The organism is Micromonospora sp. NPDC005174, from assembly GCF_040608495.1.
Lineage (GTDB): Bacteria > Actinomycetota > Actinomycetes > Mycobacteriales > Micromonosporaceae > Micromonospora.
In genome coordinates this window covers 82603-138725 of record NZ_JBEXIJ010000017.1, presented here as the reverse complement: position 1 = coordinate 138725, position 56123 = coordinate 82603, and the positions used below count along the sequence as shown (strand labels likewise).

Sequence of the window (56123 nt, the reverse complement as noted above, 5' to 3'; positions counted from 1 at the left end):
CGGACCATCTCCTTCGCGATGCCGGTGTGCCGCCGCCGTGGCCGGGCCGGGAGGTCGACCTCGACGGCACTGTCACGTACGTGCGGGACACCCCGGGGACGACCGTGGACGCCGAGCCGGCGCTGTTCGTGCACGGGCTCGGTGGTTCGTCGCAGAACTGGACCGACCTGGCCGGACTGCTCGCCGACCGGTTGGACGGCCAGGCCATCGACCTGCCCGGGTTCGGTCGCAGCGAGCCGGGCCGGCGGTACACGATTCCGGCCTTCACGGACCTGGTCATCAGGTGGATCGAGCACTCCGGTCGGGGACCGGTCCACCTGCTCGGCAACTCGCTGGGCGGCGCGGTCTCGGTCCAGGTGGCGGCGCTGCGGCCGGACCTGGTCCGCACCCTCACCCTGATCTCCCCGGCGCTGCCGTTCCTGGACTTCCGGCGGTCGTTGCAGGGCAGGATGCTGCCGGTCCTGGCCATTCCGGGGGGTGAGCGGTTGGTCGCCCGGCGGCTCACCCAGCTTGCTCCGGAGGTGATGGCCGAGCAGGTGCTCGAGGCGTGCGTCGCCGATCTGAGCCGCATCTGTGCGCAGCGGCGGGAGGAGGCGTTGGAGGAGATCCGGGTGCGGTACGAGGCGGAGCACTACGCGGCCGCGTACGTCCGGACGTTCCGGGGCCTGGTCTCCAGCTTCCTGCGGGCGTACCTGCCGGGGGCGGGTTCGCTGTGGCGACTCGCCAGCGCGGTCCGCGCGCCGACGCTGGTGGTCGGAGGTCGGCAGGACCGGCTGGTCGACGTGCGGGTCGCGCCGCAGACCGCCCGGGTCATCCCGGACAGCCGCCTGCTCATGCTCGACGGTGTCGGCCACGTGGCGCAGCTGGAGGTTCCCCGGCTGGTCGCCCGTGCGGTGCTCGGCCTGCTCACCGAAAAGGGGGAGACCGTTCGGCCGTCCGATCTGGCAGGCTGACCGGGATGTTCAGGTCTGCTCTCCGCCACCGACGCTTCGCACTGATCGCCCAACTGGTGGCGGTGGGGCTGGCGGTCGGCGCGGCGGTGACCGTGATCGCCGAGGGTCAGGGCGAGCCGCCCGACCGGTTGGCCACCGAGGAGGCCGGTCCGCCGCCGCTGTTGGCGGGCCTGCCGTCGTCGGCGGCAGCGTCGCCGGGCGCCACGGTGGCGGCGTCGCCGAGCCCGGTGCTGCGGATGCCCGGTGCGGTCCCGAGCGCGGGAACGGGCCGGTTCAGCCACGACGACCGCTCCGGCCCGGTCCTGGGCCGTGCGGGCGAGTTGCGTCGCTACCGGGTGGCTGTCGAGTCGGGCAGCAACGAGGACGCTGCCGCGTTCGCCCAGTTCGTCCAGGTGGCGCTCACCGGGCCGGGTAGCTGGGTCGACAGCGGCCGACTGCGGTTGCAGCAGGTGCCGGGGGACGCTCCCCGCGACTTCACCGTCTATCTGGCGACCGCCCGTACGGCGGGCCGGATGTGCGCCGAGGGTGGCGTGGACATCCGGGTCGACGGGCGGCCGTACACCTCCTGCCGCGCGCCGGGTCAGGTGATCATCAACCTGGACCGGTGGCGGTTGTCGGTGCCGCACTACGTCTCGGCGCGCGTGCCGCTGTCGGTCTACCGGACGTACGTGGTCAACCACGAGGTCGGTCACCAGTTGGGGCACCACCACGAGCGCTGCCCGGGGGCGGGGCGGCCGGCGCCGGTGATGATGCAGCAGACGCTCTTCCTCAACGGGTGCCGGGTCAACCCGTGGCCGTACGTCGACGGCCGGCGTTACGCGGGGCCGGCGCTCTGAGACAGCCGGAAAGACGTATTGCGGCGATAAAAGGCAAAGGCGGAGAATTGCCCGAATAATCTGGCAGGCTGGACGTCATGACGCCGTCGTCCCCTTACGGCCCGCCCGAGTCGTCCGACCCGCCCGAGGGGTCGGCGTACGAGGGCACGCGTCCCACGCTCGTGCGGATGCGCCGTCGCCGTCGCCGGAGTGTCCTGCTCGGCGTGCTCGTCGTCGCCGCGGCCGTCGGCGTGACCGTGGCACGCAGTGCCGAACCGCCGGCCGACGCGCCCCCCACCCCCACCCAGGGCGGCATGGGCGTGGGCGGTGGGGAGGCACACCCGGCGCCCAGCGGCTACCCGTCGGTCGGCGCGGGGCGGTTCACCGCCGCCGACTCCGGTACCGCCGTGCACGGCGAGGATGGGCCGTTGCGGCGATACCGCGTCGTGGTCGAGCGCGACAGCGGGCAGGACGCCGACGCGTTCGCCCAGCGGGTGGACGAGGTGCTGGCCGACCCGCGGAGCTGGATCGCCTCGGGCGAACTGCGCGTGCAACGGGTGGCCGACGTCCGGGCCGCCGACTTCACCATCTACCTCGCCACCCCGGTCACGTCGGAGCGGATGTGCGCCGAGGGTGGGCTGACCACCGAGCGCTACACCTCCTGCCGGCTGCCCGGCCGGGTCATCATCAACCTGGCCCGCTGGCAGGAGGCGGTGCCCGACTACGGCGCGCCGCTGGAGACGTACCGCACCTACGTCATCAACCACGAGGTCGGCCACGAGTTCGGCCACGAGCACGAGGCGTGCCCCGGCACGGGGGAACTCGCCCCGGTGATGCAGCAGCAGACGTACGGGTTGCGCGGCTGTGTGGCCAACGCCTGGCCCTATCTCGATGGCCGTCGTTACGCGGGCGACCTCGTTCCCTGAGATATTCCCGCTCCCGTATCGCGGACCACGTGTCCTCCCTCATGGCCGAGCGGGGCCCCGGCGAGCAACAATGGGGCGGTTCACACCGCCGATCCCGGGGAGTCCACCGTGTCGTTGCCCCCGCTCGTCGAGCCCGCCGCCGAGCTGACAGTTGACGAGATCCGCCGCTACTCACGCCACCTGATCATCCCGGACGTCGGGGTGGCCGGCCAGAAGCGGCTGAAGAACGCCCGGGTGCTCTGTGTCGGCGCCGGTGGCCTCGGCTCGCCGGCCCTGCTGTACCTGGCCGCTGCCGGGGTCGGCACGCTCGGCATCATCGACTTCGACACCGTCGACGAGTCCAACCTCCAGCGCCAGGTCATCCACGGCGTGTCCGATGTCGGCCGCTCGAAGGCCGAGTCCGCCGCCGCGTCGATCCGCGAGATCAACCCGCTGGTCAACGTGGAGATCCACAACACCGCGTTGGACCGGGAGAACGTCCGCGAGATCTTCGCCCAGTACGACCTGATCGTCGACGGCACCGACAACTTCGCCACCCGCTACATGGTCAACGACGCGGCGGTGCTCCTCGGCAAGCCGTACGTCTGGGGTTCGATCTACCGCTTCGACGGTCAGGCGTCGGTGTTCTGGGCCGAGCACGGCCCCTGCTACCGGTGCCTCTACCCGGAGCCGCCGCCGCCCGGCATGGTTCCCTCCTGCGCCGAGGGCGGCGTGCTCGGCGTGCTCTGCGCGTCGATCGGGTCGATCCAGGTGAACGAGGCGATCAAGCTGCTCACCGGCATCGGCGAGCCCCTGGTCGGCCGGCTGATGGTCTACGACGCCCTGGAGATGGAGTACCGCAAGATCAAGGTCCGGAAGGACCCGAACTGCGTGCTCTGCGGCGAGAACCCGAGCGTCACCGACCTGCTCGAGGACTACGAGGACTTCTGCGGCGCGGTCTCGGTCGAGGCCCAGGAGGCGACGCTCGACTCGACAATCACCGCCCTGGAGCTCAAGGAGTGGCAGGACGCCGGCAAGGACATCTTCCTCGTCGACGTGCGGGAGCCGGCCGAGTACGAGATCGTGCGGATCCCCGGCGCCACCCTGATCCCCAAGGGCGACATCATCTCCGGCGACGCTCTCGCGAAGCTGCCGCAGGACCGGCAGATCGTGCTGCACTGCAAGTCCGGTGTCCGCTCCGCCGAGGCGCTTGCCGCGCTCAAGGCGGCCGGATTCAAGGACGCCGTCCACGTGCAGGGCGGCGTGCTCTCCTGGATCAAGCAGATCGACCCGTCGCTGCCGGCGTACTGATCGGCGGAGCCGGGGCGACCCCGTCGTCCCGGCTCCGACCGTCCCGTGCCGTCAATCGACGCAGATGGCTCCGACCAGGCCGGCCCGCAGAGCGACGCAGCCATTTCCGGCTGGCCGATTCCCCGAAGCGGGATCGCGTCTGCGCAGGTAGCGTCTCCGCCGTGGTCGACTTGGAAGCGGCGATCGGGTTCGTCGTGGCACACGGGGATGCGGTGGAACGCGCCCGTCTCTCCTGGCTGCGCAACGGCACCCCGGCACCGCCCGAGCTGTTGGACGCGGCCGAGGTCGGCCAGTCGCCCGACGGTGGCTGGCCGGCGACCTGGGGCGGTGAGGTCGCCTCGGTCGACGCCACCTGCTTCCGGCTCGTCGAGCTGGACGACCTCGGCGCGCTGGGTCGTCCCGCCGCCCGCCGGGCACTGGACTGGTTGGCGTCCCGGCAGCAGGCCGACGGCGGCTGGGACGAGGACCTCTCGCTGGCCGGCTCGGCGCCCGAGTGGGCCCGGCCCGGCGACCCCGAGGCCAAACTCTTCCTCACCGCCAACGCCGGCTTCTGGCTCACCGTCGCCGGTCTGGACGCCCGCGCCTCGGGTCCGCTCGATCACCGGGTCGGTGGGGCGTACGCCGGTGTGGTGCAGGCCGCGGCCCAGTCGATCGTCGCGCGGCTGCGCCCGGACGGGAGCTGGCCGTCGTTCCTCGCCGCCGGCTGGCTGAGCGCGGCCGTACTGCACCGTCAGGACATGTTCCAGGAGTCGGCACGGATCCAGGTGGTGCTCGCCGAACGGATGGCGACGATGTCGGCGGGGGACGTGGCGTGGCTGGCGGCCACGCTGCGCCGGGTCGGCATCGACTCGCACGACTGGGTCATGACGCGTGCCCTGCGGCGGCTCGCCGAGACACAGCGCAGCGACGGTGGGTGGGAGAGCGACGACGGCCACCAGTTCGACGTGCACTCCACGCTGTCCGCGATCAGGGCCTGCCGACCGGGCCCATAGGGCGGGTGTCAAAGCCCCTGGCCGGCCTGCGGCGGGCCCAGACGACGGCCGGCGGCGTTGGAGATGGGCCCGGATACAACACCGGTATCCGAACCCATCTCCGCCTTGCCGGACCGCCGCCTGGACTCCGCCTCGGCTCGACCGAGGACTTTGACACCCGCCCTAGCGCACGTGACCGTCGCCGGTGACGACGTACTTGGTGCTGGTCAACTCGGGCAGGCCCATCGGGCCGCGGGCGTGCAGCTTCTGCGTCGAGATGCCGATCTCCGCGCCGAAGCCGAACTCGCCCCCGTCGGTGAACCGGGTCGACGCGTTTACCATCACCGCCGCCGCGTCCACCCGGGCGACGAACTCGCGGGCCGCCGTCGTCGAGTCGGTGATGATCGCCTCGGTGTGTCCGGTGCCGAAGCGACGGATGTGCGCGACCGCCGCGTCCAGCGAGTCGACCACCGCCACCGAGATGTCGGCGGACAGGTACTCCGTCGCGTAGTCCTCCTCGCTGGCCGGAATAACGGCGGCGGAGTGGGCGGCCACCTCGGGGGAGCCGTGCACGGTCACCCCGGCCTCGGCGAAGGCGGCCAGCATCGGCGGCAGGAACGCGTCGGCGACGTCGGCGTGCACCAGCAGCGACTCGGCGGTGTTGCAGGTGGACAGCCGTTGGGTCTTGGCGTTCAGCGTCACCGCGACGGCCTTGGCCAGGTCGGCGGCGGCGTCGACGTAGACGTGGCAGTTGCCCACCCCGGTCTCGATCACCGGCACGGTCGACTCCTCGACCACGGTGCGGATCAGCGACGCGCCACCGCGCGGGATGAGCACGTCGACGAGCCCTCGGGCGCGCATCAGCTCCTTGACCGAGTCGCGGGAGCTGGCGTCGAGCAGTTGCACCGCGTCGGCCGGCAGACCGCTCTCGGCGATCGCGTCGCGCAGGACCGTTACCAGCGCGGCGTTGGAGTGCGCGGCCGACGACGACCCGCGCAGCAGCGCCGCGTTACCGGACTTGAGGCAGATCCCGGCGGCGTCCACCGTCACATTGGGCCGTGCCTCGTAGATGATGCCGACCACCCCGAACGGCACCCGGATCTGGCGCAGTTCCAGTCCGTTGGGCAGCGTGGACCCGCGGACCACCTCGCCGACCGGGTCGGGCAGCGCGGCCATCTCGCGCAGCGCGCCGGCGATGCCGGCCACTCGGCCCTCGTCGAGGGCGAGCCGGTCCAGCACGGCCGCGCTCAGCCCGGCTTCGCGCCCGGCCGCCAGATCCGCCTCGTTCGCGGCAAGGACCTCCGGGGTACGCGCCACCAGCGCGTCGGCCATCGCGACCAGCGCGGCGTCCTTGGCGGTACGCGTGGCCACGGCCAGTTCGGCGGCGGCGTCCCGCGCCCGCTTCGCCTGCTCCACGACACTCATGCCGGCACAACTCCTCATACTCGGGAAGGGCTCACAGCAGCACGAGATCGTCGCGGTGGACGACCTCCCGCTCGTACGCCGGGCCGAGCGCCGCGGCGAGTTCGGAGGTGGAACGGCCGAGTAGTCCCGGCAACTCCACCGCGTCGTAGTTGACCAGGCCACGGGCTACCGGTGCACCGGCGGTGTCGACCAGGTCCACCGGGTCGCCGGCGGTGAAGGTGCCGTCCACGGCGGTGATGCCGGCCGGCAGCAGCGACTTGCGCCGCCCGACGACGGCGGCCACCGCGCCCGGGTCCAGGTGTAGGCGCCCCCGGGGCGAGGTGGCGTGGGCCAGCCAGAACAGCCGAGCGGTCGGCCGTTGCCGCTGCGGGTGGAACAGCGTGCCGACCGGTTCGCCGGTCAACGCCGGCGCGGCCAGGTCGGCGGAGGTGAGCACCACGGGGATGCCGAAGCCGGTGGCGATCCGGGCCGCCTCGACCTTCGTCACCATGCCGCCGGTGCCGACGCCGGACCGGCCGGTGCCGCCGATGGTGATGCCGGTCAGGTCCTGCTCGCTGCGGACCTCGGCGATCCGCACCGACGTGGAACGGGTCGGGTCGCCGGTCCAGAGCGCGTCCACGTCGGAGAGGAGCACCAGCAGGTCGGCGTGCACCAGGGCGGCCACCAGGGCGGCCAGCCGGTCGTTGTCGCCGAACCGGATCTCCTCGGTGGCGACCGTGTCGTTCTCGTTGACGATCGGCACCGCCCGCAGATCGAGCAGTTTGCGCAGGGTGCGGTACGCGTTGCGGTAGTGCGCCCGCCGGGTCACGTCGTCCACGGTGAGCAGCACCTGCCCGACGGTGCGGCCGTGCCGGGCGAAGCTGGCCGCGTACCTGCCGATCAGGAGGCCCTGGCCGACGCTGGCGGCGGCCTGCTGGGTGGCCAGGTCGCGCGGACGTCGGGTCAGGCCGAGCGGCGCGAGGCCGGCGGCGATCGCGCCGGAGGAGACCAGGACGACCTCGCGGCCCTCGGCGCCGAGCCGGCCCAGGGTGTCGACGAGCGCGTCGACCCGCTCGTCGGCCAGACCGCCGGTGGCGGTGGTCAACGAGGAAGACCCGATCTTGACGACGATCCGCCGAGCGGCCGTGACTGCGTCGCGCACCCGCCCATTCTGCGTGCTTACGCCCGCGTGGCCCGGTGGCGTTCCCATATGGTGGCCGATTGTGACTCCTGACGAGTACGTCGAGGCGGTGCTGGACCTGGTGGAGCGGATTCCGGAGGGTCGGGTGATGTCGTACGGGGCGATCGCCGACGCGCTGGCCGAACGCTCGGGTCGTTCCTCCGCGCGACTGGTGGGCAGCATCATGGCCCGGCACGGTGGCTCGGTGCCCTGGCATCGGGTGGTGACCGCGGGTGGCCGGTTGCCACCGGGGCACGAGCGCGAGGCGCGGGCCCGGCTGCGGGCCGAGGGTGCACCGTTGCGCGGCGAGGGAGTCGACATCGCGGCGGCGGGTTGGTCGCCCGAGGAGGGGATGTGACCTCCGATGGAACGTGAGTAACATTCGGCCCCATGAACCAGCCGCCGGGTGCTGCCGGCCCGCCCGCAACCGGTCGGCTGCCCCGCCCGGTGCACGTCGGATACGCGCTCGGCTCGCTCGCCACCGGTGCGTTCGGCACCGTGCCCGGTCTGCTGCTGTTGCCGTACCTGACCGACACGCTCGGTGTCGCCGCCGGGGTGGCAGCCCTGCTGGTGCTGTTGCCGAAGGCGTGGGACGTGCTGGTGAACCCGGTCGCCGGCCGGATCTCCGACCGCACGCGGTCGCGTTGGGGCGCACGCCGCCCGTACCTGCTCGTCGCTGGTCTCGCGCTCGCCGTGCTCTTCGCGGCCATCTTCGCGGCGCCGTTCGACAACGGGCCGGCCGCCGCGACGTACGTGGCGCTCGCCTTCCTGGCCACGGCCACCGCGTTCGCCTTCTTCCAGGTGCCGTACATGGCGATGCCCGCCGAGATGACCGACGACTACACCGAACGTACGCGGCTGATGACCTGGCGGATCGCCGCGCTGGCGCTGGCCATCCTGATCTCCGGAGCGGTCGCCCCGCTGGTGGTCAAGGCCGGCGGCGACGGCGTGCCCGGCCACCGCTGGATGGGTCTGTTCGTGGCGACGCTCATCGCCGTCGGCGCGCTGGGCGCGTTCCTCGGCACCCGGTCCGCACCCGCTGGTGTGACCGGTGCCAGCGAGCCGACGCTGCGCGCCCAGCTCGCGGTGGCCGCCGCCAACCGGCCGTTCCGGGCACTGCTGATCTGCTTCGTGGTGCAGTCCGCGGGGGTGGCGACCATCCTCGCCGGGGTCAACTACTTCGCCGGGCAGATCCTGCGCGACGACCGGAACGGGCCGACGCTGCTCTTCGCCTGCTTCGTCGGGCCGGCGTTGCTGGTGATGCCGCTGTGGGCCCGTGCGGGCGCGCGGCTGGGCAAGCGGACCGCACTCGTGGTCGCCGGGCTGATCCTCGCCGCCGGGGCGCTCACCCTGGTCGCCGCCCCGGCACTGCCCCCGGTCGTCGTCTACCTGGTGGTCGCGGTGCTGGGCGTCGGGTACGCCGGACAGCAGGTGTTCGCGCTGGCGATGCTGCCCGACTGCATCGCGGACGAGACGGCGCGTACCGGCCGTCGGCAGGCGGGTGTCTTCACCGGCCTGTGGACCGCCGGGGAGACCTTCGGCCTGGCTCTCGGCCCCGGCATCTACGGCCTGGTGCTGCAACTCTCCGGCTACGTCTCCTCCGACACGGGCACGGCAGCCGCCCAGTCCGACACGGCGAGGCTCGGCGTGCTGCTCGGCTTCACCCTGATCCCGGCCCTCCTGATAGCTCCCCCCATCCTCCTGCTCCGCCAGTACACCCTCGCCGCCCCCACCCTCGGGGTCGATCATGGAGTTGTGGTGGGGGACCAAAGCCGTTGACCGTTACGAGAAGGGCACCATGACCCCATGATCGACGAGAACACGCTCGGGGCGGGCGCGTTGTCCCGCGACGGGGTCAGCGCGGAACAGGCGCTGGACGAGGTCCGGCGGCTGCGTGCGGACGACCGGCCCACCCACGGCGGGCGGCTGTTCGCCTATGTCTACGACCCGGCGGTACCGGGGCTCGACGCCCTCACCGCCGCCGCGCACTCCGAGAGCGCCCACGTCAACGGGCTCGACCCGACCGCGTTCCCCTCCCTGCTGGCCATGGAGAACGCGCTCGTCGGCGCGGCCGGCCGAGTGCTCGGGGGTGGCCCGGGCACGACCGCGCCGGACGTCGTCGGCAGCGTCACCAGCGGCGGTACCGAGTCGCTGATCCTCGCCGTCAAGGCGGCCCGGGACGCCCACCCGGAGATCGGCGCGCCCCGGATCGTGGTGCCGTCGACGGCGCACGCCGCGTTCGCCAAGGCGGCGCACTACCTGCGGGTGGCGCTGGACGTGGTGCCGGTCTCGCCGGACACGCTGCGTCCCGAGCCCGCCGCGATGGCCGCCGCGATCGGGCCGGACACGGTACTCGTCGCCTGCTCGGCGCCCTCGTACGCGCACGGCGTGGTGGACCCGGTCGCCGAGATCGCCGCCGTGGCCGCCGAGGCCGGGGTGCGCTGCCACGTCGACGCCTGCTTCGGCGGCTGGACCCTGCCGTACCTGCGTCGCCTCGGCGCGCCGGTGCCGGCGTTCGACTTCGAGGTCCCCGGTGTCACCTCGATCTCGGTCGACCTGCACAAGTACGCGTACGCGCCGAAGGGCGTGTCGGTGCTGCTGCACCGCGACGCGGCGGGACGCGCCCCGCAGTACTTCGCGTACGCCGACTGGCCCGGCTACACGATGATCAATCCGGTGATCGCGTCCACCCGATCGGGCGGCCCGATCGCCGCCGCGTACGCCACCCTGCGACACCTCGGCGACGCCGGCTACCTGCGGTTGGCCGCCACCACCCGGGACGCGGTCACCGGTCTGGCCGAGGCGGTCCGCGCCGTCGACGGGCTACGGCTGATGGTCGAGCCGGAGTCCACAGTGGTGTGCTTCACCGCCACCAAGGGTGGCCCCGACCTGTTCGTCCTGGTCGACGAGCTGACCGCGCGTGGCTGGCACACCCAGCCCCAGCTGTCGTACGCCGATCTGCCGGCCAGCGTGCACCTCACGGTGACCGCCTCGGTCGCGCCCCGGGTGGCCGAGTTCGGCCCGGATCTGGTCGCCGCCGTGGCGGCGGCCCGGGCGACCGGCCCGGTGCGGTTGCCCGCCGAGTTGGCGTCCCTGGTCGGCACCCTCACCCCCGAGGCCCTGACGCCGGAGGTGGTGGCCGGCCTGGCCGCCGGTCTGGGCCTGGGCGGCGACACCGCCGGTCCGCTGCCGGATCGGATGGCTGTCGTGAACACGCTGCTCGACGCCTCCCCGCCGGCGATGCGCGAGAGGTTGCTTGTCGAGTTCGTCGGTCTTCTGCAACGCCCGAGCTGGGGATCGGCCGGGTGAACGGCGGTGCCCCACCCGGGATCGGGGTGGGGCACCGGGCGCGCGGCTCACCGGTAGGTGATGACCACCGTGTTGTCCGGGTCGTAGACCTCCTCCACGAAGTCGAAGCTCGCGTTCATCGGGCGGGCGTCCACGTCGGCCTTCCCGGTGCCGACCGTGGCGCCTGCCGCGACCCGGAAGCCCAGGGTGAGCCGGACCTCTTTACCGGCCCCGAGCTTGTTCAGGTCGCAGGACACCGGCTGCCCGGTCTTCTCCGGGTCGTTGCGGCAGGCCGCCCAGCCGTCACCATCCGGGCGGACCGCCGCCGGCAGGCCGATCCGCAGATCCACGTAGGCGGCGGGTCCGTGACCTCCGTTGCGGATGCGCACGGTGATCGTGCCGGTCCGGGAGCCGTCCGGGGCGTCGGCCAGCACCAGGTTCGAGGCGGTGACGACGAGGTTGACGTCGTGCGGGTTCGGTCCGAAGCTCGTCGGCCCGGAGACCTGCGCGAAGGACCCGCCCTTGAAGCGGTAGCCCCGCCACTGTCGCTGTGACCATTCACCGGGCCAGCCACCACCGGGCGCGATGTCGCCGACCTGCACCCGCACGGTGCCGTCGTCCACCACGTCGAGGGCGAACAGCCACTGCGGCTTGTCGATGCTCGTCGCGACCACCCGGCCCAGCGTGACGATCCTGCCCTGCTGGTCGCGGTCGAAGGCGACCACCTGCATGGGTCCGCCGCTGCCGAGCACGCACTGCACCAGCCCCACCGCCTCCACCGCGCCGTCTCCGTCGACGTCCCCCTGGTCGAACGCCAGCAGCCAGTTGACGCCCTCGCGGTCGTCGCCGCTGAGCCGGATGCCCGACGTGGGGCATCCGGGCCCGGCTCGCCACGCGGGCAGGGTCACCGACGCGTCGAGCAGTTGGGCTCGGCTGATCTTTCCGCTCGGCGGGGTGGCCGTCGGGCTGCCGCTCGTGACGGACGGGCTGGGGGCCGGGCTCGCCGAGCCGCTCGGGGCGGACGACGCGGAGATGGTGGGTGTGGGGTCGACCGGGCCGGGCTCGCGATCCGGGCCGCCGCTCATCGCCGCGTATCCCAGGGTGGCCCCGCCGAACAGCGCGAGCACCGTCGCGGTGGTGGTCGCCAGCCGGCGACGGCCGCGTCCCCGCGCCGTCCGCCGCACGGCGGCGGGTCCGGGCACCTCGACCTCCGCCAGCACGGTACGGCGGTAGTGGGCGAACTCCTCGGCGAGGCCGAGGGTCTCCTGCTCAGACATCTCGCACCTCCTCGGTGGTGTCACGCAGGTGCGTCGCGAGGGCCGCCCGGCCCCGGTGCAGCCAGGACTTGACGGTCCCCTCGGCAACCCGTTCCTGGGCGGCGATCTCGGCGACCGTCAGGTCGGCCAGGTAGTGCAGCACGACGGCCCGTCGCTGCTTCGGCGGCAACTTCGCCAACGCGGTGTCGAGGGCCACCCGGTCCGGGCTCGGCTCGGCGACGTGTGTCTCGCGCTGCCGCAGCAGCCAGGCCTGCGCGGTCCGCAGCCGCCGCCAGCGGTTGTGGCCGAGGTTCCAGGCGACCCGGCGCACCCAGGCCAGCGGATCGTCGTACCGGGCGAGCCGGGCCCAGTTGGCGTACGCCCGGCAGAACGCCTCCTGAACCAGGTCCTGCGCCTGCCCACGGTCGCCGGTGTACGCCGTGAGCTGCACGACCAGCGAGCGGAAGTGGGCGTGGTAGAAGTCGTCGAAGACGAGTTCGGCAGGCGCGGGGACGGGGCTTCCCGGGTCGGGGGGCGGACCGCCCACCCGTACTTCTCTTGTCACAAGCACTCGTCCTCCCCGTGGTGGCCGCAGGCGGCGTGTTCGCCAGCACCGGTCACACACTCGGCTGCGCCCGCCGGTTGCGGTGGGGACCGGTGCGGTTGCCTGTCCGGTCCGTGACAACCGGCTGTGATTCACTGTGGGATGAGGAGAGGGGACGTCCGTGCAGCTACCGGCAGTGCTCGGTGAGCCGATCCGCTTCGTGCTGAACTGGGGGCGCCGCTACTCGCTCTGGGTGTTCAACTTCGGCCTGGCCTGCTGCGCGATCGAGTTCATCGCCACCAGCATGGGCCGGCACGACTTCATCCGGCTCGGCGTGATCCCGTTCGCCCACGGCCCTCGACAGGCCGACCTCATGGTGGTCTCCGGCACGGTGACCGACAAGATGGCCCCGGCCATCAAGCGGCTCTACGACCAGATGCCCGAGCCGAAGTACGTCATCTCGTTCGGCGCGTGTTCCAACTGCGGTGGCCCCTACTGGGACTCGTACTCGGTGACCAAGGGTGTCGACCAGCTCATCCCGGTCGACGTCTACGTGCCCGGCTGTCCGCCCCGCCCGGAGGCGCTGCTGCACGGCATCCTGCGCCTACAGGAGAAGATCGCGGCCGAGCAGTCCGGGATCGGCGGTGTGCCGCAGCGGGACCTGCTCGCCGCGCCCGCCGAGGCCAGCGCCCCGCGCTCGGTCGACTCCCTCACGGCCCCACCCGTACGCCCACCCGACGCGCGCTGACGAAGGGTGGGGCCGCCGCCCGGACGAGTCCGAGTGGCGGCCCCGGCAGGTACCGGTCAGTTGGTGGCCGCGACAGCGTGCCTCCGGCGGCGTCCGCCGGTGCGGCGGCGGCCGGTCCGGCCCCACCGATCGTGGTGGTCAGGCCGAGCAGTGCGGCGGTGAGCAGGGTCCCCGTTTTGCGGAACATCTGTGTCTGGTCCTCCGTGGTCGACGCCCGGCGGGGACCTGCCGCCGCCCACGGCAGCAGCGATCGGCCGAATTGACCGTGGTGTCCGGGCCCCCGCGCGTGACGCAGACAGCATGATCGATGGGTTGCCGTTCTGCCACCCCGTTGTGGACCCGTCGAGCTAGCCTGCGGACTATGAGCAGCTCAGGGGACCAGCGGTCCGCTCACATCATCGACGTGCTCAGCGCGGAGTTCGGCGCGTCCATGGCGATCGACCCGGCGGCCTTCCGCCGCAAGTTCCGCAAGATGGCCGCGTCGCCGTTCGCCTTCTACCGGGGCAGCGCCGCGCTGTTCTACGCCGACCAGCGGGGTGACTTCGCCGACGACCGCTTCCTCGACGAGCGCACCGGCCGGGTGTGGATCCACGGTGACCTGCACGCCGAGAACTTCGGCACGTACATGAACGCCTCCGGGCAACTGGTGTTCAACGTGAACGACTTCGACGAGGCGTACGTCGGGCCGTTCACCTGGGATCTGCGGCGGTTCGTGGCCAGCGTGGCGCTGCTCGGCTACAGCAAGGCCCTCTCCGACACGGTGATCGGCGAGCTGGTCACCGGCTTCGCCCGCGCCTACCTGACCGAGCTGCGGGCGATCGCCGCCGGCGGGGACGACGCCATCGGGTCGATCACCCTGGACAACGCCGACGGGGTGCTGCGTCGGGTACTCCAGCAGGCCCGCCTCAACACGAGGGTCGACCTGCTCGCCGCGCAGACCACCGTCGACAACTACGAGCGGCGGTTCTCCGTCACCGACGGCATCTTCGAGGTCGACGCCGCGACCCGGGACGAGGTGCTCGCCGCCTTCGAGGAGTACCTGGGTACCCTCCCCGCCGCCACGGCCCGGCTACGGCCGGGAGCTGCCCGGATCAAGGACGTGGTGCTGCGTAAGGGGGTGGGCATCGGCTCGGCTGGGCTGCCGTCGTACAACCTGCTGCTGGAGGGGCACACCCAGGCGTTGGAGAACGACGTCGTGATCTACATGAAGCAGGCGCAGGTGCCGGCGGTGGCCCGCTACAGCACCGACGACTCGGTGGCCGGCTACTTCCAGCACCAGGGCCACCGGACCGCCGAGTCGCAGCGGGCGTTGCAGGCGCACGCCGATCCGTGGCTGGGCTTCACCGAGCTGGACGGGGCGGGCCAACTGGTCGCCGAGGTCTCCCCGTACGCCGCCGACCTGGACTGGTCCGACGTCAACGAGCCGGACGAGCTGACCGGGGTGCTGGCCGATCTGGGCCGGGCGGTGGCCCGGATGCACTCGGTCGCCGACGACGAGTCCAGCCACGACCTCGTGGACTACTCCACCGAGGAGGCGATCGTCGCGGCCGTGGACGCCGACGAGCCGGGGTTCGTCACCCACCTGGTGGACTTCGCGCACGTGTACGGGGTGCGCGCCCGGCAGGATCATCAGCTCTTCGTGGACCTGTTCCGCAACGGCCGGCTGCCGGGGATCTAGCTAGGAGGCGAACTCCAGCACCACCTTGATGTCGTCCGGCCCGGCCGTGTACGCGTCGGCGTACCTGTTCACCGGCACGCGCCGGGTGATCAGGGAGGAGAGCCAGACCTGGTCGGCGCGGGAGAGTGCCTGGGCCGCCGTGTCCCAGTGCCGGCGGTTGGCATTGACCGAGCCGAACACCACGTTGTTCTCCAGCACCAGCGCACGGTTCAGGGCCCCCGCGTCGAAGTCGATGCTCCGACCGCCGCTGGACACCCCGGCGAGGCAGACGATCCCGTTCGGCGCCGCCTTGCACATGACGTCGAGGACGACGCTGGGCGCGCCGGTGCACTCGATCACCACGTCCGGCTCGAAGGGCAGGTCGTTGACCGGCACCGTGTGGTAGGTGGCGCCCAGCCCGGCGACCAGCTCCGGCTTCGGTCCGTCGGTGGCCCGGTCCAGCACGTGGACGGTGAGCCCGCGCTGGCTGCCGAGCAGCGCGGCCAGCAGCCCGATCGGCCCGGCCCCGGTCACCAGGACGGTCTGCGGCTGCCACTCCGCGCGGTGCCCGATCCGTTCGATGTGGTCCCACGCCTTGGCCACCACGCTCGTCGGTTCCAGGAGCACGCCGACCTGGGCCAGCACCGGGTCGAGCCGGATCGCGAACTCAGGCTCGATCCGCCAGCGGTCGCGGGCGAAGCCGGGGAGCGCCTTGATGCCGTGCTCGGTGTACTGCCCGTTGCGGCACATGTCCCACTCGCCGACCGCGCAGTTGGGGCAGGGCACCGGGTCGGGATGCCGGACGATGCCGGCCACCAGGTCGCCGGCCTGCAGCGTGCCGGTCGGATCCTCCAGCACCCGGCCCAACGACTCGTGCCCGATCACCAGGCGGTCCGCGCCCGGCGGCGCCTCGCCGTAGTCGCCGGAGATGATCTCGTGATCGGTGCCGCAGATGCCCACGGCCAGTGCCTGGACCAGGACCGCGCCCTCCTCGGGCGCCGGCTCGGGCTGGTCCTCGGCGAGGCTCAGCGAGTTGGCGATCCCAGGTTTCACCGTCACAGCGCGCACGCCCTCATCTTTCCTTGTCGACGGGACCACCGCCGGTAAAGCGGGCAGATCACCGGGGCTCGGTCGAGGACCGCGGGCCGGGTCGGTGACCCTAGGATCAGCGGCATGACGTCAGAAGAGGTCGGCGCTCGGCTGGTCGCGTTGCTCGCGCCGGTCGAGGCGACCGCGTCGGTCTCCGGCGGGCAGCGGTTCGCCCGGGCCACCGTCGACGTACCCCCGGCGAGCTGGTCGGCCGCCGTCCGCGTCGCCCGCGACGACACGGAGCTGGCCTGCGACTTCTTCGACTGGCTCTCAGCCGTCGACGAGTTGACCGAGGGTTTCGACGTGGTCGCGCACCTCTGGTCGACCCGGCTGCGGCACGGCGTGCTGCTGCGCACCCGGGTACCCCGCGACGCGCCCTCGGTCGCCTCGGTGGTGGACATCTACCCGGGTGCGGCCTGGCACGAGCGGGAGACCCACGAAATGTTCGGCATCGGCTTCGACGGGCACGGGGAACTGCGGCCGTTGCTGTTGCCACCGGAGTTCGAGGGCAATCCGCTGCGCAAGGAGTTCGTGCTGGCCTCCCGGGTGGCGAAGCCCTGGCCGGGCGCGAAGGAACCGGGCGAGTCGGAGGCCGGCGGTGGCCGTCGACCGATCCGCCCGCCGGGCGTGCCCGCTCCGGGCGAGTGGGGAACGACGCCGACCCCGGCCGGCGCGGGTGGTGTGGGAGAGGGGCCGCGTGGCGGTACCCCGGCCCGACCGGCCGGTGAGCGACCCGCGCGGCCTGCGCCGGGGGCCCGTCCGGCGCGTACTCCCCGGGTTGCCGGCGGCGAGCCGGTCGCGGACCCGGCGGCGCGCGACGACAGCGACGACGACGGGGGTACGCGCTGATGCCGCTCTGGGTGGAGCTGGTGATCCGGATCGGCGGCGTGGTGGTCGCGTTCCTCACCCTGCCGCTGCTGGTCGGCCAGGCCGAGCACAAGGTGATGGCGCACATGCAGGGCCGGCTCGGTCCGATGTACGCGGGCGGTTTCCACGGCTGGGCGCAGCTCGTGGCGGACGGCGTGAAGTTCGTGCAGAAGGAGGACATCACCCCGCGCGAGGCGGACCGGGCGGTGTTCCGACTGGCCCCCGCGGTGGCGCTGCTGCCCTACCTGCTGGTGCTGCTGGTGATCCCGCTCGGCCCGAACGACCTGGTCGGGCAACCGTTGGACATCGGCCTGTTCTTCGTGCTGGCCGTCGTCGGCATCGGCGTGGTGGCGGTGCTGATGTCGGCGTGGGCGTCGGCCAACAAGTACAGCCTGCTCGGCGGGCTGCGCGGGGCCGCCCAACTACTCGGCTACGAGCTGCCACTGGTGCTGGCCGCCGCGTCGGTGGCGATGGCGGCCGGCACACTGAGCCTGTCCGGCATCGTCGCCGCGTGGCAGCCCTGGTGGCTGCTCTGGCAGGCGCCCGCGATGATCATCTTCTTCGTCGCGGGGCTGGCCGAGATCCGCCGGCCGCCGTTCGACATGCCGGTGGCCGACTCGGAGCTGGTGTTCGGCTACATGACCGAGTACACGGGCCTGCGGTTCGCGTTCTTCCTGCTCGCCGAGTACGTCGGCATCGTGGTGATCGCCGCGCTGACCACGGTGCTGTTCCTCGGCGGCTGGCAGGGCCCGTTCGCCGACGACCAGCTCGGCTGGCTCTGGACACTGCTCAAGATCTTCGCGGTGGCATTCGTGATCATCTGGCTCCGGGTGTCCTACCCCCGCCTGCGCGAGGACCAGCTCCAGCGCCTCTGCTGGCTGGTCCTGGTCCCCGCCTCCCTGGCCCAACTGGTCCTTACCGCAGCCATCCGCGTAGCCCTCTAACCCCACCCCAAGCGCAACCCCCGCCCTCGCCCGTACTGACTCCGGCGGGCTACAAACACTCGCCGATCTTGCACTTTCTGTTGCGACATAAGAGGGCATAGCGCTCACATCGACCACCGAAAGTGCAAGATCGGCGGGCGCGGCGCGGCGCGGCGCGGCGCGACGCGGCGGGGCGCGGCGGGGCGCGGCGGGGCGGGGCGTTAGCGGAGCGGGGTGTGTTGTGGGTTCACCGGCTCGGCGGGGGGTGGGGGTGGGGTGCCGTTGCCGAAGGGGCGGCCGCCCAGGGCCTCCCGGTCGTGTGGCGTGAGCCAGTTGGACAGGTCGGGGCCGAGCGGCACGATACCCGTCGGGTTGATGTCGCGGTGCACCTCGTAGTAGTGCCGCTTGATGTGGTCGAAGTCGATGGTGTCGCCGAAACCGGGAGTCTGGAACAGGTCCCGGGCGTACGCCCACAGCACCGGCATCTCGCTCAGCTTCTGCCGGTTGCACTTGAAGTGTCCGTGGTAGACGGGATCGAAGCGGACCAACGTCGTGAACAGCCGCACGTCGGCCTCGGTGATGGTGTCGCCGACCAGGTACCGCTGGTCGGTCAGCCGCTCGGTCAACCAGTCCAGCCGGTCGAACAGCCGGTGGTACGCCTTGTCGTACGCCTCCTGGCTGCCCGCGAACCCGCACCGGTACACGCCGTTGTTGACGTCCCGGAACACCGCCGCGTTGACCTCGTCGATCTGCTCGCGCAGGTGCTCGGGGTAGAGCTGCGGTGCGCCCTCGCGGTGGTACGGGGTCCACTCGGTGGACAGGTCCAGGCTCATCTGCGCGAAGTCGTTGGTCACCACCTGCCCGGTCGGCACGTCCACGAGCGCCGGCACGGTGATGCCGCGCTCGTAACCGGGGAAGCGCTTGAAGTAGGCCTCCTGGATGCGCTCGACGCCGAGCACCGGGTCGCGCCCGTCCGGGTCGAGGTCGAAGGTCCAGCTCCGGGCGTCGTGGGTAGGGCCGGCCACCGCCATCGAGATGGCATCCTCCAGGCCGAGCAGCCGCCGGACGATGATCAGGCGGTTGGCCCACGGGCAGGCCCGGCTGACCGCCAGTCGGTACCGGCCGGGCTCCACCGGGTACCCGTCCCGCCCGTCCGCGGTGATCCGTGTGGCGATGTACCGCTGATCCCGGGTGAACTCGCCGCCCGGCTCGACGTACTTCCCGCCTGTCTCCGCCACGTCGTCCGCCCTCCGCTCCGGTTGCCCTCACCGCCATCCTTGCCGAAATCCGGGACTCCGGCTCGGTACGGGCCAACCTCGGCCGCTCCCCGTGCAGGTCCGGAGGCGGGTCTTTCTTGGCTACCCTGCCGTCATGACGGATGTGGAGACGGCGGCCCGGCGCTTCATCGCCGACGTGTGGAACGCCCGCCGGGAGGAGTCGGCGTACGAGTTGATCGCCGGTGCGTGCCCCGGGCTGGGCGGGACGGGGCCGGATGCGATGCTGGCCTGGCACCGCGAGCGTCGGGCGGCCTTCCCGGACCTCCGCTACAAGATCGTCGACGTGGTCGCCGCGGCTGAGCGGGTGGCAGTGCACTGGCGGGCGGCCGGCACCCACGCCGGGCAGTTCGGGCCGGTGCCGCCGACCGGCCAGGTGGTCAGCTACTCCGGGGCGACGTTCCTGCGCTTCGACACCGACGGTCGGATCGTCGAGGTGTGGAGCTGCAACGAGCTGCTCCAGCTCCTTCAGCAGCTCGGCGTCGAGATGGTGCCGCCCGCAGGCGGTCTCACCGGGTCCGCGGCGTGATCCGGCTGATCGGCAGGTTGATCGGGAACGGCTCGCCGGTGTCGACGAACTTGGTCCACCGTCCGGTCTCGGTGTAGACCTCGTTCACCGCGTCGATCCGGTAGGTCACGACCTCCAGGTCGCCGTCCAGGGTCTCGATCCGCCAGTAGTAGGGGATGCCGGCCTGGGCGTACAGCGCTGGCTTGAGTACCCGGTCGATCGAACGGGTGCTCGGCGAGACGATCTCGATGGCGACGACCACCTCGTGCGGCTCGTACCTCGACGGCTCGCGAGCTGCCGCGGCGGCCGTGGTGATCAGCACGTCGGGGATGAAGGAGCGGGTGCGGTTGATCCGTACCTCGACCGCCTGGGTCACGTCGTAGCCGTCGGGGCAGTCCTCGTCGAGCGCGGCACCAAGACGCATAGCGATGCTCTGGTGGGTACGGGTGGGGGAGGGGGACATCAGCAGCACTCCATCGAGCAGTTCCCGGCGACGGCCATCCTCGGGCTGCGCGTCCAGATCGTCAGTCGTCCACTCGCTCTCGGGCGGGTGGTCGCTCTGCAGCGCGGCGGTCATGGCGGGTCCTTCCAGGTGCGGTCGTTCTCCCCGCGACCACGGTACCGCCTCGGACCTGTGGGTGGTGGTCGCGCGCGCCGGGGCCACAGGGCAGGATGGTCCACATGACCGATTCCAGCGAGCGCGGCGATCCGGCCGCCGGCGCCAGCGAGCGCGGCCTGCCCGGCGCCGGTCTGGTGAAGGGGCTGGCGGTCACCCTCAAGACGATGACCAGCCGCTCGACCACGCAGCAGTACCCGGACGTCGCCCCCGAGCTGCCGCCGCGCTCGCGCGGAGTGATCGCGCTGTCCGAGGAGAACTGCACGGTCTGCATGCTCTGCGCCCGCGAGTGCCCGGACTGGTGCATCTACATCGACTCGCACAAGGAGGAGGTGGCGGTGCCCGGTGCCGCCCGCCCCCGCCAGCGCAACGTGCTCGACCGGTTCGACATCGACTTCTCGCTCTGCATGTACTGCGGCATCTGCATCGAGGTCTGCCCCTTCGACGCGCTCTACTGGTCGCCGGAGTTCGAGTACGCCGAGTACGACATCAAGGACCTGCTGCACGACAAGGACCACCTCGGCCAGTGGATGGCGACGGTTCCGCCGCCGCCCGCGCACGATCCCAACGGCGAGCCGGCCAAGGAGGAGACCGCCGCCGCGCGCAAGGCCGCGCGGTCGGTTCCACCGGCGGTACGCCCCGCCGACGAGGGCCCGGCGTCGTGACCGTCCGAGCTGCGGGGGCGGCCCGGTGACCGGCGCGGATCTGCTGCTGCTCGCGCTGGGCGCGGTGGCGGTCGGGGCCGGTGTGCTGGTGGTGACCACGAAGCACCTGGTCCGGGCCGGGCTCTACCTGGTGGTCTGCCTGGGCGCGCTGGCCGGCGACTACCTGGTGCTCGGTGCCGAGCTGGTCGCGTGGGTGCAGGTGCTGATCTACGTGGGCGCGGTGGTGGTGCTGCTGCTGTTCGCGGTGATGCTGACGCGGGCTCCGATCGGGGCGTCCGACGACCTGGACCGGCCCGGCTGGCCCGCCGCGCTGATCGGCGGCGGTGCCGGGCTGGGGTTGAGCGTGCTGCTGGTCGACGCGTACCGGTGGAGCACCGTCGCGCTGCCCGACGCGGGTACGGCGGAGCGGCTGGGGGAGCAGATCTTCACCTCCTGGGTGCTGCCGTTCGAGGTGCTCTCCGTCCTGCTGCTGTCCGCCCTGGTCGGCGCGGTGGTGCTGTCCCGACCGGACATCGGTCGGCGCGCCGACGACGTGCACGTGCAGACGCCGGCGGAGAACGTGGTTCCCGGGGGGCGTCGGTGAGGCCGGTCATCCCGTACGTCACCGCCGCGCTGCTGTTCGGCCTCGGCGTGTACGGCGTGCTGCGGCGACGTAACGCCGTGCTGGTGCTGATGTCGGTCGAGCTGATGCTCAACGCGGTGAACCTCGTCCTGGTAACCGCGGACACCACGGTCCGCGCGGTGCTGCCGCACTCCGGGCAGGTGTTCGCGCTGTTCGTCATCGTGCTGGCCGCCGCGGAGATCGGGGTGGGGTTGGCGATCGTCCTCCAGCTCTACCGCCTGCGGTCGACCGTGGCGGTGGACGACGTGCTGTTGACCGAGCCGGCCGGGGCCGTCACGCAGGACGCGGAGGCGAGCCGGTGACCGGGCTGCTCGGGGCGGCGCTGCCGGCCGTACCGCTGCTCGCCGGTCTGCTCGGTCTGCTGCTGCCGCCGGCCCCACGCCATGCCGGCGGTTATCGGGCCCGCGCGACCGCCGTGGCGATCGGCGTGGCCGGTGCGGCCGGGGCGCTGGCGCTGGCCGTGGCCCTGCTGTTGACTGTCGACGGTCCGACCGAGACGTCGACGACCTGGGTGGACATCGGCGGGTTGGCGGTGACCCTCGGCGTACGACTGGACGGCGCCGCCGCGCTGGTCGCCGTCGCGGTCACCGCGGTGGCCCTGGCCGTGCAGGTCTACTCGATCGGCTACCTGCGCCGTGGTCCGCACGACGATGTCGACGTCGACCACCGCTATCCGCCGTACGCCGCCCAGATCAGTCTCTTCACCGGCGCGATGCTGCTGGTGGTGGTCGCCGGTGACCTGATCATGCTGCTGGTCGGGTGGGAGGTGATGGGCCTCTGTTCGTACCTGCTCATCGCCCACGACCGCCGGCTCGCGGGCGCGCCGGCCGCGGCCATGAAAGCGTTCCTGGTGACGCGGGTCGGTGACGTCGGCTTCCTGCTCGGCATCGCGCTGCTCGGCGTGTCGACGGGCAGCTTCCGCATCGCCGACGTGCTCGCACACGACCACTCCGGCGCGACGCTGACCGCCGCCGGCCTGCTGCTGCTCGCCGGGGTGGCCGGCAAGAGCGCCCAGTTCCCGTTGCACACGTGGCTGCCGGACGCCATGGCCGGCCCGACGCCGATCTCCGCGCTGATCCACGCCGCGACGATGGTCGCCGCCGGCGTGTACGCGGTGACCCGGCTGTACCCGCTGTTCACCGCCGCGCCGGTGACGTTGACGGTGCTCGGCGTCCTCGCCGCGATCACGCTGCTGCTCGGGGCGCTCGCCGCCACCGCCCAGGACGACATCAAGCGGGTGCTGGCCTGGTCGACCGTCTCCCAACTGGGCTACATGACCGGCGCGCTGGCCGTCGGCTCGCCGTCGGCGGCGCTGTTCCACCTGCTCACCCACGCCGCGTTCAAGGCGCTGCTGTTCCTCGCCGCCGGTGCGGTGATCCACTCGGTGGGGACCACGCTGATGTCGGAGATGGGTGGTCTGCGCCGGAGCATGCCTGTGACGTTCTGGTGCACGGTGATCGGCCTCGGCGCTCTGGCCGGGGTGCCGCCGCTGGCCGGCTTCTGGAGCAAGGACGGCGTGCTGACGGTCGCCGAGTCGGCCGCGCTGGAGGGCACCGGCCCCGCGCCGTCGTGGGTGGGCTGGCTGGTGTGGCTGGCCGGGCTGCTCGGTGTGGCGATCACCGCCTGGTACGCGGGTCGGCTACTGCTGCGGGCCTTCTTCGGCGAGCCCCGACTGCCGCTGGTGCACCCGCACGATCCGCCGGCGGTACTGCGCTGGCCGGTGTTGCTGCTCGCCGTGCCGGCCGCGCTGCTGGGCCTGGCCGGGTTCGTCGGGGCGTTCGCCGACCGGCTGCGGTTCGCCACCGTACCCGTCGCGGGCGCGGAGGACGGCCTGGTCCACGTCGGGCCGGCGCTGCTGCTGCCGCTGGCGCTGCTGGTGGTCGGCGCGGGCTTGGTGTGGGCGCGCTGGCAGCGGGACAGGGCCGCCGATCCGGCGGCCACGCTGGGCCCGCTGCGGCCGGTCTTCGCCCGCGCGTTCCGGCTCGACGACGTCCAGCACACCCTTGTCGTACGCCCCGTCCGGGCGCTGGCTCGCCTGGCGCGCACCGGTGACGAGGTGGTGGTGGACGGGGCCGTCGAGGGCAGCGGCCGGGTCGCCACGGGCCTGGGCGCCGGACTGGCCGCGCTGCACCGGGCGGCGCTGCCCCGGGCCGCCGCCGGTGTGCTGGCCGGCGCGTTGCTGATCGGCCTGGCCGCCGCCGTGCTGGGAGTAACCCGATGACGCTTGGGCAGGTTCTGCTCGTCGCCGTGCTGGTGGTGCCGGCGCTCGGCGCGGTCGCGGTGGCGGCGACACCCCGGGACCGGGCGGCGCGGGTCGTCGGCACGGTCGCGGCGGCGCTGACCCTGCTGGCGACCGTGGCACTGGTGTCCGGTGGGCGGGGGTGGTTCGCCTGGTCGGCCGGTACGCCTGCGGTGCGCCCCTGGCACCAGGTGAACCTGCCCTGGGTGCCCGGTCTGGATCTGCGGTTCCACCTCGGCGTCGACGGCATCTCCTGGCCGCTGGTGGTGCTCACCGCGCTGCTCACGCTGCTCTGCTGCGCGTACTCGCTGTGGCGGGTGCCCGACGGCGGCAGCGGCCGGGCGCTGGTGGCGCTGCTGCTGCTCGTCGAGGTGGGCATCCTCGGCACGTTCCTCGCCCTGGACCTGGTGCTGTTCTTCCTGTTCTTCGAGGTCGTCCTGCTGCCGATGTACGCGATCATCGCCGGCTGGGGCGGTGCCGACCGGCGTCGGGCCGGCCGCAAGTTCGTGCTCTACACGCTCGTCGGTTCGGTGCTGCTGCTGGTCGGCGTGTACGTCGTGGTCGCCGCCGCGGGCACCGCCGACGTGGTGGCGCTGACCGGTGGGGCAGGGCTGTCCCGGGGCACCCAGTTGGCCGCGTTCACGCTGTTCGCGCTCGCGTTCGCGGTGAAGAGTCCACTCTGGCCGTTGCACTCGTGGCTGCCCGACGCGCACACGCAGGCCCCGACGGTGGGCAGCGTGGTGCTGGCGGGTGTGCTGCTCAAGATGGGCACGTACGGGCTGATCCGGGTGGCGGTGGGGGTGGCGCCGGAGGGTGCCCGCTGGGCCGCGCCGGTGCTCGGTGTGCTGGCGGTCGCGGCGATCCTGGTCGGCTCGCTGGTCTGCCTGGCCCAGACCGAGGTGAAGCGGCTCATCGCGTACTCCAGCGTGGGGCACATGGGCTTCGTCCTGCTGGGCGTCGCCACGTTGACCGCCACCGGCATCCAGGCTGCCCTGATCGGCAACGTCGCGCACGGTGTGATCACCGGCCTGCTGTTCTTCCTGGCCGGTGCGGTGAAGGACCGCACCGGTACGGGCGCTCTCGCCGATCTGTCCGGCCTGCGGGAGACCGCGCCCCGGCTGGCCGGCCTGCTGGCGTTCGCGGCCATCGCGTCGCTGGGCCTGCCCGGGCTGGCCGGCTTCTGGGGGGAGGCGTTCGCGGTGGTCGCGGCGATCCAGGTGGGCGGCCCGCTGTGGCTGACCCTCGGGGTGCTGGCGGCGATCGGCGGCGCGCTCACGGCCGCGTACTTCCTGCGGTTGCTGCGTCGGGTCACCCACAGCCGGCCGAGCCCCGCGGTGAGCGGCGTCGGCGCGGGCCTGGCCGGCGCGGAGTTGACCGCGTGGTCGCCGCTGGTGCTGCTCGCGCTGGCCATCGGCCTGGTTCCGGCGCTGGTCCTCGGCGTCGCCGAGGCACCCGTCGACGCCCTCATCGAGGTGATCCACAGGTGAGCACGAAGAAAGCGCCGCGTCCGGAACCGAGGGTGGTCCGATGAGCGTCGTGCAGAGCGTGGACAGCGTGGCGTTGCTGCCGGCGTACCTGGCCGCCGGCACCGCCGTACTCGTGCTGGTCGTCGACCTCGTGCTGGCGCGGCCCCGCGCCACTGTCGCGGTGGCCGCGCTCGGGGCGCTCGGTACCGCCGTCTGCTCGGCGCTGGTCGGTGCGGGCGGGGAGCGGCGGACGTTCTGCGTCGGCGGCGACTGCTCGTGGGTCTTCGGCGGCCGGGCGGCCCTGGTCGGCGCGGTGGTGGCGCTGCTCACCCTGGGCGTGCTCGGGTTGTCGGTGCCGGCGCTGCGGGCCGGCCGGTCACCGGCGGGGGAGTACGCCTTCCTGTTCGCCTGTTCGATGACCGGCGGCGTGGTGCTCGGCGCGGCCGGCGACCTGATCACCCTGATCGTGGCGTTGGAGACGCTGACCCTCCCGCTGTACGTGCTGGTGGGCCTGCGTCGGGGCAGCCTGGCCAGCGCCGAGGCGGCGGTGACGTTCTTCGTGGTCAGCGTGGTGGCCACCACGCTGACGCTGCTCGGCGCGGCGCTGCTGTACGCGGTGACCGGCGGCCTGCACCTCGACCGGGTCGGCGCGCTGCTGGCCGAGCGTCCGGAGCTGCGCGAACTGCCACTGACCACCGCCGCCGTGGCGCTGCTGCTGCTCGGACTGGCCTTCAAGGTGGCGGCGGTGCCGTTCCACGCCTGGGCGCCGGCCACCTACGACGGCGCTCCGCTGCCGGTCGCCGCGTACCTGTCGACGGCGTCCAAGCTGGGCGGCCTGGTGGCGTTGCTGGCCGTGGTGCAGCGGGCGTTGCCGGCGGACCAGACCGGGCCGGTGCTCGCCCTACTGGCGGTGCTCACGATGACCGTCGGCAACCTGGTGGCACTGCGTCAGCGGCGTACCGTCCGGCTGCTCGCCTGGTCCTCGGTCGCGCAGGCCGGTTACATCCTCGCCCCGCTGGGTGCGCTGGCGCTGGCCGCCGGCCGTACGGGCGAGGCGCGGTCGGCCGCGTACGCCGCAGCGGTGGCGTACGCCGTGTTCTTCGTGGTGCTGGAGTTGGCGGCGTTCGCCGGGGTGACCGCGCTGCGCCCGGTGGGGGCGGACGGCGGGACGCTTGACGACCTGCGCGGCGCGGCCCGCCGACACCCGTGGCGGGGTGCCGCCCTCGGCCTCGCGCTGGTGGGCCTGGCGGGTCTGCCTCCGGGCCTGGCCGGGTTGTTCGCGAAGGTGACGGTGGTCCGGTCGCTGCTGGACGGCGGCGCGGCCTGGTTGGCGCTGGTGGTGGCGCTGAACGCGGTGATCGGGCTCGCCTACTACCTGCGGGTGACCGCCGGCCTGTGGGCGCCGACGCCCACGCCGACGTCGACACCCTCGGCGGGCGCGGACGGTGTGGTGGCCGTACCCCTGGTGGGTGTGGTGGCGGTGGTGCTGGCGGTGGCCACCGTGGCCGCCGTGGTGCTCGGGGTCGCCCCGCAGCTCGTGCTGGATCTCGCCGCCCGCTGACGCGGGTCTCAGTCAACTCTCAGCGTTCCGACGGATGGTTGACGGGTATCGAGTTGTTGTACCGGTCAGCGGATCGAGGCGATCCGCGCACCGAAGGAGAGATCGTGCACCACAACCGTCTGAAGACCGCCGCGCTGCTCGGCCTGCTCACCGCGCTGATCCTCGCGGTGGGCTACGGGTTCGGTGGCAGTGGCGGCCTGGTCATCGCCGTCCTCATCTCGCTGGTCATGAACGGCGTTTCCTACTTCTACTCGGACAAGATCGCGCTGCGCTCGATGCGGGCGCAACCGGTCACCGAGGCACAGTTCCCCGAGCTGTACCGCATGGTGCGCGAGCTGGCCACCGAGGCTCGACAGCCGATGCCGCGCCTGTACGTCAGCCCGACCGCGCAGCCCAACGCGTTCGCCACCGGGCGTAACCCGCAGCACGCCGCGGTCTGCGTGACCCAGGGCATCACCGAGGTCCTGGACTACCGGGAGCTTCGTGGTGTGATCGGGCACGAGCTGTCCCACGTCTACAACCGGGACATCCTGATCTCCAGCGTCGCGGCCGGTCTCGCCGGCATCATCACGTTCCTGGCGAACATCGCCTGGTTCATCCCCCTGGGCGGTGGGGACGACGAGGACTCGCCGAACCCGGCCGTGCTGCTGCTGACCCTGATCCTCGGCCCGATCGCGGCCACCGTGATCCAGTTGGCGATCAGCCGGAGCCGCGAGTTCCAGGCGGACCAGTCGGGTGCCGAGCTGAGCCGGGACCCGCTGGCGCTGGCCAGCGCCCTGCGCAAGATCGACGCCGTGGCCCGGCGACGCCCGCTGCCGGCTCAGGGCACGCTCACCAGCAGCGCCCACCTGATGATCGCCAACCCGTTCGCCGGTGGCGCGGTGGCCGCCCTCTTCTCCACCCACCCCAAGATGGAGGACCGGGTCGCCCGCCTGGAGCGGATGGCCGCCAACTCGGGGCCGGTGCAGTTCCAGCGCTGACCCGCCGAATCCCGTACTCCACCCGCGTCCGCGACGGACGCGGGTGGAGTCGTCTCCGGGTCAATCCGGTACGGACAGCCGATCCGGTCGGGTCAGCAGCACGACGACGAGCAGGACGACACCGGCCGTGAGGTACGACGCGGCGGGCGAGAGCACGGCGGCCACACCACCCAACAGGAAGATGCCGATTCCCGAGGTCACGATGTTGGCCGCGACGATCGTCGCCTCGACCTGCCCCATCCGCTCGGGAGGGGCCAACCGGGCGAACGTGGCCTGCGCACCGATCAGCCATCCACCACCCGCGCCGATCAACGCGTTGCCCACCGTCAGCGCCCACAGCGGCGCGTCGACGGCGACCAGCACACCGTTCAGCAGCAACGCTCCGGACAGCGCGGCGGCCACGACCACCTGGCCGGCCAGCCGACCCAGCCAGCGGGAGCGGCCCACCCACAGGACGAAGACCGCCCCTCCCAGCGCCGACGCCGCCAGCAGGGCGGGACGCCAGGCCCCACGGGCGAGGTCCGGTGCGAGGGTCTCGGGCAGCGCGCCGGACAGCACCGTGGCCAGCGTGAGCAGGGCGACGCCCCGCAGCACGGGGTGACCGGCGATGATGCGGACACCCGCAGTCGCCGGCGGACGAGGTCCGCGTACGCGGTGGGGTCGCTTCGGCAGCCCGGCCAGGACGACCGCGGCGACCAGGAACGAGGCGAGGTCGATCAGCAGCGCCACCCGGGAGCCGAGCGCCACGGTCAGGCTGGCTCCCGCGAGCAGGCCGACCACCTGACCCGCCTGGTTGGCGAAGGCGCTGAGGCCGAACAGCGGCAGCCGCAGCGGAGCGTCCACCGCCTCGGCGACGACGGCGACGTTGACACTCGCGTAGGCGGCGCGTACCGCCCCGAGCAGACCGGCCGCCACGATCGCCGGCACCGGCTCGGGGACCGCCGCGGGCACGGCGATCAGCGCGGCGCCGACCACCGACAGCCAGACCAGGAGGGTACGGCGGGCCGGCACGTCCAACCAGCCGCTGAAGACGGTGGCGATCAGCAGGGCCGGCAGGGTACGCGCGGCGTAGACCGCGGCCGGGCCGAGGACGGAGTTCGTCTGGTCGTACGCGAGCAGCAGCAGAGCGGCCAGGCCCACGAAGTCACCCAGCTCCGAGATGCCGCGGGCGATGACAAGTCGGGAGGCGACCGGATGTCGGAACAGTGCCCGGTAACCAGGCGAAGGGGTGAGCTGTTCTTCGGTGTCACGCATCAGGTCGGCTGGTCGGCTTCCACGACCCCGATTGGCTGGTAGGAGGCGTTGTCCCGGACCCGGCGGGCCTGCTCCCGGCGGTAGCTGCTGCGGATCTCCGGGTCCTGGCGGCGGCGGCGCAGCGCCACGAAGTCCGACCAGACGTCCTGCGGCCACGCCGGCAGCCCCTCCCCGGTGGCCAGTTCGGCGTCGCGGAAAGCTTCCAACGTCGACCGGTGCACCGGCTGTAGGCACATGAGGGGAATGTTCCGGTAGAAGCGCACCACCTGCCCGACCTCGGTGAGTCGCAGGATGGTGGGCAGGAGCGAGGTGTACCAGTCGGTCTCCACCACGCCCTCGTAGAGCTGTAGGCCACGCTGGGCAGGCCAGTTCGGCACGCCTCGAGCGATGAGGCACCAGCCCGGGGACGTACGCGCCACCACGCCGGTGACCAGCTCGACCGTGTTGGCCGCGCGCGGGTCGGCATCCAGGAACGGGATGCTCGCGCCGTACCGGTCGAAGATGTCCAGGTCGCCGTGGAACTGCTCCGGCGCCGCCTGCAACTGGCTGGCCGCTTCCGGCAGCTTGCCGTCGTAACCGCCGGCGAGCGAACGCCATCCTGTCGGCTCGTTCTCCTCCAGCAGGGTCCACTCGGTGTCCTGACCGTCCCAGCGGAGCGCGAAGTCGGCCGGCGGGTAGACGTACCAGCCGAATCCCGAGCCGGCGGCGACCGGCGGGCACTGTTGGACGGCCCGGGCCGGCAGGGAGCCGCGCAGGCTGGGCGAGGCCGCTTCACTGGGTTTGGCATCGCCGTACAGCGAATAGATCTCGACTCGCAGAGGTGCGGTGGTAGTCCCGGACATCGGACCTCCTGCCTCATCGTGCGGTGCCGGCGTATGGACCCAATTCGATCAGCAACCTACCCCCTTTGTGACTGCTCGGTCAGTCCCACCCACTGCGCTCCTGTGAGCGGATCGACCATCCATGGCCTGACCTCGGGAGTTAGGGTCGACAGGGCTTCTACCCGTTACCTGTCCCGGCGGAGGTGTATCCCGTGGCCGCACTGCGCCAGTACCTGGGTGTCTGGCGGATTCCCGGTGCGCCGATCCTGCTGGTCAACGGCATCATCGGGCGGCTCGGGATCGGCATGACGCCGCTGGCGCTGCTGCTGGTGGTCGAGCAGGTGACCGGCCGCTACGCGCTGGCCGCCATCGCCGGCGGCATCTACGCCGTCGCCGGCGCCGCACTCAGCCCGGTGGCCGGACGCGTCGCCGACCGGGTCGGCCCGAGCCCCGTGCTGCTGGTGACCGCCGTAGCCCACCCGCTCGCGCTCATCGGGCTGCTACTGGCCAGCCGCTCGGGTGATGACGCCCTCGCCGCCATCTACCTGACGGCCGGCGTCGCCGGTGCGACGTACCCGCCGCTGACCGCCGCCATCCGCGGCGCCTGGAACGAGCTGACCAGCCCCGCCTCCGGCCGGTACGCCCTACGCAACACCGCCCTGGCCGCCGAGACCTCACTGTTCGAGATCGTGTTCGTGCTCGGCCCGCTGCTCGTGGCTGGCTTCGTGCTGGTCGCCGACGCGGCCGCCGCGCTGATCGGGGCAGCGGTCGTCACCCTGGTCGGCACCGCCGCCGTCGCCCTCGGCCGGGTGATGCGCGACTGGCGTCCGCACCCGCGCGAACACCACGCCCGCGGACTCGGCCCACTGCGGGTCGGCGGCTTCCCGGCCCTGCTGGTCTGCGTGGCCGGGCTGGGCATCGCGTTCGGCGCCGCCGGCGTCATCGTCCCCGCGTACGCGAGCAACGCCACCACCGACGACCCGGAGAGCCTCGCCGGGCTGCTCCTGGCCGTCTGGGGGATCGGCAGCGCGATCGGCGGCTTCTGGTTCGGTGTCCGCCGGCCGTCGCCGAACATGACCCGCCAGTTCGCCCTGCTGCTCGCCGCGCTGGCCGGCACCTTCGTGGTGTTCGCAGTGATGCCCACGCCGCTGGCGCTCGGTGTCGCCCTGGTCGTCGGTGGGGCCACCATCGCGCCGGCGTTGACCCTGGAGAACACCCTGGTCGGGCGGATCGCCCCGACGGGCATGCTGAACGAGGCGTACACCTGGGTCGTCACGGTCGCCGTGGCGGCGAGCGCCGCCGGCGGCGCGGTGGCCGGCCTGATCGTGGACCACGCCGGCGGGGTGCCGTGGGCCTTCGTCTTCGCCGGGGCGGCGGTGGCCGTCGGGGCCGCGGTCGCCGCGCTGCCCGCCGGGCCCATCGCCCGCGCGGAAAACCAGGCGGTACGCGCCGAAGAGCCCATCCCCGTCTGACCCCTGCCCTGGACGGCTCGAGCCGGCCCGGCCTCGCGCCTTGATCGACTCGGGTTCCTGCAAGTCGTGGTGTCCCCTTGACGAGGATGCCCCGATATCCAGTAACCCGAGTCGATCTCGGTGGACGTGCACCCGATGGCTTCTGTGAGCGCCCGGCCTCCACCAGAATGGGCGCCGACGAGGGGAAACCATGGCCAAGCTGCTCTACTCCGCCACCGCATCGCTCGACGGCTACATCGCAGGCCCTCGCGGGGACATGTCGTGGCTGACCGAACACCTCACGATGGACAACCCGACCGCGGACCGCATCCTGGCCAACGTCGGCGCGATCCTGGCCGGCAACCGCACCTTCGGCGGCGACGACCCGAACCGTGGCACTGACAGGGAAGGCGCGTTCGGCGGCCGGTACCAGGGCCCGGTGGTCGTCCTGACCCACCAACCGCCCACCGACCCGGCCGAAGGCGTCACCTTCGCAGACGATCTGCATAGCGCCGTCGCGCAGGCCAAGGAAGCCGCCGGCGACAAGTACGTGAACGTGCTCGGCGCGGACGTCGCCAAGCAGTGCCTCCGTGCCGGCCTGCTCGACGAGATCCTGATCTTCTTCGCGCCGGTGCTGCTCGGCGACGGCGTACGCATCCTCGACGACCCGGGCGGCGCGCGGGTGCGGTTGACGCCGATCCCCGGGGAGACCGCCAACTGGTACACCGTCGACCGCTGACGGGTCGACGGTCTGCGGCTGGTCAGACTGGCGGCTTCCGCGCCTACCGGTAGTTCGTGAACTGGAGGGCGACTCCGAAGTCCTCGCCCTTGAGCAGGGAGATGACCGCTTGGAGGTCGTCCCGCTTCTTGCCGGTGACGCGCAGCTGGTCACCCTGGATCTGCGCCTGCACGCCCTTCGGGCCCTCGTCGCGGATCTTCTTGCTGATCGCCTTGGCCTTGTCCGTCTCGATGCCCTGGATCACCTTGCAGTCGATCTTGAACACCTTGCCGGACGGGCGCGCCTCACCCGCGTCCAGCGACTTCAACGAGATGTTGCGCTTGACCAGCTTCTCCTTGAAGACGTCCAGCGCTGCGCGCACCCGCTCCTCGGTCTCCGCCTGAAGGCCGATCGCCTCCTCGCCCGACCAGGAGATCTCCGCGCCCGTGCCGCGGAAGTCGAACCGCGTCGCGAGCTCCTTCTCCGCCTGCCGGAGGGCGTTGTCGACCTCCTGGCGGTCGACCTTGCTCACGATGTCGAATGACGGGTTCGCTGGCATGCTTCTGCTCCTGCTGTCCGGCGGTCTGGGACGTGCAGTCGGCCGCCGACCAGCGGCACGACCCCCTGACCGTACCCGGTTGCACCGGTCCCGGGGTGAGCCGCTATCCTTGCTTCCGCCGCCGCGTTGCGACGCGGTGGGGTGCCCTGGCGGGTTGCCCGAGCGGCCAATGGGAGCGGACTGTAAATCCGTCGCGAAAGCTTCAGAGGTTCGAATCCTCTACCCGCCACCAGGTGCAGACACGGCCCCTGACCAGCAGAGATGCTGATCAGGGGCCGTTGTCGTTGGTCCGGCCGAGTCCAGCTGAGTCCAGCCGTTGACGACTGGTTGTGGGCAGATGGTGGCAGGTCATCGTGCCTATTGAGGGCTTTCCTGTGGCTGCGAACGCTGGGGCCGGCGGCTAGGCCTGGTCTGACGGGACCAGCCGTCTAGCGACGGTTGTACCGATGACGGCGGCTCCCACGAGCGGGCGCGGACTCGAGTCGGTCTACGACCGATGGTGGAAGCTCGCCCGCGAGAAGGCGCTGACCGAGTCGCAGGTCGCCTCGCCGCTCGTCCGTCGCCCCTGCGACCTGCGGCACGCGGCGGCCTCGCTCTGGCTGAATGCCGGCGTCCCGCCGACCGAGGTGGCCCGGCGCCTGGGCCACGGCGTCGCCGTCCTGCTCCGCGTCTGCGCCAACTGCATCGACGGCGGCGACGACACCATGAACGACAAAATCGGTGGTGCGCTCGGGTGATAGGAGTTGGATTCGTGAGGCGACGGGATGACGACAGTGTGCGACTGAGCTTGGAAACGCTTGAGCATGGCCAGGTGGCCACGGGCGTGGTGGTCGAGATCAAGAACTTCGGGGTCTTCGTAGACATCGGCGGTGTCATCGGCATGGTGAACTGCGCGGAGCTGACCTGGAAGCACTTCACTCACCCGACCGATGTGGTCGGCCTGGGGGACCGGCTCAACGTGATGGTGCTGGACGTCGATCTCGACCGCGAGCGGGTGTCGCTGTCGCTCAAGGCGTTGCAGCCCGACCCGATGGCGGAGTTCGCGCGGGTGCATCTCGGAGCCGTCCTGCGCGGTGAGGTGACTCGTATCGTGCCGTTCGGTGTCTTCGTCGCGGTGGGGGATGACATCCAAGGGTTGGTCCACGAGTCCGCCCTCGACCGCACTCCTGAACCCGGCGACACGCTGGTGGTGGAGGTCGTCGACATCAACCTTGTCCATCGGCGGGTCCGTCTCCTGCCGACCGGGCACGAGCCGTTGTGATACCTCAGGCACCGAGGCTGGAGCGTCGATGGCGGCGTGGGTTCCGCGGATTGGTCCACTCCAGATCGCCGATGTGGGGGTATCCCTCCGCCGGGAAAGCCCCACATCGGCGACCTGTAGTGGATCATTGCGACGGGGCCTGCGGCGGTCGCGTCGAGCCACGCCACCGGCACAAAGTCGCGATTCGTCGATACCGTATCCGTCGTGAGGCAGCGACGGGTCCGATGGCACGACCGACCGGCCGCCCGAAGCTGTCGTCGAGGTCTGGCGTTGCCTGCTGTCGCGCTCATCCTGGTTGGCTGCGCCGACCAAGGAACCAGGCCAAGGACTGTCCGGCGGACATGTCACTGCCTCCGGCCCAATAGGCGAACCCGGCCAGGACGCTGCCTCGGTCCCCGGACACAGCGGCTGGCCCGGCCCATCCCGCGCGTTCGCCGCCCGTCCGGGAGCGTTACGACCGCCGACGGCAGAAGGAGGGCGAATCGGGTCGCGTCCACCTCCTTGTGTCTTTGCGGGAAGGCGGTATGGTGGTCGATGTCTGGGCCGCGTCGGTGCGCTTCCAGACCATCGCATTCGTCACGGAGAGCGATCGGGCAGGATTGGACAGCGGATTCCTCCGATCGCCTGGGTGAATTGTGCCGTAGGTCGCATCAAGCGCTGGGTGAAGCGCTGATGTCGCAGGGAGGGGCCCTGATCTGGCCCGGCTCGTGGAGGCGCAGTGGGCCGAAGGGCGCGACCTCGCCAACGCTCGGATGGGTGCGGCCATCACCGCTTTCCTGCGTACCTTGCGTGTGGCACGATCGTGGAACCTCCACCATCCCTGTGACACTTCCCCGACAGGAGCCAACATGTCTGGTCGAAGGCTGGGCCGGTCACTCGGCTCGCTCCTCGTGCTCGCCGCTGTCCTCGGTGGACTGATCGGTGTTGACGCCCTCGCTAGCGGGGGCTACGCCCAGATGACCGACGTCGTGTGGGGCGCGGGTCTGGGCGATGTCGTGTGGGGCGTCGCCGCCTCCCGGTGAATCACGGGGCGTCGCCCGTGAGGGCAGCCCTGACGGGCGACGTCTTTCAGAGGGAGCGGTATGGCCGAGCGTGACCAACGGCGTAAGTCCACGGACCACGCTTGGCTCATCACCGGCCCCATGGCGTTGATCGCCATCCTCTCCTGCACCGCGATCAGTGTCGTCTCACACCGTCCCTACGGGGACTGGGGCCTGGCTTTCCTGATCTTCCTCGCGATGACGGGCATCAGCATTCCGGTGCTGAACTTCGTCGTCCGGCGCCAGTCCGTGGGCGTGACGCTCACGGAGATCCCACTCGTGGTGGCGCTGTTCTTCCTGCCGCCGTTGACGGTCGTCCTGATCTACACGCTGGCCTCGTTGATCTGGAGCGCCAGGCAGCGTTTCGCTCCGGCGAAGTTCTGGTTCAACGTCGCGCGTGCCGCGGCGGCCACGTCGCTGGCCGGGCTGCTCCTGTTGCGGCTGCCGCCGCTGCACGACGTGGGCCCGGGGACATGGATCAGTCTCTTCCTCGCGGTCAACACGATCACCCTGGTCAGTCTCGTCTCGGTCGTCGGCGTACACGTGCTCCTCCAGGGCTGGCAGGCCGGCCGCGAGGCGCTGCGGACGACGCCGTCGGTGTTCCTCACCACCTCGATCAACGCATCCGTCGGTCTCCTCGTGCTGATCGCGTTGCGCAAGACCTGGTGGTCGGCGCTGCTGTTGGCGGCCCTGTTCGCGGCGCTCGCCCTGGTCTACCGGTCGTACGCCCAGTTCTTCCGGCAACACCGCACCCTGACCGGGATGTACGACCTCGCCCGGTTGATCACCACGAGCGGCGCCGACGCGGCACTCGCCGACGTCCTGCTCGACCGGGTCCGTGCTCTCATGCAGGCAGAGTCGGCGACGCTGTGGCTGCCCGCGCAGGGCCGGCATCCGGAGGTGCTGTTGACGGCCCGGGTCGACACGCCGGGGCTGCTCGACGTCGCTCCGACGCCGTCGATTCTTCGTGAGCGAACGCGGGAGTTGGCGAAGACCCTGTCGATGGGTCGTCTGCTGGGTGACGAGGGGGCGCTTCGGCGCGAGATCAGCGCCAGCGAGATCAAAGACGTGATCGTGGTGCCGTTGCGCTCCGGGCAGGCCGTGATCGGCACCCTGGAGGTGGCGAACCGGCTCAGCGACATCGGGCACTTCGCCCCCGGCGACATCCCCATCTTCGAGACGGTGGCGGCGCACGCGGCGGTGGCGCTGGAGAATTCCCGGCTGGTCGACCGCCTCCGGCACGACGCCTACCACGACACCCTGACGCGGCTGCCCAACCGGCGGCGGGTCACCGGGGCGCTGGACGAGTCGGTGAAGATCGGCGCACCCGACGAGGTGGTGGCGTTGCTGCTCTTCGACGTCGACGGGTTGCAGCAGGTCAACGAGTCACTCGGCCACGCCGCCGGTGACAAGGTGCTCATCGAGGTCGCCAACCGTCTGCGGGCCAGCGCGCCGTCTTCGGCCCTGGTGGGTCGTGTCGGTGGCGACGAGTTCCTGGTGACCCTGCGCTTGGAGAACGCCGACGCGGCGCTGGAGTTGGCCGAGCAGCTCCGCGACCAGATCCGCGACGAGATGGTCTTCGACGCGCTCACCCTCGACGTCAACACGGCCGTCGGGGTGGCCGTACACCCGGATCATGGCAGCGATGCCGCGACCCTGCTGCTACGGGTCGATCTGGCGGCGACCGCCGCCAAATCGGTGCCCGGCAGTGTGCAGTTGTTCAACCCGGGTCTGGAATCCCGGTCGTTGCGCCGGCTGGGTCTCGCCGGTGACCTGCGTCAGGCGTTGGACCAGGACGACCTGGAGGTCTACTTCCAGCCCAAGGTGACCCTGCGGGACCGGCGTCTGGTCGGTGTCGAGTGTCTGGCCCGCTGGGAGCATCCGACGCACGGCACCGTCGCTCCCGAGGACTTCGTGGCGGTGGCCGCGCACACCGGCCAGTTGAGTCGGCTCACCGAGGTGGTGCTCCGCGAGGGTCTGCGGCGCAGCCGGGACTGGGCCGAGGCCAACCAGCCGCTGCCCATCGCGGTCAACCTCGCCGCCCGTACGCTCACCGATCAGCACTTCCCGGACCGGGTGCAGGAGCTGCTGACCGAGTACGGGGTGCCTGCTCAGCGGCTCACTTTGGAGATCACCGAGTCGGGCGTGCTGGACGGCACGGACCGGCCCATTCCGACGCTGCGTCGGCTCCGCGATCTCGGCGTCCGGCTGTCGGTGGACGACTTCGGCACCGGCGACTCCTCGCTGGCCCACCTGCGCCGGTTGCCGGTGCACGAGGTGAAGGTCGACCGGTCCTTCGTGCAGGGCATGGCGACCGATCCGGGGGACCTGGCGATCGTGAACGCGGTGGTGACGCTCTCCCAGCAGTTCGGCCTGGCCGTGGTCGCCGAGGGTGTGGAGAGCGAACTGACGTTGGAGCTTCTTCAGGACATCGGATGCGAGATCGGTCAGGGCTTCCTGTTCAGCCGACCGCTGCCGTACGAACGGCTGGCCGCCTGGTTCGGGGCCCAGGTGGACCCGGAGACGATTTCCGGGTCCGGCGGGGAGCTTCCGCGCCTGCGCGTGGTGCCCTGAGCTGGGCATACACGGTCGCCAGGGATCCGATTTCACCTGCCGACCGGTGCCGTGTATTCTACTTCTGCGCGCCCCACGGGGAGATCGCGCAGGCCCCCTTAGCTCAGTCGGCAGAGCGTCTCCATGGTAAGGAGAAGGTCTACGGTTCGATTCCGTAAGGGGGCTCGAGGGTTCAGCTGGACCCACCGCGGCGGTGTAGCTCAGATGGTAGAGCAAGCGGCTCATAATCGCTGTGTCGCCGGTTCAAGTCCGGCCACCGCTACTCTCGTCTTCCGGGCTCGTTCTCGGTGGTCGTTGAGATGGGCGCCACTGGCGCCCACTTTGCATGTCCGCGCAGTCAGCGTCTAGGCTGACGCGTCGTAGTTGTTTCCGTTAGCGAGGAAGGCACTCCGCCGTGGCGAAGGCTACCGATGTCCGGCCGAAGATCACTTTGGCGTGTGTGGAGTGCAAGGAGCGCAACTACATCACGCGCAAGAACCGCCGGAACGACCCCGACCGCATCGAGCTGAAGAAGTTCTGCCCGCGCGACGGCCGGCACACGGTTCACCGCGAGACCCGCTGACCGCTGGCCGGCACACGCCGGCCACCGTCGAAGCTTTCCCAGCCGCCGATCTGACCCGGTACGGCGCGGCATCGCCGCAGCCCACCGACCAGATCGGCGGTTGTGCTTTCCGTGTAGGTTCGCGGCATGTCCCTGGACCCTTCATTCGTCGGCCGGACGTATCCGCCGACCGCCCCCTACCAGGTGGGCCGAGAAAAGATCCGTGAGTTCGCCACGGCCATCGGGGCCACCGACGCCGCTCACCACGACCCGGCCGCGGCGCAGGCCCTGGGCCACCCGGACGTGGTCGCCCCGCCGACCTTCCCGGTGATCGTCACCATGGCCGCGACCCGCCAGATCATCGAGGACCCGGACCTGGGAGTCGACTACAGCCGCCTCGTCCACGGGGACCAGCGCTTCGCGTACACCCGGCCGGTGGTCGCGGGCGACGAACTGGTGTGCACCAACACCATCGAGGAGGTCACCAACCGGGGCGGACACGGCCTCCTGACCACCCGTACGGACGTGAGCACCGTCGCCGGGGAGCCGGTGGTCGCCGTCTGGGCCCGGTACGTCATTCGTGGGGAGGCCTGAGATGGAACTGCCAACCAAGACGTTCCGGGTGACCCGAGCGGACCTGATCCGCTACGCCGGCGCCTCGGGTGACTTCAACCCGATCCACTGGAGCGACCGGGTCGCCACGAAGGTGGGTCTGCCCGGGGTCATCGTGCACGGCATGTTCACGATGGCGCTGGTCGGCCGGGCGGTCACCGAGTGGGCCGGCGCGCCCGACGCGGTGGTCGAGTACGGCGTTCGATTCACCCGGCCGGTGGTGGTTCCCGACGACGACCAGGGGACCGAGATCGAGGTGACCGCGCGGGTCCGCGAGGTGACCGAGGACGGCCTCACCCGGCTCGAGGTGACCGCGACCTGTCTGGGCGACAAGGTGCTGTCACAGGCGCGGGCGACCATCCGTACGGCACGCTGAGGCGCCCCCGCTGCCGCGCTGAATCGGCTTCGCCACGCGTGGTGGGGAGACCGGTTGGGAAAGTCGGGCGCCTACCCGTACACTGGTCCGCCGTGGGGCAAGTGACCCCTGCTTGGTCGTCTGTGACCGGGTGGGGCGAGTGTTGCCGCACAGGGGTGTAGCTCAATTGGCAGAGCAGCGGTCTCCAAAACCGCAGGCTGCAGGTTCAAGTCCTGTCACCCCTGCGCCTCAGGCCTGACCGTTCCCGTGGGTCGCGCCGCCGACAAGGCGGCGTCCGGCCCGTGGTGGTGGCATCGGCGGGGTGGCTCCGAGGCAATCGGGGCTCCCGGTCGAACCACCGGCCGCGGCCCGTCGCGGGACGGTTGGGTCCGGCCGGCGTGACCAGCGCCGCGTACGCCGCCTGGCGTGCGACCCGAGATTCCGCGACGGAGGGCGAAGTGGCCGACAACAAGCGGCGCGGCGAGGACGCCGGCGACGATCGTCTCGACGACGAGGTCGTCGACGACGTAGCCGACGACGACGCCACCGGCGCGGACGAGCCGGTCTCCCGGGGAGGCACCGCGACGCGGGCCCGCGCCCGGGCGGAGTCGGCGGACAGCCGGCCGACCACGAGGTCGGAAACCGGTCGGGTGGGCGTGTTCGGCCGCATCGCCCGGTTTTTCCGCGAGGTCGTTGCCGAACTGCGTAAGGTCATCTGGCCGACCCGCAAGGAGTTGCTGACGTACACCGCCGTGGTGGTCACGTTCGTCGCGGTGATGCTGACGATCGTGGGCGTGCTGGACTACGGCTTCGCCAAGGCCGTGTTGTTCGTCTTCGGCAACTCGGACTGACCGGCTGTCTCCAGCCGATAGTGACGGAAGTGAGCGAGCGTGCCTGAGTACGACGAGACCGCCGGAGAAGTGGACGAGCAGTCCACGGTCGCGACGGCGGCTGGTGACGAGTCGGTTGAGGCCGCCAGCGAGCCGGAGTTTCCCACCACCGAGCCTGCGCCGGACGAGGACTACGACCCGGTCGCCGAGCTGCGGCAGAAGCTGCGTTACGCGCCGGGCGACTGGTACGTGGTGCACTCGTACGCCGGTTACGAGAACAAGGTGAAGACCAACCTCGAGACCCGGATCACGAGCCTCGACATGGAGGACTTCATCTACCAGGTCGAGGTGCCGACCCGGGAAGAGGTCGAGGTCAAGAACGGTAAGCGTTCGCAGATCCAGGCCAAGGTCTTCCCCGGTTACATCCTGGTCCGGATGGAGCTGACCGCCGAGTCGTACTCGTGTGTCCGGAACACCCCGGGCGTGACCGGCTTCGTCGGCGCGACCGACCGGGCCGACCGGCCCGCGCCGCTGTCGCTCGACGAGGTGCTGAAGTGGCTGGCGCCGGCCGTCGACACCGAGCAGAAGAAGGCGAAGCCGGAGATCAAGGTCCTCGACTTCGAGGTCGGTGACTCGGTCACCGTCACCGACGGCGCGTTCGCGTCGCTGCCGGCCACGATCAGTGAGATCAACGCCGACCAGCAGAAGCTCAAGGTGCTGGTGTCGATCTTCGGTCGGGAGACCCCGGTGGAGCTCAACTTCAACCAGGTCGCCAAGATCTGACCGGTCGTCGGCGGCGGGCCCGGCCCGCCGCCGACGTCGCGTGCGCCCTCCCGCTCGACCTCGGCGGACGAGCGGGCTGCGGTCTGCGCTACTCTTGAACGTCGCCCCTGTCGCACCGCGCTGACCGTGCGCGCCCCGAGAGCGGCGACGGCCGCATTTTCCCTGCTCCAAGCCCCAGGAAGTGACATGCCTCCGAAGAAGAAGCTCGTCAAGACGTTCACGCTTCAGCTGCCGGCGGGCCAGGCCACGCCGGCGCCGCCGGTCGGCCCCGCGCTCGGCCAGCACGGCGTGAACATCATGGAGTTCTGCAAGTCCTACAACGCGCAGACCGAGTCCCAGCGGGGCGACATCGTCCCCGCCGAGATCAGCGTGTACGAGGACCGGTCCTTCACCTTCGTGCTGAAGACCCCGCCCGCCGCCCGGCTGCTGATCAAGGCCGCCGGTGTGCAGAAGGGCTCCGGCGTCCCGCAGGCGGAGAAGGTCGGCTCGGTCAGCCGTGCCCAGCTGCGTGAGATCGCCGAGAAGAAGATGGCCGACCTCAACGCCAACGACCTGGACCAGGCCGAGAAGATCATCGCGGGCACCGCCCGGTCGATGGGCATCACCGTCAACGACTGACGTCGGCTTTCCGCCAACGAACCGATCGTGGGAGGGCACGCGCCGAGCGGCCCGCCAGAGACCACAGGAGTAATCAGCAATGCAGCGCAGCAAGAGCTACCGCAAGGCCGCCGACGTCATCGACCGGTCGAAGCTCTACACCCCCGCCGAGGCCGTGAAGCTGGCCAAGGAGACCACCAACGTCAAGTTCGACGCCACGGTCGAGGTCGCCATGCGCCTCGGCGTCGACCCCCGCAAGGCGGACCAGATGGTCCGCGGCGTGGTCAACCTGCCGCACGGCACCGGTAAGACCGCCCGCGTGATCGTCTTCGCCAGCGGCGCGAAGGCCGAAGAGGCCGCCGCGGCGGGTGCGGACGAGGTGGGCACCGACGAGCTGGTCGCCCGCATCCAGGGTGGTTGGCTCGACTTCGACGCGGCGATCGCCACGCCGGACCAGATGGCCAAGATCGGCCGGATCGCGCGGATCCTGGGCCCGCGCGGTCTCATGCCGAACCCGAAGACCGGCACGGTGACCATGGACGTCACCAAGGCGGTGCAGGACATCAAGGGCGGCAAGATCACCTTCCGGGTGGACAAGCACTCCAACCTGCACCTGATCATCGGCAAGGCCTCCTTCTCGGAGACCCAGCTGGTGGACAACTACGCTGCGGTGCTCGACGAGGTCCTGCGGGCCAAGCCGTCCGCGTCCAAGGGCAAGTACCTGCGCAAGGTCATCCTCACCACCACGATGGGTCCGGGCGTTCCGATCGACCCGAACCTGGTGAAGAACATCCGCGAGGACTCGGCCGACGCCTGAGAGTCGACAGCTCGCTCGTACCGGGGCGCCGCCACGATTGTGGCGGCGCCCCGGCGCGTCCGGGGTGTGGCAAGCTCGACCGCATGCGGCTGGAGAACGTCTGGTTGCGGTACCACCGGCGCGGTCCGTGGGTACTGCGGGGCGTGGACGTGCGGATCGGCCCGGGTGAGGTCGCGGTCGTCCTCGGCCGCAACGGCGTGGGCAAGTCGACCCTGCTCCAGGTGGCCGCCGGGGTGCTGCGGCCGGGCCGGGGCCGGGTAGCCGACCGGCCGGCCCGGGTGGGCTGGGTGCCGGAGCGGTTCCCGGCCGACCAGCCCTTCACCGTGTCCCGCTATCTGACCGGCATGGCCCGCGCGGCCGGGCTCGGGCCGTCGGCCGCCGACGCGACGGTGACGACCTGGACGCAGCGGCTCGGGCTGGGCGCGTTCAGTTCGGTGCGGCTTGCCGAGCTCTCCAAGGGCACCGCGCAGAAGGTGGGCCTCGCCCAGGCCATGCTGCGGGCACCGGGCCTGCTGGTGCTCGACGAGCCGTGGGAGGGCCTGGACGCCGCGACCCGCGAGCTGGTCCCCGAACTGATCGACGAGGTGCTCGCCGACGGTGGCACGGTCCTGGTCAGCGACCACCGGGGCGAGACGGTACGGCTGCCGGCCGCGCGCCGTTGGTCGGTGGCCGCGGGGTCGCTGACCGAGGAGACCGCGCCGACCGACGAGGAGGCCATCGCGGTGGTCGAGGTCGCCGTGCCGGCCGCGCGGGTCGCCGGCACCGTCGCCCGCCTGCGGGCCGAGGGGCATCAGATTCTTCGGGTACGCGCCGACGCCTCCACCGCAGCACCCCAGGCGCAACGGCCCACCCCGTCGACGTCGACGGCGCGACCGGGAGCGGCCGACGCGGTGGTCGAGCCGAGCACGGGGGAGGGCCGGTGAGCGCCCTGGTGCGGATGCGCCTGGCCGGCTTCCTGCGTACCGGGCGAGCGTTGGCACCCCTGCTCGCGGGCCTGGTCGTACTCGGCACGCTCTACGGCGGCGGCCGGTCCCAGCCGGCGGAGGCGTACGGCGTCTCTGCCGTGGTGCTCTTCCCGGTGCTCGCGTGGCAGACCAAGATCCTGTTGGACATCGAGCCGGACGTACAGCGCCGGCTCGCCCAGGTGACCGTCGGGGTGGCCCGGGAGCGGCTGTCCGGCCTCCTGGCGGCCGGGGTGGCGGCGCTGGTCGCGGTGGCCGTCGCGCTGGCCTTTCCGTGGCTGGTGGGCGGGGTCACCGGCCCGGTCGAGCCGGGGGACCGGTCGGTGCTGGTCGGCGTCGCGCTGGGGTTGTGGGCGCACCTGCTCGCCGTACCCGCCGCTGTCGCTCTCGGCGCGCTGGCCAGCCGGGCGTCGGTGGGCGGTGCCGCGTACGGCGTCGCGGTGCTGGCGCTCGGCGGTGTCGGCGCGGTGGCGCTCGGCCTGCGCGGCTCGGTCGCGCCCTGGCTGGTACCGCCGATCATGGCGACCGCACGGACGACCGCGGGCGACGCCGCCGCGCTGACCCTGCTCGGGCTCACGGTCTGGGCGTTGGCGTGGAGCACGGCGGTCACCGTCGCCTACCTGTGGCGGCGCCGGGCCCAGGGTTGAGCGGCACCGGTGACGTGACCCGGCTCACCGGGGGCGATTTGGCGCTGGTGGTGCCGGCGCGTAGTCTTCAGGTGTCATCCGTGTTGTTGCGGATGGAGAACCACCCAGAGACCGCTGGTCACCGTGTTTTGGCACGGTCGAAGGTCCCGCGACATCGGGCGACCCGCGTAGGGCGGCAAGCGTAACTCGGCAGTGAGCATGGTCCGCCGACCATGACGATCCGCCGGCCCTCGCCCCGTGCGCCCTGCGCCGGGGCTTTTCGTTGTCGTGCTGCCTCCGCCCCCGCTTCGGCTTCGGCCGGTCGGGGACCAGCCTCGAGTAACGAGAGAGGAGGGACATGGCGGACAAGCCGATCCGAGCCGACAAGGCCACGGCCGTCGCTGAGCTGACCGAGAGCTTCCGCAGCGCGGGCGCCACCGTGCTGACCGAGTACCGCGGTCTGACGGTTTCCCAGCTCACCCAGCTGCGGCGCTCGCTCGGTGCCGAGACCAGCTACACGGTCGCGAAGAACACGCTGGCAAAGCGTGCCGCGACGGACGCGGGCATCACCGGCCTCGACGAGCTGTTCACCGGTCCTACCGCGCTGACTTTCGTTTCGGGCGACGTCGTCGAGGCGGCGAAGGGGCTTCGTGATTTCGCGAAGGCCAACCCGAAGCTCGTCATCAAGGGCGGTGTCTTCGAGGGCAAGGCCATTTCCGCGGCCGAGGTCACGAAGCTTGCCGACCTGGAGTCCCGCGAGGTGCTGCTGGCCAAGCTGGCCGGCGCGATGAAGGGCAACCTGAGCAAGGCCGCGGCCCTGTTCCAGGCCCCGCTCGCCAAGGCCGCCCGTGCGGCGGCCGCCCTGGCGGACAAGAAGCGCGAGCAGGAGGGCGCCGAGGCGGCCTGAGGCCCTCCCGGCGCACACGTTCTTACTTAACAGATTCAGGAAAGGACGCCAGACATGGCGAAGCTCAGCACTGACGAGCTGCTCGACGCGTTCAAGGAGATGACGCTGATCGAGCTCTCCGAGTTCGTGAAGCAGTTCGAGGACACCTTCGAGGTCACCGCTGCGGCTCCGGTCGCGATCGCCCAGGGTGGCGGCGGCGGTGCCACCGCGGCTCCGGTCGAGGAGGAGAAGGACGAGTTCGACGTCATCCTCGAGGCTGACGGCGGCAAGAAGATCCAGGTCATCAAGGTCGTGCGTGAGCTGACCGGCCTGGGCCTCAAGGAGGCCAAGGACGCGGTCGAGTCCGCGCCGAAGGCCATCCTGGAGAAGGTCAACAAGGAGACCGCCGAGAAGGCGAAGGCCAAGCTCGAGGGTGAGGGCGCCAAGGTCACCCTCAAGTGACCTGACGTTCCACAGGCGCGTACCCGGCTCGGTGAGCTGGGACACGATCGCGTCGCGGCGGGCGGTGATCCGACACGGGTCACCGCCCGCCGTGTTTCGTGTATCCGGCGACAACCGTCCTGAGCTGGGCACCGATGGTCGTCGACGGGCCAGGAGGACGAGCGTCCGGATCGCCCTCAGGTGGGAAAGAACCGACGACCCGGATACCGGCCCTTGACGTGGCACCGGCCTGCCAGGCACGCTGACACCAGCAAGACACCGCGCTTGCGACGGCCACGATGTGGGTAATGGCAGCGACGGCACCATCGGTCGCGGTCACCCGAGCGGCCCAGTGGGGAGTTGCGTTCTGAGCGGCCCGGCAGACCCCGGTTCACGGGGGCCGAGGCGCGTTCCGCGAACGACCTGCGGGGTGGGCTGGACAGCGGTTAGCCTCTCGGCTACACTGCTAGTTTGCGCTGCCTTCCGACTTGGCCCCTGCTCGGAAATGTCCGTTTACGGATAATTCTGGTGGGGTCATTGGAGTGCACGCGTACCAGCCGTTCTGCAGCACCGGTCCTCGGAAGGACGCATCTTGGCAGCTTCCCGCCCTGCGAAGACCAGTCGTACGTCGAGCGCATTCGCTCCCCGCCGAGTTTCATTCGGCAGGATCACCGAACACCTCGAGGTCCCCAACCTCCTTGCCATCCAGAACGAGTCCTTCGACTGGCTCGTCGGCAACGAGGCTTGGCAGGGCCGGTCGGCGGACGACCCGCACGCACGCTCGGGTCTCGCGGAGATCCTTGAAGAGATCAGTCCCATTGAGGACTTCTCCGGCACCATGTCACTCTCCTTCTCGGCGCCGCGCTTCGACGAGGTCAAGGCCTCGATCGAGGAGTGCAAAGAGAAGGACCTGACCTACTGCGCTCCGCTCTTCGTGACCGCGGAGTTCACCAACAACACCACTGGCGAGATCAAGAGCCAGACGGTGTTCATGGGTGACTTCCCGATGATGACGCCCAAGGGCACCTTCGTCATCAACGGCACCGAGCGCGTCGTGGTCAGCCAGCTCGTCCGGTCTCCGGGCGTGTACTTCGACAAGCAGCCGGACAAGACCTCCGACCGCGACCTCTCCAGCGTCAAGGTCATCCCGAGTCGGGGTGCCTGGCTGGAGTTCGACATCGACAAGCGCGACACGGTCGGCGTACGTATCGACCGTAAGCGCCGGCAGGCCGTCACGGTCCTGCTCAAGGCCATCGGATGGTCGGCCGAGCGGATCCGTGAGAAGTTCGGCTGGTCCGAGCTGATGATGACCACGCTCGAGAAGGACCACATCGCCGGCGCCGACGAGGCCCTGCTAGACATCTACCGCAAGCTGCGCCCTGGCGAGCCGCCGACGCGCGAGAACGCCCAGACCCTGCTCGACAACCTCTTCTTCAACCCGAAGAGGTACGACGTCGCCAAGGTCGGGCGCTACAAGTTCAACAAGAAGCTCGAAGTCAACGTGCCGATCACCACCGGCACGCTGACCGAGGACGACATCGTCGCCACCGTGGAGTACCTGTGCCGGCTGCACGCCGGTGAGGACAGCTACGAGGCCGACGACATCGACCACTTCGGCAACCGGCGCCTTCGTACCGTGGGCGAGCTGATCCAGAACCAGGTTCGGGTCGGCCTCTCCCGGATGGAGCGTGTCGTCCGCGAGCGGATGACCACGCAGGACGTCGAGGCGATCACGCCGCAGACCCTGATCAACATCCGCCCGGTGGTGGCGGCGATCAAGGAGTTCTTCGGTACGTCCCAGCTGTCCCAGTTCATGGACCAGACCAACCCGCTGGCGGGCCTGACCCACCGGCGTCGGCTGAGCGCGCTCGGCCCGGGTGGTCTGTCCCGGGAGCGGGCCGGCTTCGAGGTCCGCGACGTGCACCCGTCCCACTACGGCCGGATGTGCCCGATCGAGACGCCGGAAGGCCCGAACATCGGCCTGATCGGCGCGCTGTCCACCTTCGCCCGGGTCAACCCGTTCGGCTTCATCGAGACGCCGTACCGGAAGGTCGTCGAGGGTCGGGTCACCGACCAGATCGACTACCTGACCGCGGACGAGGAGGACCGCTTCGTCAAGGCCCAGGCCAACGCGCGCCTGAAGGCGGACGGCACGTTCGCCGAGGAGCGGGTGCTCTGCCGTCGTAAGGGCGGCGAGACCGAGGACGTCGTCCCCGGTGCCGTCGACTACATGGACGTCTCGCCCCGGCAGATGACCTCGGTCGCGACCGCCATGATCCCGTTCCTCGAGCACGACGACGCCAACCGGGCACTGATGGGCGCGAACATGCAGCGCCAGGCGGTGCCGCTGGTCAAGGCCGAGGCGCCGCTCGTGGGTACGGGCATGGAGTACCGGGCCGCGGTCGACGCTGGCGACGTGGTGGTCGCCGAGGTCGGCGGTGTGATCGAGGATCTCTGCGCCGACTACGTCACCATCCACCAGGATGACGGCCACCGCCGGACGTACCTGCTGCACAAGTTCCGCCGCTCCAACGCCGGCTCCTGCGTCAACCAGAAGCCGGTCGTCTTCGAGGGCGACCGCGTCGAGGCCGGTCAGGTCATCGCCGACGGTCCGTGCACCGACGAGGGCGAGATGGCACTCGGACGCAACCTGCTGGTGGCGTTCATGTGCTGGGAGGGTCACAACTACGAGGACGCGATCATCCTGTCGCAGCGCCTCGTGCAGCAGGACGTGCTCACCTCGATCCACATCGAGGAGCACGAGGTCGACGCCCGGGACACCAAGCTCGGTCCGGAGGAGATCACCCGCGACATCCCGAACGTCAGCGAGGAAATGCTCGCCGACCTCGACGAGCGCGGCATCATCCGGATCGGCGCCGAGGTCGTCCCCGGCGACATCCTGGTCGGCAAGGTCACGCCCAAGGGTGAGACCGAGCTGACCCCGGAGGAGCGGCTGCTCCGCGCGATCTTCGGTGAGAAGGCGCGTGAGGTTCGGGACACCTCGCTGAAGGTGCCGCACGGCGAGACCGGCACGGTCATCGGTGTGCGCACGTTCTCCCGCGAGGACGGCGACGAGTTGCCGCCGGGTGTCAACGAGCTGGTCCGGGTCTACGTCGCCCAGAAGCGCAAGATCCAGGACGGCGACAAGCTCGCCGGCCGGCACGGCAACAAGGGCGTCATCTCCAAGATCCTGCCGGTCGAGGACATGCCGTTCCTCGAGGACGGCACTCCGGTCGACATCGTGCTCAACCCGCTCGGTGTGCCGAGCCGGATGAACATCGGCCAGGTTTTGGAGACCCACCTCGGTTGGGTCGCCAAGACCGGTTGGAAGGTCGAGGGTGACGACGCCGAGTGGAAGCGCCAGCTCCGCTCGATCGACGCGCACGAGTCCGAGGGTGACACCAACGTGGCCACCCCGGTCTTCGACGGTGCCCGCGAGGAGGAGATCTCCGGTCTGCTCGAGTCGACCCTGCCCAACCGGGACGGCAAGCAGCTGATCGGTCGTACCGGTAAGGCGCAGCTGTTCGACGGTCGTTCCGGTGAGCCTTTGCCGGACCCGATCGCGGTCGGCTACGTCTACATCCTGAAGCTCAACCACCTGGTCGACGACAAGATCCACGCTCGGTCGACCGGCCCGTACTCGATGATCACGCAGCAGCCGCTGGGTGGTAAGGCGCAGTTCGGTGGTCAGCGTTTCGGTGAGATGGAGTGCTGGGCGATGCAGGCGTACGGCGCTGCCTACGCCCTGCAGGAGCTGCTCACGATCAAGTCCGACGACGTGCTCGGCCGGGTGAAGGTCTACGAGGCCATCGTCAAGGGCGAGAACATCCCGGAGCCGGGCATCCCGGAGTCGTTCAAGGTGCTGCTCAAGGAGCTGCAGTCGCTGTGCCTCAACGTTGAGGTGCTCTCCAGCGACGGTGTGGCCCTGGAGATGCGCGAGACCGACGACGAGGTGTTCCGGGCCGCGGAGGAGCTGGGCATCGACCTGTCCCGGCGCGAGCCGAGCTCGGTCGAAGAGGTGTAAGTGGTGCGGGTTGGGGGTCCTCCGGGGCCCCCAACCCTCGCCCGTGATCTAGCTGTAAAGACGACGACATAGGGGACATAGTGCTCGACGTCAACTTCTTCGACGAGCTGCGCATTGGTCTCGCCACGGCCGACGACATCCGTCAGTGGTCGCATGGCGAGGTCAAGAAGCCTGAGACGATCAACTACCGCACCCTGAAGCCGGAGAAGGACGGACTCTTCTGCGAGAAGATCTTCGGTCCGCAGCGGGACTGGGAGTGCTACTGCGGTAAGTACAAGCGCGTCCGGTTCAAGGGCATCATCTGCGAGCGCTGCGGCGTCGAGGTGACCCGCTCCAAGGTCCGTCGTGAGCGGATGGGGCACATCGAGCTCGCCGCTCCGGTGACCCACATCTGGTACTTCAAGGGCGTTCCGAGCCGGCTGGGCTACCTGCTGGACCTCGCCCCCAAGGACCTCGAGAAGATCATCTACTTCGCCTCGTACGTCGTGACGAGCGTGGACGCCGAGTCGCGTCACCGCGACCTCTCGACGATCGAGAACGAGATCCTCGCCGAGAAGCGGCAGTCCGAGAACAGCCGCGACTCGGAGATCGAGAAGCGGGCCGCCAAGCTCGAGGCCGACCTGGCCGAGCTGGAGGCCGAGGGTGCCAAGGCGGACGTCCGGCGCAAGGTCAAGGAGGGCGGAGAGCGCGAGATGCGCCAGATCCGCGACCGGGCCCAGCGCGAGATCGACCGCCTGGACGAGGTGCTGGACACCTTCCGCAAGCTGGAGCCGAAGCAGCTGGTCACCGACGAGCTGCTCTACCGCGAGCTGCGCGACCGCTTCGCTGAGTACTTCACCGGTTCGATGGGTGCCGAGGCCATCAAGGCGCTGGTCCAGAACATGGACCTCGACGCGGAGGCCGAGAGCCTGCGCGAGACCATCCGGTCCGGTAAGGGTCAGCGGAAGATCCGGGCGCTCAAGCGGCTCAAGGTCGTCGCGGCGTTCCTGAACACCCGCAACTCGCCACTCGGCATGGTGCTGGACTGCGTTCCGGTCATCCCGCCGGACCTGCGCCCGATGGTGCAGCTCGACGGTGGCCGGTTCGCGACCTCGGACCTCAACGACCTGTACCGCCGCGTGATCAACCGGAACAACCGCCTCAAGCGACTGATCGACCTCGGCGCGCCCGAGATCATCGTCAACAACGAGAAGCGGATGCTCCAGGAGGCCGTCGACGCGCTGTTCGACAACGGCCGTCGCGGCCGGCCGGTCACCGGTCCGGGTAACCGTCCGCTCAAGTCGCTGTCCGACATGCTCAAGGGCAAGCAGGGCCGGTTCCGCCAGAACCTGCTGGGCAAGCGCGTCGACTACTCCGGCCGTTCGGTCATCGTGGTCGGCCCGAAGCTCAAGCTGCACCAGTGCGGTCTGCCCAAGCAGATGGCGCTGGAGCTGTTCAAGCCGTTCGTCATGAAGCGGCTGGTGGACCTCAACCACGCGCAGAACATCAAGTCCGCCAAGCGGATGGTCGAGCGTCAGCGCCCGGTCGTGTGGGACGTGCTGGAAGAGGTCATCGGCGAGCACCCGGTGCTGCTCAACCGGGCGCCGACCCTGCACCGCCTGGGCATCCAGGCCTTCGAGCCGCAGCTGGTCGAGGGCAAGGCCATCCAGATCCACCCGCTGGTCTGCACCGCGTTCAACGCCGACTTCGACGGTGACCAGATGGCGGTGCACGTGCCGCTGTCCGCCGAGGCGCAGGCCGAGGCGCGGATCCTGATGCTGTCGTCGAACAACATCCTCAAGCCGGCCGACGGCAAGCCGGTCACCATGCCCACCCAGGACATGGTCATCGGTCTGTACTACCTCACCCACCTCACCCCCGGTGAGAAGGGCGAGGGCCGGGTGTTCAGCTCGGACGCCGAGGCGCAGATGGCCTTCGACAACGGTGAGCTGGGCCTGCAGGCGCCGGTGAAGATCCGCCTGCGTGGCGTGGTCGGCGTCGACAACGGCTCTGGCGCCGAGGCGTGGACCGCCCCGGAGGGCTGGGTCGAGGGTGACCCGCTGACCGTGGAGACCACCCTGGGCCGGGTGCTGTTCAACGAGACGCTGCCGCAGGGCTACCGCTTCGTGAACTACGAGATCCGCAAGGGTCAGCTCTCCGCGATCGTCAACGACCTCGCCGAGCGCTTCCCCAAGGTGGCGCTGGCCGCCACCCTGGACGGGCTCAAGGAGGCCGGTTTCCACTGGGCCACCTGGTCCGGCGTGACGATCGGCATGGAGGACGTCATCGCTCCGCCGCGCAAGGCGGAGATCCTGGCGAAGTACGAGAAGGAAGCCGACCGGATCGACAAGCAGTACCAGCGTGGTCTGATGACCGCCGAGGAGCGTCGCGGCGAGCTCATCGAGATCTGGACCAAGGCGACCAACGAGGTCGCCAAGGAGATGGACACCGCGCTGCCGCAGGAGAACCCCCTGTGGGTAATGATCAACTCGGGTGCTCGCGGTAACCTGCTCCAGCTCCGGCAGATCGCGGCGATCCGTGGTCTGGTGGCCAACCCGAAGGGCGAGATCATCCCGCGGCCGATCAAGGCCAGCTACCGGGAGGGTCTGTCCGTGCTGGAGTACTTCATCTCCACGCACGGTGCCCGTAAGGGTCTCGCCGACACCGCGTTGCGGACCGCCGACTCGGGTTACCTGACCCGTCGTCTGGTGGACGTCTCCCAGGACGTGATCATCCGCGAGGAGGACTGCGGCACCGACCGGGCAATCCCGATGCAGATCGGCGAGAAGCTCGACGGCAAGCTCGTCGTCCACACCCACGCCGAGACCAGCGTGCACGCCCGGACCCTGGCCGACGACATCAAGGGGCCGGACGGCACCGTGGTGGCCGAGCGCGGCCAGGACATCAACTCCATTGGGGTCGACAAGATCGTCGCCGCTGGTGTGGAGACGGTCCGGGTGCGCAGCGTGCTCACCTGCGAGTCGAAGCTGGGCGTCTGCGCGGCCTGCTACGGCCGTTCGCTGCCGACCGGCAAGTCGGTCGACATCGGTGAGGCCGTCGGCATCATCGCTGCCCAGTCCATCGGTGAGCCGGGTACGCAGCTGACGATGCGTACCTTCCACACCGGTGGTGTCGCGGGTGAGGACATCACCCAGGGTCTGCCGCGTGTGCAGGAAATCTTCGAGGCCCGGGTCCCGAAGGGTAAGGCGCCCATCGCCGACACCCCCGGTCGGATCCGCATCGAGGACGGCGAGCGCTCGCGGAAGATCATCGTGGTGCCGGACGACGGCAGCGAAGAGATCGTCTACGACAAGATCTCCAAGCGCGTCAAGCTCCGGACCCACGACGGCGGCCACGTCGCGGTCGGCGAGAAGCTGACCGAGGGCACCATCGACCCGCACGAGCTGCTGCGGATCATGGGTCCGCGGGCGGTCCAGGTCCACCTGACCAGTGAGGTCCAGGAGGTCTACCGCTCGCAGGGTGTGCTCATCCACGACAAGCACATCGAGATCATCATCCGCCAGATGCTCAAGCGGGTGACGGTCATCGACTCCGGCTCGACCGAGTTCCTGCCGGGCGTGCTGGTCGACCGGGCGCTGTTCGAGTCGGAGAACCGCCGACTCGTGTCGGAGGGTGGCGAGCCCGCCGCCGGCCGTCCGGTGCTGATGGGTATCACCAAGGCCTCGTTGGCCACCGACTCCTGGCTCTCCGCGGCCTCCTTCCAGGAGACCACGCGGGTGCTGACCGACGCTGCGATCAACTCGCGCAGCGACTCGCTGGTCGGCCTCAAGGAGAACGTGATCATCGGTAAGCTCATCCCGGCCGGTACGGGCATCAGCAAGTACCGCAACGTCCGGGTCGAGCCGACCGAGGAGGCCAAGGCCAAGGTCTACTCGATGACCGGTTACCCGGAGACCGACTACGGGTTCGGGCCGGCCAGTGGGCAGGCTGTGCCGCTGGACGACTTCGACTTCGGGTCGTACCGCTAAAGCACCGATACCGACGAGGCCCCCGGCAGCCGCCGGGGGCCTCGTCGTGTGCGGACCGCCCTGGCAGCGGTCCGGGTTGGGCATGATGGAGACATGACGACCGCATCCGGGCAGGTGTCCGTCGCCTCTTCGGGCCTGCGCCACCCGCTCGACCCGGACCCGGCCCGTGCCACCAAGGCGCGGGCGGTCTTCGCGCTGGGGCTGCTCGGCATGCTGACCGGGCTGTTCATCGGTGGGGTGGTACCCGCGACGGTGGCGCTCCAACTGGCTCGGCAGGCCCGGCGGGAGGCGTACGCCTCGGGGGGTTTCCTGACCGGAAGCGTCTGGCTGCGACGGGGGGAGCGGCTGGCCTGGACCGGTCTCGTGCTGGTCGCGGTCAGCGTGGTCGTCGTCGTGGTGATCGGCGTGGTCCGGCTGGCCGGCGCGCCGTTGGGCCACGACTACCCGGCGAACATGGACTGACCATCCGGCGACCGCGCCCGGCGCGGACGGCGCCGTCTCCGGCGGTAGCCTGGCCGGTGTCCGCCGCGCGCGCTGGCGGCCCTCTCGACAGGAGAATTTCGTGACGGAACCGGCGCGGCCCCCGGCGGACGAACCAGCCGGGCATCCTGGCGAGCCGGCTCCGGACGCGGCTTCCCGCACGCCGGCTCCGGACGTGACTCCCTCTGCGCCGGCTCCGGATGCGCCGTCGTCCGTGCCGGTGTCAGGCGCGGCGTCCTCCGAGCCGATCTCGGACGCGGCTTCCTCCGCGCCGGCTTCGTCGGCCGGTAGTGCGTGGGTGCAACCCGAAGCGGGTGGGCAGCCGGCCCCGAGCATCGGCGACCCCGACCCGGGTGCACCGCCCTCGGGATGGGGTCCGCCGCCCTCGCCGGCGTGGGGTCCGCCGACGGCCCAGTGGGGCGGGGTCTATCCGCCCGGTTACGGGCAGCCCCATCCCGCCCCCGGAACACCGCCGCCGTACGGCTGGGCCCAGCCACCGTCGCAACCGGCCGTGCCGCACGGCTGGGGCCAGCCGTGGTCGGGGCCCGGTGCGCCCGCCGGTTGGGGGCACCCGCCGTCGCAGCCTGCCGTGCCGCACGGCTGGGGCCCGCCGTCGTCCGGGCCGGGCACGCCCGGCGCCTGGGGGCAGCCGGCGCCGGGGCAGTTCCCGGGTTGGGGTACGGCCGTGGCGCGGCCGGTGCCGCCGCCCACCGACGATCAGCGGCGGCCGCCGAAGCGGGTGGAATCGGTGCCCGGCACCCCGTTCGGCGTGGTGCACCTGGACGTGCCGCCGGTCACCGCCGGGTTGGCTACCGGGTCGCTGGTGGCCGGCATCGCCTCGATCCTGGTCTCGCTGCTGGTGATCTGCATCGGTGTGGCCTTCGGGGCCGACGGTGGTGTGTGGGTCTCCGGTGCCTTCACGGTGCTGGGGGTGCTGGCGGGGGTGGCGGCGATCGTCACCGGCCTGCTCGGTCGGCGGCAGATCCGCCGGCCGGCTGCCCCGTCGGGGGTGCGGTTCACCGGCCGAGGGCTCGCGGTGGCCGGCATCAGCTGTGGCGCGGCGGGCGCGCTGCTCAGCCTGTTGGGTCTGGGGCTGGGGTTGCTGATCAGCCTGACGTGACTTCGGGCCACCGGGCCGCAGCCATGGCGCCGGTGGGGGCGTGGGGCCCTGGGTGCCTGCCCGGGGGCGACGGGTGCTTCGGTGGGGAAGCCGGTACACTTGTATCGGTAGGTGCCCATCGCGGGCGACGAGGCGGGACGCGATCCGGCCGGCGAGTGTGAGACGTTCGCCGACCCATTCCGTTTTGACCTGGGCGGCTGTGGTAGGTACTCTTTCCCCTTGTGCCCGGGCGTGCCCGGGCAACTCGTGCGTGCGCTGGTTCCGGAGTCCGGACGGCGGCACGACAAGCCAAAGATCCGGAGCGGGGCGATCCGCGTGCCGGTGACAGAAATCCGGTACGCCCGCGACAGCGTCCGTACCGGAACCGTGAGTTGGGCGACACGCCCGACCGCGGGTGCCGGGGCCTCCGCAAGGTGACCCTGGCCGGAATGTAGGAGAGCCGGTCATCAGGCCGGCTAACGAGCAGACGGCGCGGCCGCAGACAGCGGCCGAAGGGAGCGGAGAAACCCGGTGCCCACCATTCAGCAGCTGGTCCGAAAGGGCCGTCAGGCCAAGACGACCAAGACCAAGACCCCTGCGCTCAAGGGGTCTCCCCAGCGGCGCGGCGTGTGTACCCGCGTGTACACCACCACCCCGAAGAAGCCGAACTCGGCGCTGCGCAAGGTCGCTCGTGTCAAGCTCAGCAGCCAGATCGAGGTAACCGCGTACATCCCGGGTGTCGGCCACAACCTGCAGGAGCACTCGATCGTGCTCGTGCGTGGCGGCCGTGTGAAGGACCTCCCCGGCGTGCGTTACAAGATCGTCCGCGGCTCGCTGGACACCCAGGGTGTCCGCAACCGCAAGCAGGCGCGCAGCCGTTACGGCGCGAAGAAGGAGAAGAGCTGACATGCCGCGTAAGGGACCCGCTCCGCGGCGGCCACTGGTCGCTGACCCGGTGTACAACTCGCCGCTGGTCACCCAGCTGGTGAACAAGATCCTGCTGCGCGGCAAGCGTCAGCTCGCCGAGACCATCGTGTACGCGGCCCTCGAGGGCTGCCGCGAGAAGTCCGGCACCGACCCGGTCGTCACCCTCAAGCGGGCGATGGACAACGTCAAGCCGACCCTCGAGGTGCGCAGCCGTCGAGTCGGTGGCGCCACCTACCAGGTTCCGGTCGAGGTCCGTCCCACCCGGGCGACCACTCTGGGCCTGCGCTGGCTGGTGACCTACTCCCGCGCCCGCCGCGAGAAGACCATGGTCGAGCGGCTGATGAACGAGCTGCTGGACGCGAGCAACGGCCTCGGTGCCGCCGTCAAGCGGCGCGAGGACACGCACAAGATGGCCGAGTCCAACAAGGCCTTCGCGCACTACCGCTGGTAACACCTGAGGTTCCGGCGTCCCCCGGGCGCCGGAACCGCCACCAGTTGAGTCGAGACGACGATAAGTAGGGATTGAAGTGGCCGCCGCAGACGCGCTCGCCAACGTACGCAACATCGGCATCATGGCGCACATCGATGCCGGTAAGACCACGACCACCGAGCGAATCCTGTTCTACACCGGCATCACGTACAAGATCGGTGAGGT

Annotated in this window: 55 protein-coding genes and 4 tRNA genes (2 of these 59 only partly in view); 48 read left to right on the top strand and 11 right to left on the bottom strand. The window is 70.8% G+C overall.

Annotation, left to right across the window (positions count from 1 at the left end):
• From ABZU91_RS20065 to ABZU91_RS20045, 5 genes are all read left to right on the top strand, one after another.
• Positions 1–953, top strand: the 3' portion of a protein-coding gene (locus ABZU91_RS20065) for an alpha/beta hydrolase (RefSeq protein ID WP_355242309.1). Its footprint begins 22 nt before the window's first position; 953 of the gene's 975 nt are visible here — the last part of the coding sequence; its start codon lies off the left edge, out of view; its stop codon occupies positions 951–953.
• Positions 954–958: 5 nt separating this feature from the next.
• Entirely contained in the window at positions 959–1789 is an 831-nt protein-coding gene (locus ABZU91_RS20060; protein ID WP_355242306.1) for a DUF3152 domain-containing protein, read from the top strand.
• A gap of 77 nt (positions 1790–1866) precedes the next feature.
• A complete protein-coding gene (locus ABZU91_RS20055; RefSeq protein WP_355242303.1) occupies positions 1867–2694 on the top strand; it encodes a DUF3152 domain-containing protein in 828 nt (275 codons plus the stop codon).
• A gap of 108 nt (positions 2695–2802) precedes the next feature.
• The gene (moeZ, locus tag ABZU91_RS20050; protein WP_355242300.1) at positions 2803–3984 is read left to right on the top strand and encodes an adenylyltransferase/sulfurtransferase MoeZ; all 1182 of its coding nucleotides are present in this window, start codon (positions 2803–2805) and stop codon (positions 3982–3984) included.
• 110 nt (positions 3985–4094) lie between these two features.
• Complete coding sequence (locus ABZU91_RS20045; RefSeq protein ID WP_355242363.1) at positions 4095–4976, top strand: prenyltransferase/squalene oxidase repeat-containing protein; 882 nt, start codon at positions 4095–4097, stop codon at positions 4974–4976.
• Between the two features lie 162 nt (positions 4977–5138).
• On the opposite strand, the gene ABZU91_RS20040 is transcribed toward ABZU91_RS20045, so the two are convergent.
• Both ABZU91_RS20040 and proB read right to left on the bottom strand, forming a co-directional pair.
• Positions 5139–6380 (bottom strand): glutamate-5-semialdehyde dehydrogenase, encoded by a 1242-nt coding sequence (locus ABZU91_RS20040; RefSeq protein ID WP_355242296.1) that lies wholly within the window; start codon positions 6378–6380, stop codon positions 5139–5141.
• A gap of 31 nt (positions 6381–6411) precedes the next feature.
• Positions 6412–7569, bottom strand: coding sequence for a glutamate 5-kinase (gene proB, locus ABZU91_RS20035; protein WP_355242293.1), 1158 nt, complete (start codon positions 7567–7569; stop codon positions 6412–6414).
• Between the two features lie 13 nt (positions 7570–7582).
• Between proB and ABZU91_RS20030 the strand changes: the two genes are divergently transcribed.
• The 3 genes from ABZU91_RS20030 to ABZU91_RS20020 are packed head-to-tail and all read left to right on the top strand — an operon-like array spanning position 7583 to position 10848.
• The gene (locus tag ABZU91_RS20030) at positions 7583–7897 is read left to right on the top strand and encodes an MGMT family protein (protein ID WP_355242290.1); all 315 of its coding nucleotides are present in this window, start codon (positions 7583–7585) and stop codon (positions 7895–7897) included.
• A gap of 32 nt (positions 7898–7929) precedes the next feature.
• Positions 7930–9318 (top strand): MFS transporter, encoded by a 1389-nt coding sequence (locus ABZU91_RS20025; protein WP_355242287.1) that lies wholly within the window; start codon positions 7930–7932, stop codon positions 9316–9318.
• Between the two features lie 27 nt (positions 9319–9345).
• Positions 9346–10848: an aminotransferase class V-fold PLP-dependent enzyme gene (locus tag ABZU91_RS20020; RefSeq protein ID WP_355242284.1), complete on the top strand. Its 1503-nt coding sequence runs from the start codon at positions 9346–9348 to the stop codon at positions 10846–10848.
• Between the two features lie 47 nt (positions 10849–10895).
• Here the strand turns inward: ABZU91_RS20020 and ABZU91_RS20015 are convergent, their stop codons facing one another.
• Together ABZU91_RS20015 and ABZU91_RS20010 are read right to left on the bottom strand one after the other, a co-directional pair.
• On the bottom strand, positions 10896–12104 hold the full coding sequence (locus tag ABZU91_RS20015; RefSeq protein ID WP_355242282.1) for a hypothetical protein: 1209 nt from the start codon (positions 12102–12104) through the stop codon (positions 10896–10898).
• Entirely contained in the window at positions 12097–12630 is a 534-nt protein-coding gene (locus ABZU91_RS20010; RefSeq protein WP_355242279.1) for a SigE family RNA polymerase sigma factor, read from the bottom strand. The genes ABZU91_RS20015 and ABZU91_RS20010 overlap by 8 nt, the downstream gene beginning before the upstream one ends.
• A 178-nt stretch (positions 12631–12808) precedes the next feature.
• Here ABZU91_RS20010 and ABZU91_RS20005 point away from each other — a divergent pair, with 178 nt between their 5' ends.
• Positions 12809–13375, top strand: a complete 567-nt coding sequence (locus ABZU91_RS20005) for an NADH-quinone oxidoreductase subunit B family protein (protein ID WP_355242276.1) — start codon at positions 12809–12811, stop codon at positions 13373–13375.
• Here ABZU91_RS20005 and ABZU91_RS20000 read toward each other — a convergent pair.
• Positions 13338–13562, bottom strand: coding sequence for a hypothetical protein (locus ABZU91_RS20000; RefSeq protein WP_355242274.1), 225 nt, complete (start codon positions 13560–13562; stop codon positions 13338–13340). The genes ABZU91_RS20005 and ABZU91_RS20000 overlap by 38 nt on opposite strands.
• Before the next feature lie 174 nt (positions 13563–13736).
• Between ABZU91_RS20000 and ABZU91_RS19995 the strand changes: the two genes are divergently transcribed.
• Positions 13737–15053: a DUF2252 domain-containing protein gene (locus ABZU91_RS19995; RefSeq protein ID WP_355242271.1), complete on the top strand. Its 1317-nt coding sequence runs from the start codon at positions 13737–13739 to the stop codon at positions 15051–15053.
• Here the strand turns inward: ABZU91_RS19995 and ABZU91_RS19990 are convergent, their stop codons facing one another.
• A complete protein-coding gene (locus ABZU91_RS19990) occupies positions 15054–16100 on the bottom strand; it encodes a glucose 1-dehydrogenase (protein ID WP_355242268.1) in 1047 nt (348 codons plus the stop codon).
• Positions 16101–16205: 105 nt separating this feature from the next.
• Between ABZU91_RS19990 and ABZU91_RS19985 the strand changes: the two genes are divergently transcribed.
• Together ABZU91_RS19985 and ABZU91_RS19980 are read left to right on the top strand one after the other, a co-directional pair.
• Entirely contained in the window at positions 16206–16970 is a 765-nt protein-coding gene (locus ABZU91_RS19985; RefSeq protein ID WP_355242265.1) for an NADH-quinone oxidoreductase subunit C, read from the top strand.
• Complete coding sequence (locus tag ABZU91_RS19980; protein WP_355242262.1) at positions 16970–17932, top strand: complex I subunit 1 family protein; 963 nt, start codon at positions 16970–16972, stop codon at positions 17930–17932. Before ABZU91_RS19985 ends, ABZU91_RS19980 begins: the two co-directional genes overlap by 1 nt.
• Before the next feature lie 200 nt (positions 17933–18132).
• Here ABZU91_RS19980 and ABZU91_RS19975 read toward each other — a convergent pair whose 3' ends face one another.
• Positions 18133–19149: a glutathione S-transferase C-terminal domain-containing protein gene (locus ABZU91_RS19975; protein ID WP_355242259.1), complete on the bottom strand. Its 1017-nt coding sequence runs from the start codon at positions 19147–19149 to the stop codon at positions 18133–18135.
• A gap of 133 nt (positions 19150–19282) precedes the next feature.
• On the opposite strand from ABZU91_RS19975, the gene ABZU91_RS19970 reads away from it, so the two are divergent.
• On the top strand, positions 19283–19714 hold the full coding sequence (locus ABZU91_RS19970; RefSeq protein ID WP_355242256.1) for an ester cyclase: 432 nt from the start codon (positions 19283–19285) through the stop codon (positions 19712–19714).
• Here the strand turns inward: ABZU91_RS19970 and ABZU91_RS19965 are convergent.
• On the bottom strand, positions 19695–20270 hold the full coding sequence (locus tag ABZU91_RS19965) for a Uma2 family endonuclease (RefSeq protein ID WP_355242253.1): 576 nt from the start codon (positions 20268–20270) through the stop codon (positions 19695–19697). The genes ABZU91_RS19970 and ABZU91_RS19965 overlap by 20 nt on opposite strands.
• Positions 20271–20374: 104 nt before the next feature.
• On the opposite strand from ABZU91_RS19965, the gene ABZU91_RS19960 reads away from it, so the two are divergent.
• The 7 genes from ABZU91_RS19960 to htpX all read left to right on the top strand — a co-directional run bounded on the left by ABZU91_RS19960 (position 20375) and on the right by htpX (position 27842).
• Complete coding sequence (locus tag ABZU91_RS19960; RefSeq protein ID WP_355242250.1) at positions 20375–20974, top strand: NADH-quinone oxidoreductase subunit I; 600 nt, start codon at positions 20375–20377, stop codon at positions 20972–20974.
• Positions 20975–20999: 25 nt separating this feature from the next.
• Positions 21000–21557, top strand: coding sequence for an NADH-quinone oxidoreductase subunit J (locus ABZU91_RS19955; protein WP_355242247.1), 558 nt, complete (start codon positions 21000–21002; stop codon positions 21555–21557).
• The gene (gene nuoK / locus ABZU91_RS19950) at positions 21554–21898 is read left to right on the top strand and encodes an NADH-quinone oxidoreductase subunit NuoK (protein WP_355242245.1); all 345 of its coding nucleotides are present in this window, start codon (positions 21554–21556) and stop codon (positions 21896–21898) included. The genes ABZU91_RS19955 and nuoK overlap by 4 nt, the downstream gene beginning before the upstream one ends.
• Positions 21895–23817: an NADH-quinone oxidoreductase subunit L gene (locus ABZU91_RS19945; protein ID WP_355242242.1), complete on the top strand. Its 1923-nt coding sequence runs from the start codon at positions 21895–21897 to the stop codon at positions 23815–23817. Before nuoK ends, ABZU91_RS19945 begins: the two co-directional genes overlap by 4 nt.
• Positions 23814–25322: an NADH-quinone oxidoreductase subunit M gene (locus ABZU91_RS19940; RefSeq protein WP_355242239.1), complete on the top strand. Its 1509-nt coding sequence runs from the start codon at positions 23814–23816 to the stop codon at positions 25320–25322. The genes ABZU91_RS19945 and ABZU91_RS19940 overlap by 4 nt, the downstream gene beginning before the upstream one ends.
• Before the next feature lie 40 nt (positions 25323–25362).
• Positions 25363–26862 (top strand): proton-conducting transporter membrane subunit, encoded by a 1500-nt coding sequence (locus tag ABZU91_RS19935; protein WP_355242236.1) that lies wholly within the window; start codon positions 25363–25365, stop codon positions 26860–26862.
• 104 nt (positions 26863–26966) lie between these two features.
• On the top strand, positions 26967–27842 hold the full coding sequence (gene htpX, locus ABZU91_RS19930; RefSeq protein WP_355242233.1) for a zinc metalloprotease HtpX: 876 nt from the start codon (positions 26967–26969) through the stop codon (positions 27840–27842).
• A gap of 60 nt (positions 27843–27902) precedes the next feature.
• Here the strand turns inward: htpX and ABZU91_RS19925 are convergent, their stop codons facing one another.
• The gene (locus tag ABZU91_RS19925; RefSeq protein WP_355242230.1) at positions 27903–29096 is read right to left on the bottom strand and encodes a hypothetical protein; all 1194 of its coding nucleotides are present in this window, start codon (positions 29094–29096) and stop codon (positions 27903–27905) included.
• The gene (locus ABZU91_RS19920; RefSeq protein WP_355242227.1) at positions 29096–29938 is read right to left on the bottom strand and encodes a DUF6065 family protein; all 843 of its coding nucleotides are present in this window, start codon (positions 29936–29938) and stop codon (positions 29096–29098) included. The genes ABZU91_RS19925 and ABZU91_RS19920 overlap by 1 nt, the downstream gene beginning before the upstream one ends.
• Positions 29939–30129: 191 nt before the next feature.
• Between ABZU91_RS19920 and ABZU91_RS19915 the strand changes: the two genes are divergently transcribed.
• On the top strand, positions 30130–31389 hold the full coding sequence (locus ABZU91_RS19915) for an MFS transporter (RefSeq protein WP_355242224.1): 1260 nt from the start codon (positions 30130–30132) through the stop codon (positions 31387–31389).
• A gap of 190 nt (positions 31390–31579) precedes the next feature.
• On the top strand, positions 31580–32107 hold the full coding sequence (locus tag ABZU91_RS19910) for a dihydrofolate reductase family protein (RefSeq protein WP_355242221.1): 528 nt from the start codon (positions 31580–31582) through the stop codon (positions 32105–32107).
• 43 nt (positions 32108–32150) lie between these two features.
• Here the strand turns inward: ABZU91_RS19910 and ABZU91_RS19905 are convergent, their stop codons facing one another.
• Positions 32151–32645, bottom strand: a complete 495-nt coding sequence (locus ABZU91_RS19905) for a YajQ family cyclic di-GMP-binding protein (RefSeq protein WP_355053333.1) — start codon at positions 32643–32645, stop codon at positions 32151–32153.
• Between the two features lie 148 nt (positions 32646–32793).
• Here ABZU91_RS19905 and ABZU91_RS19900 point away from each other — a divergent pair.
• From ABZU91_RS19900 to fusA, 26 genes are all read left to right on the top strand, one after another.
• Positions 32794–32877, top strand: a tRNA-Tyr gene (locus tag ABZU91_RS19900).
• A 214-nt stretch (positions 32878–33091) separates the two neighbouring features.
• Entirely contained in the window at positions 33092–33382 is a 291-nt protein-coding gene (locus ABZU91_RS19895; RefSeq protein WP_355242218.1) for a hypothetical protein, read from the top strand.
• Positions 33379–33906 (top strand): S1 RNA-binding domain-containing protein, encoded by a 528-nt coding sequence (locus ABZU91_RS19890; RefSeq protein ID WP_355242215.1) that lies wholly within the window; start codon positions 33379–33381, stop codon positions 33904–33906. The genes ABZU91_RS19895 and ABZU91_RS19890 overlap by 4 nt, the downstream gene beginning before the upstream one ends.
• Positions 33907–34754: 848 nt before the next feature.
• Positions 34755–34928, top strand: a complete 174-nt coding sequence (locus tag ABZU91_RS19885; protein WP_355242212.1) for a hypothetical protein — start codon at positions 34755–34757, stop codon at positions 34926–34928.
• 60 nt (positions 34929–34988) lie between these two features.
• A complete protein-coding gene (locus ABZU91_RS19880) occupies positions 34989–37520 on the top strand; it encodes a bifunctional diguanylate cyclase/phosphodiesterase (protein ID WP_355242210.1) in 2532 nt (843 codons plus the stop codon).
• A gap of 92 nt (positions 37521–37612) precedes the next feature.
• Positions 37613–37685, top strand: a tRNA-Thr gene (locus ABZU91_RS19875).
• 24 nt (positions 37686–37709) lie between these two features.
• A tRNA-Met gene (locus ABZU91_RS19870) sits at positions 37710–37782 on the top strand.
• Between the two features lie 132 nt (positions 37783–37914).
• Positions 37915–38082, top strand: coding sequence for a 50S ribosomal protein L33 (gene rpmG / locus ABZU91_RS19865; RefSeq protein ID WP_007073056.1), 168 nt, complete (start codon positions 37915–37917; stop codon positions 38080–38082).
• A gap of 126 nt (positions 38083–38208) precedes the next feature.
• Positions 38209–38655, top strand: a complete 447-nt coding sequence (locus ABZU91_RS19860; RefSeq protein WP_355242206.1) for a MaoC family dehydratase N-terminal domain-containing protein — start codon at positions 38209–38211, stop codon at positions 38653–38655.
• A 1-nt stretch (position 38656) separates the two neighbouring features.
• A complete protein-coding gene (locus ABZU91_RS19855; protein ID WP_355242203.1) occupies positions 38657–39049 on the top strand; it encodes a MaoC family dehydratase in 393 nt (130 codons plus the stop codon).
• A 151-nt stretch (positions 39050–39200) separates the two neighbouring features.
• Positions 39201–39273: transfer RNA gene (locus tag ABZU91_RS19850), tRNA-Trp, on the top strand.
• 213 nt (positions 39274–39486) lie between these two features.
• The gene (secE, locus tag ABZU91_RS19845) at positions 39487–39879 is read left to right on the top strand and encodes a preprotein translocase subunit SecE (protein ID WP_355242200.1); all 393 of its coding nucleotides are present in this window, start codon (positions 39487–39489) and stop codon (positions 39877–39879) included.
• A 39-nt stretch (positions 39880–39918) separates the two neighbouring features.
• Positions 39919–40641, top strand: a complete 723-nt coding sequence (gene nusG / locus ABZU91_RS19840) for a transcription termination/antitermination protein NusG (RefSeq protein WP_355242197.1) — start codon at positions 39919–39921, stop codon at positions 40639–40641.
• 186 nt (positions 40642–40827) lie between these two features.
• Positions 40828–41259, top strand: a complete 432-nt coding sequence (gene rplK, locus ABZU91_RS19835) for a 50S ribosomal protein L11 (protein ID WP_203174332.1) — start codon at positions 40828–40830, stop codon at positions 41257–41259.
• Between the two features lie 79 nt (positions 41260–41338).
• Positions 41339–42055, top strand: coding sequence for a 50S ribosomal protein L1 (rplA, locus tag ABZU91_RS19830; protein WP_355242194.1), 717 nt, complete (start codon positions 41339–41341; stop codon positions 42053–42055).
• An 83-nt stretch (positions 42056–42138) separates the two neighbouring features.
• On the top strand, positions 42139–42978 hold the full coding sequence (locus ABZU91_RS19825; protein WP_355242191.1) for an ABC transporter ATP-binding protein: 840 nt from the start codon (positions 42139–42141) through the stop codon (positions 42976–42978).
• Positions 42975–43664 carry a hypothetical protein gene (locus tag ABZU91_RS19820; protein ID WP_355242188.1) on the top strand — a complete coding sequence of 230 codons (690 nt, stop codon included), beginning with the start codon at positions 42975–42977 and terminating at the stop codon, positions 43662–43664. Before ABZU91_RS19825 ends, ABZU91_RS19820 begins: the two co-directional genes overlap by 4 nt.
• 337 nt (positions 43665–44001) lie before the next feature.
• Positions 44002–44550, top strand: coding sequence for a 50S ribosomal protein L10 (gene rplJ, locus ABZU91_RS19815; RefSeq protein WP_355242184.1), 549 nt, complete (start codon positions 44002–44004; stop codon positions 44548–44550).
• A 54-nt stretch (positions 44551–44604) separates the two neighbouring features.
• Positions 44605–44991, top strand: coding sequence for a 50S ribosomal protein L7/L12 (gene rplL, locus ABZU91_RS19810; protein WP_355242181.1), 387 nt, complete (start codon positions 44605–44607; stop codon positions 44989–44991).
• 571 nt (positions 44992–45562) lie between these two features.
• Positions 45563–48994 (top strand): DNA-directed RNA polymerase subunit beta, encoded by a 3432-nt coding sequence (locus ABZU91_RS19805; RefSeq protein WP_355242178.1) that lies wholly within the window; start codon positions 45563–45565, stop codon positions 48992–48994.
• A gap of 80 nt (positions 48995–49074) precedes the next feature.
• The gene (locus tag ABZU91_RS19800) at positions 49075–52962 is read left to right on the top strand and encodes a DNA-directed RNA polymerase subunit beta' (protein ID WP_355242175.1); all 3888 of its coding nucleotides are present in this window, start codon (positions 49075–49077) and stop codon (positions 52960–52962) included.
• 93 nt (positions 52963–53055) lie between these two features.
• Positions 53056–53424: a hypothetical protein gene (locus ABZU91_RS19795; protein ID WP_355242172.1), complete on the top strand. Its 369-nt coding sequence runs from the start codon at positions 53056–53058 to the stop codon at positions 53422–53424.
• A 757-nt stretch (positions 53425–54181) separates the two neighbouring features.
• The gene (locus tag ABZU91_RS19790) at positions 54182–54562 is read left to right on the top strand and encodes a hypothetical protein (protein WP_355242360.1); all 381 of its coding nucleotides are present in this window, start codon (positions 54182–54184) and stop codon (positions 54560–54562) included.
• Between the two features lie 510 nt (positions 54563–55072).
• Positions 55073–55447: a 30S ribosomal protein S12 gene (gene rpsL, locus ABZU91_RS19785; protein ID WP_007465318.1), complete on the top strand. Its 375-nt coding sequence runs from the start codon at positions 55073–55075 to the stop codon at positions 55445–55447.
• A gap of 1 nt (position 55448) precedes the next feature.
• Positions 55449–55919, top strand: coding sequence for a 30S ribosomal protein S7 (gene rpsG / locus ABZU91_RS19780; protein ID WP_030489583.1), 471 nt, complete (start codon positions 55449–55451; stop codon positions 55917–55919).
• Positions 55920–55995: 76 nt separating this feature from the next.
• Positions 55996–56123, top strand: the beginning of a protein-coding gene (gene fusA, locus ABZU91_RS19775) for an elongation factor G (protein ID WP_355242168.1). It continues 1969 nt past the right edge of the window; the window shows 128 of its 2097 coding nt (coding positions 1–128); the start codon lies at positions 55996–55998; its stop codon lies beyond the right edge, outside the window.

Coding starts and splice junctions, on each gene's coding strand:
- ABZU91_RS20060 (WP_355242306.1), top strand. CDS start 959: ATGTTCAGGTCTGCTCTCCGCCACCGACGCTTCGCACTGATCGCCCAA.
- ABZU91_RS20055 (WP_355242303.1), top strand. CDS start 1,867: ATGACGCCGTCGTCCCCTTACGGCCCGCCCGAGTCGTCCGACCCGCCC.
- ABZU91_RS20040 (WP_355242296.1), bottom strand. CDS start 6,380: ATGAGTGTCGTGGAGCAGGCGAAGCGGGCGCGGGACGCCGCCGCCGAA.
- proB (WP_355242293.1), bottom strand. CDS start 7,569: ATGGGAACGCCACCGGGCCACGCGGGCGTAAGCACGCAGAATGGGCGG.
- ABZU91_RS20025 (WP_355242287.1), top strand. CDS start 7,930: ATGAACCAGCCGCCGGGTGCTGCCGGCCCGCCCGCAACCGGTCGGCTG.
- ABZU91_RS20020 (WP_355242284.1), top strand. CDS start 9,346: ATGATCGACGAGAACACGCTCGGGGCGGGCGCGTTGTCCCGCGACGGG.
- ABZU91_RS20015 (WP_355242282.1), bottom strand. CDS start 12,104: ATGTCTGAGCAGGAGACCCTCGGCCTCGCCGAGGAGTTCGCCCACTAC.
- ABZU91_RS20000 (WP_355242274.1), bottom strand. CDS start 13,562: ATGTTCCGCAAAACGGGGACCCTGCTCACCGCCGCACTGCTCGGCCTG.
- ABZU91_RS19995 (WP_355242271.1), top strand. CDS start 13,737: ATGAGCAGCTCAGGGGACCAGCGGTCCGCTCACATCATCGACGTGCTC.
- ABZU91_RS19985 (WP_355242265.1), top strand. CDS start 16,206: ATGACGTCAGAAGAGGTCGGCGCTCGGCTGGTCGCGTTGCTCGCGCCG.
- ABZU91_RS19980 (WP_355242262.1), top strand. CDS start 16,970: ATGCCGCTCTGGGTGGAGCTGGTGATCCGGATCGGCGGCGTGGTGGTC.
- ABZU91_RS19970 (WP_355242256.1), top strand. CDS start 19,283: ATGACGGATGTGGAGACGGCGGCCCGGCGCTTCATCGCCGACGTGTGG.
- ABZU91_RS19965 (WP_355242253.1), bottom strand. CDS start 20,270: ATGACCGCCGCGCTGCAGAGCGACCACCCGCCCGAGAGCGAGTGGACG.
- ABZU91_RS19960 (WP_355242250.1), top strand. CDS start 20,375: ATGACCGATTCCAGCGAGCGCGGCGATCCGGCCGCCGGCGCCAGCGAG.
- ABZU91_RS19940 (WP_355242239.1), top strand. CDS start 23,814: ATGACGCTTGGGCAGGTTCTGCTCGTCGCCGTGCTGGTGGTGCCGGCG.
- ABZU91_RS19935 (WP_355242236.1), top strand. CDS start 25,363: ATGAGCGTCGTGCAGAGCGTGGACAGCGTGGCGTTGCTGCCGGCGTAC.
- ABZU91_RS19925 (WP_355242230.1), bottom strand. CDS start 29,096: ATGCGTGACACCGAAGAACAGCTCACCCCTTCGCCTGGTTACCGGGCA.
- ABZU91_RS19920 (WP_355242227.1), bottom strand. CDS start 29,938: ATGTCCGGGACTACCACCGCACCTCTGCGAGTCGAGATCTATTCGCTG.
- ABZU91_RS19910 (WP_355242221.1), top strand. CDS start 31,580: ATGGCCAAGCTGCTCTACTCCGCCACCGCATCGCTCGACGGCTACATC.
- ABZU91_RS19905 (WP_355053333.1), bottom strand. CDS start 32,645: ATGCCAGCGAACCCGTCATTCGACATCGTGAGCAAGGTCGACCGCCAG.
- ABZU91_RS19895 (WP_355242218.1), top strand. CDS start 33,092: ATGACGGCGGCTCCCACGAGCGGGCGCGGACTCGAGTCGGTCTACGAC.
- ABZU91_RS19885 (WP_355242212.1), top strand. CDS start 34,755: ATGTCTGGTCGAAGGCTGGGCCGGTCACTCGGCTCGCTCCTCGTGCTC.
- ABZU91_RS19880 (WP_355242210.1), top strand. CDS start 34,989: ATGGCCGAGCGTGACCAACGGCGTAAGTCCACGGACCACGCTTGGCTC.
- ABZU91_RS19860 (WP_355242206.1), top strand. CDS start 38,209: ATGTCCCTGGACCCTTCATTCGTCGGCCGGACGTATCCGCCGACCGCC.
- ABZU91_RS19855 (WP_355242203.1), top strand. CDS start 38,657: ATGGAACTGCCAACCAAGACGTTCCGGGTGACCCGAGCGGACCTGATC.
- rplK (WP_203174332.1), top strand. CDS start 40,828: ATGCCTCCGAAGAAGAAGCTCGTCAAGACGTTCACGCTTCAGCTGCCG.
- rplA (WP_355242194.1), top strand. CDS start 41,339: ATGCAGCGCAGCAAGAGCTACCGCAAGGCCGCCGACGTCATCGACCGG.
- ABZU91_RS19825 (WP_355242191.1), top strand. CDS start 42,139: ATGCGGCTGGAGAACGTCTGGTTGCGGTACCACCGGCGCGGTCCGTGG.
- rplJ (WP_355242184.1), top strand. CDS start 44,002: ATGGCGGACAAGCCGATCCGAGCCGACAAGGCCACGGCCGTCGCTGAG.
- rplL (WP_355242181.1), top strand. CDS start 44,605: ATGGCGAAGCTCAGCACTGACGAGCTGCTCGACGCGTTCAAGGAGATG.
- ABZU91_RS19795 (WP_355242172.1), top strand. CDS start 53,056: ATGACGACCGCATCCGGGCAGGTGTCCGTCGCCTCTTCGGGCCTGCGC.
- rpsG (WP_030489583.1), top strand. CDS start 55,449: ATGCCGCGTAAGGGACCCGCTCCGCGGCGGCCACTGGTCGCTGACCCG.